Consider the following 57,671-nt stretch of genomic DNA (forward strand, 5'->3'; position numbering starts at 1 on the left):
GCATCGGGCTTCATGAGCTTCTCGCGATCCTTGGTCAGGCCGAAGAGCTTGTGGTACTCGCGAATGGTCGGGAACGGGGCGCCCTCGAGGCGCTCCTGCTGCACGCGCAGCATGTAGACGACGTCCAGCTCGGGCAGGACGGAATCGAGGTCACTCGTCACGTGGTCGCAGCCCAGGACCTCGGGCGCCGGCGGCAGCAGCGTGCCGGGAGCGACGGCGTAGGTCTCGCAGCCCATGATCTTAAGGGCGGGGATCAGCGAGCCGCAGACGCGGGAGTGCGCGATATCGCCGACGACGGCGACCTTCAGACCGTGGAAGTCACCCTTGTGCTCCCAGATGGTGTACAGGTCGAGCAGGGCCTGCGTGGGATGGTTGTGCTTGCCGTCGCCGGCGCAGATGACGCTCGCAGGCGAGTTCTGCGTGACGATATAGGGAGCGCCGGCGTGCTTGTCGCGCACGACGATGCAGTCGATCTTGTAGGCGTTGAGGGTCTCGACGGTGTCGACGAGGCTCTCGCCCTTGACCGTAGAGGTCGAGGAGCCGCCGAAGTTGAGGCTGTCGGCCGAAAGACGCTTCTCGGCAAGCTCGAAGGAGCTACGGGTTCGCGTCGAGGGCTCGTTGAACATGTTGACGATGGTCTTGCCCTTGAGCGTGGGAACCTTCTTGATCGCACGCTCGTTGACCTCGGAGAACGCCTTGGCGGTCTCGAGGATGAGCTTGATGTCCTCTTCGGAGTACTCGGTAATGTCGATCAGGTGCTTATGATTGAACGCCACGGTACTACTCACCTCCCAGCGGCGCGGAGCCCACGCGGGAACCCGGCGCGACGTCGTTGATCTCGACGGCGGTGTGGCCGTCGACTTCTTTCATATATAGGTGCACGTTCTCCTCATGCGACGAGGGAACGTTCTTGCCGACAAAGTCCGGCGAGATGGGGAGCTCGCGGTGGCCGCGGTCGACGAGGACCGCCAGCTCGATGCGGCTCGGACGACCCAGGTCCATGACGGCGTCGAGAGCGGCGCGGATGGTACGGCCCGTATACAGGATGTCGTCCACCAGCACGACGCGTTTGCCGTCGACGCTAAAGGGAATGTTGGTGGCGTGGATCGCGGGAGCGAAATTGGTAGCGTAGTCATCGCGGTAGAAGCTGATGTCGAGGCTGCCGAGCGGAACGTCGACGCCCTCGATCTCCTTGATCTCCTCGACGAGCTTCTTTGCCAGAAGGTCGCCGCGCGTGACGATGCCGACCAGAGCGAGGTCTTCACAGCCCTCGTTGCGCTCGAGAATCTCGTGCGCGATGCGGGTCATAGCTCGATTGACGGCGGTCTCGTCCATGATGACCGCCTTGGGGGAAGTCGTGCCCATCGATCTCCTTCCTCACATGTCTTGACTGCTGACACAGTCAAAAAAATAGATGCCCGACCGCTTAAAGCGGACCAGACACCCACAGGAAGGGCTGCTCTTTGGCAGCTATGTAATTCCATGTGGGTATCTCGTACCCCTTTAATGGTCAAGGTATAGTGTAGCCAACCTCGAGCGTAATTGCGAGCATAAATACAAAGCAATCCATAAACGGGCGCAGGCGCTCCATAAACCTATATATATTTGTGGGACGAACTTGAAAACCTCGGTTCGAGCTGGCATAATCCCCTCTGCTGCACGCAAATCGGATCTACGTCCAGGGCCGTGGCGTGCGCACTATCGCCAAAAGAGGAATATCTCTGTGTAGATTGCGCACAGGGAGCGACTTCTGTGCTATAGTTCAGGCTTGTTTGTTAACGCGACATGTTCGTTTGTCGCCCAAGGAGGGTCAGTTATGTCCAAAGTTTGCGAAGTTTGCGGTAAGCACCCCGTTGCCGGTCGCTCCATCAGCCACTCTCACCGCGTCACCAACCGTAAGTTCCGCCCCAACATCCAGCGCGTCTACGTCGTCGTCGATGGTCACCGTCGCAAGATGAACGTTTGCTCCACCTGCCTCAAGTCCGGCAAGGTTGCGCGCTCCTAAATAAGGTCTTACCAACAAGTACCTCGGACTCTCCAGGTCAAAGACCTCGCGTTCACATAGAACTTACCAAGGGCGTCCTCCCCTACGGAGGGCGCCCTTTTGCACTCATTGGGGACAGACTTACATAAGTGTTTTCACGCATTGGGGACAGACTTAGATGAGCGCTTTCCTAAGCTCGCAGCGCATCGATGAACTCACGGCGTTTCGATCGGCCCCAATCCATACCTCACGCCGCCTCTTTCCAGCCTGTGGTGGCCTTGGTTACGCTCGTAGCGCCGATACCGGTGATACGGGCAATTTGCTTGACCGTGAGATGCGCCCGCCTGAGCCTCAGCAGACACGCATCACGTTCGGGACGAGGCAGGGCCTTGAGCAGCACAGGATCTATGCTCGGCAACACTTCGTGCGCGACGGCAAGGGCATCCTCATCGGGGATCCGCCGGCGTGGAAGAACCCCCACTGACCAGATGCGCCCAGCAACTTCCTTGAGATGCTCGCAATAGCAACGGGAGCCTCCGACAATATCGAGCATGGGGGCCGCATCGCAGATATCAAAGGGATCATAGCCCAGCTGATATGCCTTGTAGCTTGACCAGCGGTATGCCTCGAGTGAGTCGAGCGCACCTTTCACGGGATTGAGATGAATATAGTCGAGCAGCTGCACCGCTTGCGTGTCCGTCTCAACAGCGACCCGCGAATAGCGATTGTCAAACAGATGGCCCGTTCTTCCCGTTTTCCCATTGAAATACTTAGCATACGCCGTCAGTGCGCACTGCATTGCCTTTGAAAGGTTGTCATATGGGTCACCAACCATCAAATGGAAGTGGTTGTCCATAAGGCACCAAGCCAACACCGCCACTTTATGACGCGCAAACCTGTCCGAGATGTCCGATAAGAAACGATAACGGTCGGAATCATCTTCAAAAATAATCTGTTTGGAGTTGCCACGGTCAAAGACGTGGTAATAGCCGGTGAGCGAAACGGCGCGGGCACATCGGGGCATAGCCTCTCCTTTCAAAACTGTACAGGCAACACCTAAAAGGAGAGACGCAACGCGAAATGCTGAGCCTGTAACCTATATATATCCAATGAGCGGCAATAACAGGCCCAGAACGGCAAAATGGCAAAACGATGTCTGTCCCAAATGAGTGAAAGCACTCATGTAAGCCTGTCCCCAATGAGCGGGGCGATGCAGCAGGCAGATTGTATTAGTTAAAACGTTTCAGTTTGTTGAAGCGTTTTAGTGTGCCTTTTACAGGAATCTTACCACTCACCGAATTATTTATTGCTATCATGCAAGGCGTAGGGTAAATCTCCGATCGCAAGGAGACACAAATGGTGAAAAAGTCACCGGAAAACACTACTCCCGCAATTGTGGACAACGTAGAGGCGCTTGAGGCTAAGCTCGCTCAGATGCGAGAGGCCCAGGCGCTTTTTGCTACGTACACGCAGGAGCAGGTCGACAAGATCTTCTACGAGGCCGCCATGGCCGCCAACAAGGCTCGTATCCCGTTGGCGAAGATGGCCATCGAGGAGACCGGCCGCGGCGTTCTTGAGGACAAGGTCATCAAGAACCACTACGCCGCAGAGTACATCTACAACGCTTACAAGAACACCAAGACCTGTGGTGTCCTGGAGCGCGACGAGGCCTACGGCATCACCAAGATTGCCGAGCCCATCGGCATCGTGGGCGCCGTCATCCCGACGACCAACCCCACCTCCACCGCGATCTTCAAGACGCTGATCAGCCTGAAGACCCGCAACGCCATCATCATCTCCCCGCACCCGGCTGCCGCCAAGTGCACCATCGCCGCCGCCAAGCTCGTGCTTGACGCCGCCGTCAAGGCCGGCGCCCCCGAGGGCATCATCGGCTGGGTCGATGTCCCCTCCATCGAGCTAACCAACATGGTCATGCGCGACGTCGACATCATCCTCGCCACCGGTGGCCCGGGCATGGTCAAGGCTGCCTACTCCTCGGGCAAGCCCGCCCTGGGCGTTGGCGCCGGTAACACCCCGGTCATCATCGACGACACCGCCGACGTGCTGCTCGCCGTCAACTCCATCATCCACTCCAAGACCTTCGACAACGGCATGATCTGCGCTTCCGAGCAGTCCGTGACCGTCATCGACAGCATCTATGACCAGGTTAAGGCCGAGTTCCAGAAGCGCGGCTGCTACTTCGTCAAGCAGGGTGCCGAGATGGAGGCCCTGCGTGGCGCCATGTTCAAGAACGGCGCTCTCGATCACCGCATCCCCGGCATGGCTGCCGCCAAGATCGCCGAGCTCGCCGGCATCGAGGTTCCCGCTAAGACCAAGATCCTGATCGCCGAGGTCACCTCCACCGATCCGGCCAAGGAGGAGTTCTCCCACGAGAAGCTCTCCCCGGTCCTGGCCATGTATCACGCCAAGGACTTCCAGGAGGCCGTCGACAAGGCCGAGCACCTGGTGCTCGCCGGTGGCCCGGGCCACACCGCCTCTCTGTACGTGCACCCCGCCCAGGCCGAGAAGATCAGCCTGTTCGAGCACGTCATGAAGGCCTGCCGTATCGTCATCAACACCCCGTCTTCGCATGGCGGCATCGGTGACCTGTACAACTTTGGCATGAAGCCGTCTCTGACCCTGGGCTGCGGCTCCTGGGGCGGCAACTCCGTCTCCGAGAACGTTGGGGTGAAGCACTTGATCAACGTTAAGACTGTGGCCGAGCGCCGTGAGAACATGCTGTGGTTCCGCGCTCCCGAGAAGGTCTACTTCAAGAAGGGTTCCACGCCCGTCGCTCTCGACGAGCTCGGCACCGTCATGGGCAAGAAGCGCGCCTTCATCGTCACCGACCAGTTCCTCTTCAAGAATGGCAACACCCGCGCCATCGAGGCCAAGCTCGACGAGATGGGCATCGCCCACGACTGCTTCTACGACGTCGAGCCCGATCCGTCGCTGCAGTGCGCACGTCGCGGCGCCAAGCAGATGGCTCTCTTTGAGCCGGACGTCATCATCGCCGTCGGCGGTGGCTCCGCTATGGACGCCGGCAAGATCATGTGGATGATGTACGAGCACCCCGAGTGCAAGTTTGAGGACATGGCCATGGACTTCATGGACATCCGCAAGCGTATCTTCACCTTCCCCGAGATGGGCAAGAAGGCCTACTTCGTCGCCGTCCCGACCTCTTCGGGTACCGGCTCCGAGTGCACGCCGTTCGCCATCATCACCGACAAGGAGACCGGCATCAAGTGGCCGCTTGCCGACTACGCGCTGCTCCCCAACATGGCTATCGTCGACGCCGACAACTGCATGACCGCCCCGCGCGGCCTGACCGCTGCCTCCGGCATCGACGTCATGACCCACGCCATCGAGTCCTATGTCTCCATCATGGCTTCCGACTACACCAAGGGCCTCTCCGAGCGCGCTGCCAAGCTCGTTTTCGAGAACCTGCCCTCCAGCTTCGAGAACGGCGCCAAGGACCCGCACGCCCGCGAGGAGATGCACAACGCCTCCTGCATGGCCGGTATGGCCTTCGCCAACGCCTTCCTGGGCCTCAACCACTCCATGGCCCACAAGCTCGGCGCCTTCCATCACCTGCCCCACGGCATCGCCAACGCCATCATCCTGACGCGCGTCATGCGCTACAACGCCGCCGAGGCTCCCGTCAAGATGGGCACGTTCTCCCAGTATCCTTACCCCAACGCGCTGCACAACTACGCCGAGATGGCCAAGTACTGCGGCATCGAGGGCAAGGACGACAAGGAGGTCTTCGAGAACTTCATCACGAAGCTCGAGGAGCTCAAGGACTTCATCGGCGTCAAGAAGACCATCGCCGACTACGGTGTTGACGAGCAGTACTTCCTCGACACCCTCGACGAGATGACCGAGCAGGCATTCAACGACCAGTGCACCGGCGCTAACCCGCGCTACCCGCTCATGAGCGAGATCAAGGAGCTCTACCTGGACGCCTACTATGGCCGCGAGCCCCAGGACTACGCCGTCTGCTAGTCTTTAGCACGGTTATTTGCGGCGGGGGTGCACGGGTGTACGCACGCCCCCGCCGTTGCTTCTATCGCATCGTTGAAAGGATGCAATCATGCTGCTTCCCGATTCCAAGACCGAGCTCGTCCGTCGTGGCAACAAGGTCGTTTACGACCTGGGCGACAAGATTGTCAAGGTCTTTAACGAGACCAAGCCCGTCTCCGACGTGTTCAACGAGGCTTTGAATCTTGCCCGCATCAATGAGTGCGGCATCCGCAGCCCCAAGGCGCTCGAGGTTTCTCAGCTCGAGAACGCCAACGGCTGGGCGCTTGTGACCGAGAAGGTCGCTGGCACCACCCTCGCCGACAAGATGACTGCCGAGCCCCAGCGCTTTGGTGAGTACCTCGAGATGTTCGTCGACCTCCAGATCGAGATCCACGGCTACACCTCCCCGCTGCTCAACCGTCAGCGCGACAAGTTCGCCCGCATGATCGACAGCCTTGATCAGCTCAATGCCACCACGCGCTACAACCTTCAGGAGCGTCTGGACGGCATGACCAAGGAGTTCAAGGTCTGCCACGGCGACTTCAACCCCTCCAACGTCATCGTTGGCGACGACGGTCAGCTGTACGTCTGCGACTGGGCACATGCCACCCAGGGCTCCCCTGCTGCCGACGTTGCCACCACCTACCTGCTCTTTGCCCTCAGCAGCAAGGACCAGGCCGAGGCCTACCTGGAGCTCTACTGCGACCGCGCCGACATGCCCATGCAGGTCGTGCGTCAGTGGACGAGCATCGTCGCCGCTTCCGAGCTCGCTCGTAAGCGCAACGTGAACGATGAGTTCCTTAAGAACTGGATCGACGTCGTCGATTATCAGTAATATCTGAGCGATTTATTTCGCATCGGAGGCACAAAAGGGAAACCCCGCAGCTCGCATGGGCCGTGGGGTTTTCCTTTTAGATATCGAGGATGCCACAAGATAAAAGGACGGCCCCACATCTCCCCGATCTGGAGAAATGCGGGGCCGTCCCGTATATCGAACTACAAGCGAAATCGCCGATTAGCGGCGGGCAGCCTTAACAAGCTCGGCAACCTTGGCGACGATCTCGTCAATCGCCACGTCCTCGCGCTCACCCGTGGCACGGTCCTTGAGCTCGACGGTGCCATTCTTAAGACCGCGCTTGCCCAAAACCACCTGATACGGGAAGCCCATGAGGTCGTTATCGGCAAACTTAAAGCCGGGACGCTCATCGCGGTCGTCGACGACGACCTCGATACCCTCGGCGCACAGACCGTCGACGATCTGCTCACAAACGGTAGCGCACTCCTCCTTCTTGGGATCGAGCGGAATCACCGCGACCTCGTACGGGGCAACGGAGACCGGCCAGACGATACCGTGCTCATCGTTGTGCTGCTCCACGACGGCAGCGAGCGAGCGGGACACACCCACGCCGTAGCAACCCATGATGAGCGGCTTCTCCTTGCCGTCCTCGTCCATAAAGGTGGCACCCATGGCCTCGGAATACTTGGTGCCCAGCTGGAACACCTGGGAGACCTCGATACCGCGAGCAGCGGAGAGCGGCTTGCCGCAGTGCGGGCAGGGATCGCCGGCGACGACGGTGACCAGGTCGGCCCACTCATCGACGGTAAAGTCGCGCTCGGGGCAGGCACCGGTAAAGTGGTAGTCGACCTCGTTGGCGCCACAGGCCCACTGCTTAGACTCACGCAGGCTCTCGTCGCACACCAGACGGATGCCCTCGGGCAGGTTCACCGGTCCGATAAAGCCCTTGTGCAGACCGTAGGTCTGGAGCTCCTCGTCGGTCATCATGCGATAGCCCTTGCCAAAGACATGCTCGGCCTTGCAATCGTTGAGCTCGTGGTCGCCCGGGACAATGGCCACGACCGGCTTGCCCTCGGCGTCGATGAGCGCCAGCGACTTGCGCGTACCGTTCTCGGGGAAGCCGAAGAACTTGGCGACAGCCTCGATGGTGCCCATGCCCGGAGTCTCGACCTTGGTGAGCGTGCCGTCGCCGGGGCCCTCGGTAACAACGACTTTGGTGCTTGCAGCCTCGTCATCGGCAGCAAAACCGCAATCGTCGCAGTAGACGAGCGAAGCCTCGCCGGCGTCGGCCAGCGCCATGTACTCGACGGAGGTGTCGCCGCCGATCTCGCCGGAGTCGGCGACAACGGGCAGAGCCTTGATGTAGCAGCGCTCGCAGATGTTGGCGTAGGCCTGCTTCATCTTGTCGTACTCCTCCTGCAGACTCTCCTGCGTGGCAGAGAAGCTGTAGGCGTCCTTCATGATGAACTCACGACCACGCATCAGGCCAAAGCGGGGACGGAACTCATCGCGGAACTTGTCCTGAATGTGGTACAGGTTGACGGGCAGCTGCTTATAGGAGCGCAGCTCGTTGCGCACCAGGGCCGTGACGGTCTCCTCATGCGTGGGGCCCAGCACAAACTCGCGACCGTGACGGTCATCAAAGCGCACGAGCTCCTTGCCATAGGCATCGATACGGCCGGACTCACGCCACAGCTCGGCATCGACCATAATGGGCATCATGAGCTCCTGGGCGCCGGCAGCATCCATCTCGTCACGCACGATATTCTCGATCTTACGAATCGAGCGCCAAGCGAGCGGCAGATAGGAATACAGGCCGGCGGCCTCCTTGCGGATCATACCGGCACGAAGCAGCAGACGATGGCTTGCAAGCTCGGCGTCGGCCGGATCCTCTTTGAGCGTCGGTGCATAGAGCTTAGACATATACATTGCTCGAGTCATTTATTTCTCCTCAATAAGCTTGTCGACCTCGGCCATAAGCGCGTCGACAATTTGATCCTCAGCTACTTTACCAATGATCTGGCCATGCGAAAAGAGCAGAGCCTGACCACGTCCGCAAGCAACGCCCAGGTCGGCATCAGAAGCCTCACCGGGGCCATTAACGGCACATCCCATGACGGCAATCGAAAGCGGCGCGGCATAGTTCTTAAGTCGCTCGGTTACTTCCTCAGCGATTGCGATCAGGTTAACCTGGCAGCGGGCGCACGTGGGGCACGAGACAATCTCGGGACCACGGCGACGCAGGCCCAGCGACTGCAAAATTCCCCAGGCGACCGGCGGCTCCTCAACCGGATCGGCCGTAAGCGAGACGCGCATGGTGTCGCCAATACCCTCAGACAGCAGGATACCAAGACCCACCGAACTCTTGATGGTGCCCTGCAGCTTGGTACCCGCCTCGGTTACGCCCAAGTGAAGCGGAACGTGGGGAATCTCACGCGACAGGGCTCGATAGGTATCGAGCGTCGTTTGCACGCTATGGGCCTTGGCCGAAAGCACAATGTTCGTAAAGCCGCGGTCTTCAAAATGTTTGACGAAACGCTCGCTCGACATCACGAGCTTTTCGGGCTGCGTGAGGTCGTCACGCTCGGCGATATCCTGCTCAAGTGAACCGGCATTGACGCCGATACGAATCGCGCAGCCCGCGGCACCCGCAGCATCGATCACCGCGTCAACCTTGGCCCAATCGCCGATATTGCCGGGATTGATGCGCAGCTTGGCGGCACCGGCCTCAACGGCACCAATGGCAAGCTTATGGTTAAAGTGGATATCGGCGACAATCGGCACTGGAGACTCGGCACAGATGGTGCGGAAACCCTCAAGCGCGGCCTCGGTGGGCACGCTCACGCGCACGATATCGCAGCCAGCCTGCGCCAAAGCACGCACTTGCGCAAGCGTTGCCTGGGCATCAGCGGTATCGGTGCAGGTCATGGACTGGACCACCACCGGCGCGCCGCCACCGATCTGCACGCCGCCCACATGCACGGGACGCGTCAGCTCGCGAGGCAAAGGATGGGATAAAGACAGTCCAACCACTCCCCTACAGAATAAATCGAAGGACGTCGGAACGAAGCATATAGACAAACAACAGCGCAAAGAGCGCGATGCCCACATAGCTCACAATCGTCTGGACCTTGAGCGGAAGCTCGCGGCCCGCAATCTTTTGAATGATCTCGATGACCAGCTTGCCGCCATCGAGCGGTGGGATGGGCAGCAGGTTCATAAAACCAAGCGAGAACGAAATGAGGGCGGCAAACGAAAGGAACGTGGCAGGGCCGGCAGCAGCAGCCTGCGAGGACATAACGCTAATACCCACGATCGAAGAGGACTGATCGAGGATCTCCATCGTGTGCTGCGGCTGGAGCAGGCGCATCACGCCCTCTGCTGTCTGCACGACATAGGAGAAGGACAGACGAGCCGACGTGATGGGGTCTAAACGGACCACCTGCGTAGAGGCATACACACCTAGGCGCTCGTCCTCTTTGAGTGCAACCGTGGTCGAATGCCGCTTGCCGTCACGCTCGTACTCGATGGCGATATCGTCCTTACCGGCAGCCTTGCCGATGGCATCGTAAACGTCCATCCAGGTAGAGCACGATACTCCGTCGACCGAAAGGATCGCGTCGCCACCCTCGATTCCCGCCGCGGCTGCAATAGACCCCTCGTCAACCTGACCGATCACGTTGGTATCGATCGGCACGGTGACACCCGCAATGGAATAGATGCTCATAAGGAGCAAAAAACCCGTCAGGATATTGACGAGAATGCCCGCGAGCAGCATAAAGGCGCGCTTGAGAAAGCCCTGGCCAAGATAGGTGTGCGAACGTTCTTGCGCAAGGAACTCGGCCTCGCCGCACGGCAGCTCCCACACATCGCCCTCGGCAGTCGCATGCTCACGATCGAACCGGCGGCCGTCAAAGGTGGTGTAACCCTCAGTGTCTCGCGGCAGCGTCTGATACTTGGTGGGATAGTAGCTCGGCGAGGGCTTCTCCCCTTCCTCATACCAAGGTGCGATGGAGCCCCAGCCCAGCAACAGAGCACAAGCCTCGATCACATCCTCCTCGGAAAGCTCGAGCTCGACAGCAAGGTCTGCCACGCTCACGCGACCATGACGGTAAATAGCCGCGAGCACGCGATCGGCGCACGAGACATCGGTCGGATCCATACCGCAGATGGCAGCGTAGCCACCCAGCAGCAGCGGGGTCACGCCAAACTTGGTTCCAATGCGACGCGACGTGTAATGGATGTCAAAGCGGCACGGCAGGCCCAAAAAGAACTCGGTCACACGGACGCCGCAGGCACGAGCCGCCAAAAAGTGGCCGCCCTCGTGCAAAAACACGAGGACGGAAAGCATCAGCAGGCCCCAAAAGACCGATGAGAGAACGCTCAGAACAGTATCCATAAAACGAAAAAGCAATCCTTATGGGTTAGGAACGGGTTGCGACGAGCACCTGCGCAGCCTTTTCACGCGCCCACGCATCGATGTCGCGAAGCTGCTCAAACGAATCGACCGCCTGAATATCGTGGGCATCCATGCAGGATTCCACAATGCGATCGATATCGGTAAAGCTGCAGCCATCGTGCAGGAAGGCATCGACGGCGACCTCGTTGGCGGCATTGAGCACGCACGGCATGGTGCCACCCGTCTTGCCGGCACGCTCGGCCAGTGCCAGACAGCGGAAGGTATCCATGTCGGCAGCATCAAACGTGAGCTGCCCCAACTCGCGAAAATCGATACGAGGCGCCGGGGTATCCCAACGCTCGGGATACGAGAACGCGAACTGGATGGGAATACGCATGTCGGAAGCACCGAGATGCGCCATCACGGAGCCGTCGGCGAACTCGACCATAGAGTGAATCTTGGACTGACGCTGCACGACCACGTTAATGAAATCGAGGTCGCAGTTAAACAGATGCATGGCCTCAATACGCTCCAGGCCCTTGTTCATGAGGGTAGCGGAGTCGATAGTGATCTTGGCACCCATGGCCCACGTGGGATGTGCGAGGGCATCGACACGCGTCACGCAATCGAGCTCGTCGCGCGTGCGGCCAAAGAACGGACCGCCCGAGCAGGTGAGCCAAATACAATGAGCCTCGCGCGGGTTCTCCCCCAGATAGCACTGGTAAATGGCTGAGTGCTCAGAGTCGACCGGAATAAGCTGGCCCGGTTGCGCCAACGGCATAAGCAAGTCGCCACCGACGACGAGGGACTCCTTGTTGGCAAGAGCAAGGCGCTTATTCGAGGTCAAGGCCGCATGGCTCGCCTCGAGACCGGCAGCGCCCACAATAGCGACGAGCACGCAGTCGACATCGTCGCGACGCGCGAGCTCGCAAACCGCCTGCGCGCCAACGCCGAGCTTCGTTCCCTCGGGCAACTCCTGCAGCACGGCGTCATCGCCATGAGCGACATCGGCCACGGCAACCGCCGGAACCGAAAACTCGCGGGCAGCGGCAACGAGCTCCGAGGTGCTGGAATTAACGGACAGCGCCGTCACCTGTAGGCGATCGGCATGCTGGCGGCACACATCGAGCGCCTGGGTGCCGATAGAGCCCGTACAACCCAGGATGGCAACACGGAGGCGTCCATCGGGGCCATACGTCGTCTGGAATGACATTACAGCACGCCTCCAATCATCAAAAGCAGCTGCGCGGTAATGCAGCCGAAGATAAGCGAATCGCTACGATCGAGCATGCCGCCATGGCCCGGGATAAGATTGCCGGAATCCTTGACGCCCACGCCACGCTTGATGCGTGACTCGATGAGGTCGCCGATAACGCCCAGGACGGACACGACCACGCCGCACAGCAGCGCATAGGGCAGGCTGAGCTTGTAGAAGTGCGTCGCCCACAGGATGAGCCAAATCAAAACCGAGCCCAGGATGCCACCAACAAACCCCTCCCAGCTCTTTTTTGGAGAGATCTTGGGAACCATCTTGTGCTTGCCGATACGGCTGCCCACGATGTAGGCAAACGAATCGGAGACCCAAAGGGACGCGCAAACGCCCACCGAAAGCAGAGCGCCGGCAAAACCGGGCACGGAATCGCGCAGCAGCACGATAGCCGACAGCATAAAGCCAGTGTAGATGGGACCCATGAGCGTCACGGCCACATCAGATATGCGGGTACGCGGCGACCAGACATACCAAATGCCCGCCGCGAGCATCAGGGCAAAAAGCAGGGCATTCAACAACATCGAATCGCCCAACGCCGACAGCGGAAAGAGCACGGCGGCAGCGATACCCATACGCTCGTTCGCCATCTTGCCATCGAGCCTTGTCATACGGAAAAATTCATAGCAGCATAGACCGCTCATGACGGAAACAAAGATGGCCGTGGGCACGATACCCAAAACCAGGCACAGGATAAAGACGACGGCGTAGACGATACCGGCGGCGGCACGGGTAATAAAGCCCGCCAGCCACGAACCGGTGCCACTCTTCGCTGCAGGCGCTCCCGCAGTGCCAGCTTTGCGCGCAGGCGTCTTGGGAGCAGATCCCTTGGGACGATCGGACACGATTAAGCCTCCTCGGTCTTGCTCAGTCCACCAAACCTACGGTCACGGCCCTGATAGGCCAAAATGGCGTCGACGAGGCCCCAGCGATCAAAGTCGGGCCAATAGGTATCGGTGACGTAGAACTCGGAATAAGCCACCTGCCACAGCAGATAGTTCGAAAGGCGCAGCTCACCAGAGGTGCGAATCACAAGCTCAGGATCGGGAAGACCGGCGGTATAGAGGTGGGAAGCAACCATGTCATCATCAATTGCGGCAGGATCGATCTTACCGGCGGCAGCGTCGAGCGCAATCTGACGGACAGCGCGGGTAATCTCGGCACGCGCGCCGTAGTTGACGGCAAGCGCCAGCGTCATACCGGTGTGATCGGCGCACTCGGCAAGACCGCGTTCAAAAACGTCGCGGGTCTTCTTGGGCAGCGCGGAAATGTCACCCAAAAAGACAACGCGCACGTTTTCGCGCTTCAGAAGCGGCAGCTCGTCGATAAACGTCTTGGCAAACAGATGCATCAAGACGTTGACCTCATGCTGCGGGCGGTTCCAGTTTTCGGTAGAAAACGCATAGGCAGAAAGCACGTCGACGCCCAGACGCACGCAGGCGGTAATGATCTCGCGAAGGGAGACGATACCCGCCTTGTGGCCCTCAGTGCGTGCAAGACCGCGCGACGTGGCCCAACGACCGTTGCCGTCCATGATGCATGAGATATGATGCGGAATGTTATTGAGGTCAAGGTCGGAAAAACCGACGCCCGCAGGGGCGTCGGCAAAGTACTCGACCAGTTTATGCTCGTCGTATTGCACCTTAGATCTCCATGACCTCGGCTTCTTTTTCCTTCAGAAGCTCCTCGACCTTGGCGACATACTCATCGGTGTGCTTCTGGACCTTAGCCTGCTCGCGACGGACATCGTCCTCGGTGAGCTCCTCATCGCGCTCGAGCTTGTTGTTGAAGTCGCGACGGATGTTACGGATAGACACCTTGGCCTGCTCAGCGTACTCGCGGCACTCCTTGACGAGCTCGCGACGGCGCTCCTCGGTGGGAGCCGGGAACGGCAGACGAACGACGGTGCCATCGGAGTTGGGGGTAATACCCAGATCGGAAGCGCCGATGGCCTTGACGATAGCGTTGATGAGCGCCTTGTCCCACGGCTCGATGAGCAGCATGTGGGCCTCGGGGGTCTTTACAGCGGCAACCTGCGTGACCGGCGTGGGAACACCGTAATAATCGACGGTGATGTCGGACAGAATGTTAGCGTTGGCGCGACCGGTACGGACCTTGGAGAAGTTATGCTTGAGGGACTCGAGCGACTTGTCCATGTGGGCGGTGATGTTCTCTGCCATGCTTAATCCTCCTGATAGACGAGCGTGCCGACGGGCTCACCCGAAAGCGCGCGCTTGACGGTGTCCTCGCCATCGATGTTGAGGACCAAAATCGGCATACGGTTATCCTGGCACAGTGCCGTAGCCGTGGAATCCATAACTTGCAGACCGCGGACGAGCACCTCATGGTAGGTGATCTTGTCAAACCGGACGGCGTCAGCACACTTGACGGGATCCTTGTCGTAGATGCCGTCAACCTTGGTGGCTTTAATCAGAATCTCGGCGCCGATCTCGCACGCACGAAGAGCCGCAGCGGTGTCGGTCGTAAAGTACGGATTGCCCGAACCGGCGGCAAAAATAACGACGTTGCCCTTGGAAAGGTGATTGATGGCGCGACGGCGAATATAGGGCTCGCAGATCTCGTTCATCTGGATAGCGCTCATCACGCGGCAGGGAACATCGTTATGCTCGAAGGCATCCTGCAGGGCAAGCGCGTTCATAACGGTTGCCAGCATGCCCATGTAGTCGGCCTGAGCACGCTCCATGCCACCGGCAGCGCCGGCCATGCCGCGGAAAATATTGCCACCGCCGACAACGACGCCGACCTCATGACCAACGGCGAGCAGCTCCTTGACCTGCTTGGCAAGATGGTCGGTAACCTTGGGGTCAATGCCATATTGGCCGTCGCCCATCAGTGCTTCGCCGGAAAGCTTCAGAAGCACGCGTTTATATCGGATGTCGGACAAAGCGATCCTCCTTTAATTAGACTTTTAATATGATAACAAAGGCTTAACGGGGAGCCATGAAAAAGCAGGCTGTGAGTAAAACCCACAGCCTGCTCATTACCAGCTACAAGAGCTTATTTACTCGCCACGGACCAGACGGTCAAAGGCAACGACGGTAATGGTGTCGCCGAGCTCCTTGGAGACCTGCTCAGCGTACTTCTTGATGGTGAGGGAGCTGTCCTTGATGAACTCCTGCTCGGTGAGCACGGACTGCTTGTAGAACTTCTCCAGACGGCCGACAGCCATCTTCTCCTGGATAGCCTCGGGCTTGCCGGACTCGGCAGCCTGAGCCATGTAGATCTGCTTCTCGTGCTCGACGGTCTCGGCCGGAACCTGATCGCGGGTAGCGCAGATCGGGGCGACGGCGGCAACCTGAAGGGCAACGTCGTGAGCGAAGGTCTTGAAGGACTCAGCCTGAGCGGTCTCGGCCTTCTCGAAAGCAAACTCGACGAGGACGCCGATCTTACCACCCATGTGGATGTAAGAAGCGAGAGCGCCGTTCTCGGCCTTACGGGCGGCGAAGCGGGAGATCTTCATGTTCTCGCCCATGATGTGAATCATCTCGGTGAGCTCGGAGGAAACGGTCTCCTCGCCCATCGGCTTCTCAAGCAGAGCGTCGACGTCAGCAGGCTCGGTGGTAGCGACAACCTCAGCGACCTTGGAAGCAAAGCCGGTGAACTTGGCGTTGGAGCCAACGAAGTCGGTCTCGCAGGAGAGCTCGAGCAGAGCGCCGGTCTTGCCATCCTCGGAGACGAACGCGGCGACAGCGCCCTCGTTGGTCTCACGGCCAGCCTTCTTGGCGGCCTTGGCAAGGCCGTTCTTACGCAGAACGTCGACAGCGGCGTCCATGTCGCCGTCAGCCTCGACGAGAGCCTTCTTGCACTCCATCATCGGGGAGTCGGTCATCTCGCGAAGCTGCTTGACCATAGCGGCGGTAATCTGGGCCATTGTGGTTCCTTTCAAAGAGATGAAAAAGAATTAACTAAGACTGATTTACTCGGCCTTGGGCTCAGCGGCCATCTCGGCCTCGGAGACCTGCTCCTTGCCGGAGCCAGCGAGGCAGGCGTCAGCCATGAGCTCGCACATAAGGGTGACAGCGGAGATAGCGTCATCGTTGCAGGGGATGCCGTACTCGACCTCGTCGGGATCGGAGTTGGTGTCGATCAGAGCGACGACGGGGATGTTCAGGCGCTGGGCCTCCTTGATGGCGTTCTCCTCGCGCTTGGTGTCGATGACGAAGAGAGCCTGGGGCAGACCCTTCATGTCGCGGGCGCCACCGAGGTTGGTCTGGAGCTTGGTGAGCTCCTTGCCGAGCACAGCCTGCTCCTTCTTGGGGAGCACTGCCATGCGGCCGTCATCGACCATGGCCTCGAGCTCCTCCATGCGGTTGATGCGGGAGCGGATGGTGACGAAGTTGGTCAGCATGCCGCCGAGCCAACGCTGGTTGATGTAGGGCATGTTGGCGCGCTCAGCAGCGTTCTTGACGGCCTCCTGAGCCTGCTTCTTGGTGCCGACGAACAGCACGTTGCCACCTTTGGCGACGTTCTTGACGAAGGTGTAGGCCTGGTCGGCGTCGAGGATGGTCTGCTTGAGGTCGAGGATGTAGATGCCGTTGCGCTCACCGAAGATGAACGGCTTCATCTTGGGGTTCCAGCGACGGGTCTGGTGACCGAAGTGGCAGCCGGCCTCGAGCAGGGTGCGGATATTAATCTTGGTAGCCATGTTAAACCTCCTGTGGTTTGCCTCCGCGCGGGGTCATCCTCCAAAACCAACCCGGACATGTGCTACCAAAGCCCGGGCACCACGGTATGAAGTAGCCGCGCGTGCGTGATAAAAACCTGTTGCCGTGAAGCAACCCGATGAATGATAGCAGGAATGCATCTTCCTGCCAACCCGCAATCAAAACCACACACCTGAGTGCGGCGCAGGACGTCCCAGCCACTATTCGCCGCGGGGATGGGCTTGAGCCACGGCCCGCTTAAGCCGATCGGGCGTGAGATGCGTGTAGATCTGCGTCGTGGACAGGCTCGCATGACCCAGCAGCTCTTGAACCGAGCGCAGGTCCGCACCGCCCTCGAGCAAGTCGGTCGCAAAGGTATGGCGCATCGCATGCGGGGCGATGTCGGCCGGAATGCCGGCGAGCGTCGCCAGCGTATGGAACCGCCGCCTGAGCATGGCGGCGCTCATGCGATTGCCGCGCGCCGATAAAAGCAGCGGATGCACGCCGTTTGCGCCGTCGCTTCGCCTTGCCTGCGCAAGGAGCTCCGGCCTCCCCTCCTCTATATAGAGACGGGCCGCCTCGAGAGCACGCCGATAGAGCGGCACAATACGCTCCTTGCTCCCCTTACCCCAAAGTCGCAACGTTCGCTCGGACCAAGCGATGGACTCCACATTGAGCGCCGCGAGCTCAGAGATGCGGGCGCCGGAGGCATAGAGCAGCTCGAGCATCGCCGCATCGCGCAATCCCGCGGGAGTTGAGGTATCGGGGGCTTTGAGGAGCGCCTCCACCTGTTGGTTCGTCAGCACACCGGGCAGATCACGCGGGAGCTTGGGCGAGGATATCGCCGAGACCGCATCGCCCTCAACGATCCCCTCGGCAGCCATCCATCGATAAAGTGAGCGAATGGCAGACAAGTGCGCCGCAAGGGTCCGAGCCGCCACCTGGTCACGCGACAGCTCGGCCAAATAGGAGCGAACCGTCCGTACGTCGGCGGCACGCGCATCGACGCCTTCGCGCTCGCACCATGAAGCGAAACGCTCCAGCCGCGAAGCGTAGGCGGTCACCGTGTTGGGAGCGAGCCCTTCGACGCGAGCAATATAGGCGATGAACGAGTCGATGGTGTCGTACAGGTCAAAGGCTATGACCGGTCGCCTCCAAACAGATCGGGGCGAGTGGCCAGATAGGCATCAAGAGCTTCGAGCGCACGGTCCGCATAGGCCTGGTAGCGGTCGCGCTTACTGCGGCGCTTGCCGTCCTCGAGCGGTGGCACGAGGCCAAAGTTGACGTGCATGGGCTGATAGCCCACGGTGGCAGGATCGGTCGCATAGCCCACGAGCGCACCCAGGGCGCCCACGCGCGGCAGCTCAACAGGCTCCGCCTCGATTGCCTCGGCATAGGTGTTGAGCGCGGCGAGCAGACCGGTCGCCACGGCCTCCATATAGCCTTCGGTGCCGGTGATCTGGCCGGCAAGGCGCACGCTCGTACCGGGCACGGCAAAGGTGCCATCGAGCACGTGCGGGGCGTCGACAAAGGTATTGCGGTGCATGACACCGTAGCGGAAGAACTCGGCGTTCTCCAGGCCCGGCACCATATGGAAGACGCGCTTCTGCTCGCCAAAGGTCAGGTTGGTCTGGAAGCCCACCAGGTTATAGGCAGTCTTCTCCTTGTTCTCGGCACGCAGCTGAATCGCTGCCCAGGGGCGACGTCCGGTACGCGGGTCGGTGAGGCCGACGGGCTTCATGGCGCCAAAGCGAATGGCGTCCTTGCCGGTGCGCGCAACCTCCTCGGCAGGCTGGCATGCCTGGAACAGATCGCCGCCCTCAAAGTCCTTGAGCACCACGCGGTCGGCCGTGGTGAGCGCCTCGATAAAGGCCTCGTACTCTTCCTTGTTGAGCGGGGCATTGAGGTAGTCGCCACTCCCCTGTTCCTCGTAGCGCGACTGCGAGAACAGCACGTCCATATCAAGCGTGGAGGCATCGACGATCGGTGCCGCGGCATCGAAGAACGCAAGGGCGTCGCCACCGACGAGCTTCATGACCTCTTCGCTCAGCGCCGGCGAGCACAAGGGGCCGGCGGCAATGACCACGTGACCCTCGGGAATCCGCGTGACCTCGCCGTGAATGATCTCGATATTGGGACGGGCGGCAACCTCGGCCTCGACAAGCTCGGAAAACTTGACACGGTCGACCGCCAGGGCACCACCGGCGGGAACAGCCGCGCGACGGGCGCAATCGAGCAGGACCGAGCCCATGCGCTCAAGCTCGGCCTTCAGCAAACCAGCCGCAGAGTCCGGACGGGTCGACTTAAACGAATTGGAGCAGACGAGCTCTGCCAGGTGATCGGTATGGTGGGCCGGGGAGCTCACCTGGGGGCGCATCTCGCACAGCTTTACGGCGAATCCGCGGTCTGCCAGCTTGATCGCGCATTCCGAACCCGCCAAACCGCCACCGATAACCGTCACCTGATCAAACAGCATCTGCAAACACCTTTCTAATTGACACGTTTTCCATTGTGACCGAAGGGGGTCTGGGCGTGAAGGGCAAACTTGGAGGGCGCATACCTTCCATCCATCATGCGCTCGATAAGACCCTCGAGCTCAAGCGAACCTAGGAGTTTGAGTACGCCGACGGCATCGAGCGAGACGAGCGCCGCGATGTCATCGACCTTGAGCGGAGAGGCGATGAGCGCATGCATCACGGTCTGCCGTGTTGGATCCAAGTCGGCAATACCGGGAGCATCGGGGCGCGAGTAGCGCAGGGTGCCGTAGATGCGTGAAATAGCCATCTCAATAGATTCCTCGTCGATGATGCAGCAGGCACCGTTCGCAATGAGGTAATTCGTGCCACGCGACTCGGGCGATAGGATCGACCCCGGCACGGCAAGAAGTTCGCGCCCCAAATCCATAGCAGCCTCGGCTGTAGAAAACGTCCCGGAAGGCATACCCGCCTCGGATACAAAGAGGGCTTGCGACAGGGCCGCGATCACACGATTGCGGCGCGGAAAGGCAAACCTGCGCGGACCCATGCCCCACGGAGAGATCGACACGATCGCGCCACCCGTATCAAGCGTGCGAGTAATAAGCCCCGCGCTCGAACGCGGGTAAACCACGTCGGCGCCCGTCCCCAGCACCACGACGTGTTTGCCGCCGGCGTTGACCGCAGCCCAACCCGAGGCCTGGTCACAACCGACCGCGCCGCCCGAAACAACCGTCACTCCCGCCTCGACCGCCACCTTTGCCGCAAGCTCTGCCACGGCAAGACCATACGGAGAGGCCTTGCGCGCGCCGATGATGGAGAGCGCAGGCGTCGAAAGCACCTCGGGGTTGCCGCGCACAAAGAGCGTCTGGGGTACATCAGAAAGCTCCAAAACGGTCTCGGGATACAACGCGTCACCTGGATGCAGCTCGAAGGTCCCCTCGGCCATCATTGGTCCCTCCTTCCCTGGTACATCGCCGCCTCGAGCACGTGATCCTGCGTCACCTGCTCGCTCTCGGCGACGTCGGCGATGGTACGTGCGATACGCACCAGGCGCACGATGCCGCGGCCCGTGAGATGCGTGCGCTTTGACAGGCCGAGCACACACTTCTCCGCCGCATCATCGAGCTCAAAGGTCGAAACGACGCCGTCAATGGACCGCGTCTCATCATCCTCGGCCTCGGCGTCCGCATCGTCCATACGGGATTCGCGCCAAGCGCGAAAAGCACGACCGCGCACAACGTAGTCACGCAACTCGGCCGACGACATACCCTCCGCACCCTCGATAATCACTTGGGGGTCGGGACGGGTCACATCGATCATCATGTCGATACGGTCGGCCAAAGGACCGCGCAGCTTTGCCCGATAGCGCTCCACCATCGATGCCGAGCAGCGGCATGGCACCTCGCGATCGCCCAAAAAGCCGCAGGGACAGGGATTGCTCGCGGCCAGCAGCTGAAAGCGCGACGGGAAGGTAAAGGCCCCGTCGACGCGTACGATCCTCACATAGCCGCGTTCGATGGGCTGACGCAGCGTCTGCAGCACACCCGTGGGAAACTCGGCAAGCTCGTCCAAAAAGAGCACGCCGCCATGAGCAAGGCTGATCTCACCCGGATGCACCGGGCGTCCCCCGCCGATAAGGCCTGCGGTCGAAATACTGTGGTGGGGACTGCGGAAGGGCCGGTGCCCCGCCAACAAGCCATCAATGTTCTCACCCAAAACCGAATGGATGCACAGCGCCTCCTGTTGATCTTCAACGGAAAGCTCGGGCAGGATGCCGGTCATACGGCGCGCAAGCATCGTCTTGCCCGATCCCGGGGACCCAATCATGAGCAGTCCGAGTTCTCCTGCCGCCGCAAGCGCCATGCCGCGTTTAGCGACTTCCTGCCCCAGTACGTCGGCATAGTCGAGCTCGGGCTCAAAGGTCGCCTCGAGCACTTCAGAATCCAGATAATGCCGCGCGGCGTCCCCCATGCCATGGGCAAGCTGAGATAGATGGTCGATAAACCCGCAGTCAACGCCCGCAAGCGGCACATGCTGATCGGACCTGCCGGCGATAAAGGACAGCCCCATATCACGTGCCAATAGCTGAAACGCCACCTCGCCCTTGACAGGAAGCACCGTACCGTCCAAGCCAAGCTCACCTGCGATAAGACAACGATCGAGGTTGTCGCGGGGAATCTGACCATCGGCCGCCAATACCGCAATGGCGATGGGCAAATCAAAGCCGCTACCGGTCTTGCGAATATCGCCGGGCGCCAGATTGACCGTAATGCCCGAGCGCGGAATCTCGAACCCGGCGGAGCGCATCGCGCAGCGAATACGACCGCGTGACTCCATCACCTCCATACTCGGAATGCCGAGCATCTGGATGCCCGGAACGCCACCGGCAAGCGAGACCTCGACCGTGACGTGAATCGCCTCGACGCCGCGGATGCAGGCCGCGTGAACGGCAAACGTCTCGAACGCCATCACGACACCTGCCAATCGAATGCGTTGTACTGATGCTCGATCTCGGCGATATGCCCGCCGCGGATGGTGACGCCCACGGCATCGAAGCGAATCGCCTTGAGCGGATAATGCTCCATGAGATAGCAACTTGCGATGCGGCGATAGCGGCGTTGCTTTTGGGCGTCCACTGCCTCCTCGGGAAAGACCCGCGTGTTGCAATCCAGTGCAACGCGTCTGGTCTTGACCTCGGCCATCACCACGACATCGTCGAGCTCATCGAGCAGCACCAGATCGGCCTCACCCTCGGTGCAACGATAACCCTGCTCCAGCAAGGTGTAGCCGCGCTCGTTAAAGTAGTCGATGGTGATCAGCTCGCCCAGCATGCCCAGCTCGCGGGGGCTGAGTCCCTTGATAAGCTCGGGCGTCATCGCCCCGCAATCGAGCTCGCCGTTTTCCCAACGCTCCTTGAGCTGCTGCGTCTTGCTCTTTTTGCTTGCGGCACTCATGGGGTCTCCTTTCCCGCACACTGCATTGCCCCGATGATGAGGGCACCTTTCATGCGGGTAAGTACCGGATGCAAACCAAAAGCTGACCAAATACCGACAAAAAATGGGCCGTACGCAACAATCACGTTGAACACGGCCCGCTACCAGCAGGTTTATAAAACGCTAGGGGTCCCTTTCTCCACAATTGATCTAGAAAAGGCGCTCAGTCTGCAAAAAGTTTCCGCAAAAGCTCACGCGGTGCAGTGGACAAAGTCCATGTTTGCGAATGGCCTCGATATGCTCGGGGCTTGCATAGCCCTTCGACTCTGCCAGATGGTACTCGGGGTACTCGGCGTCGTACTCGACCATCATCTCGTCACGCGTGACCTTGGCCATGATGGACGCCGCAGCGATGCAGGCGATTTTGGCATCGCCCTTCACCACATCGCGCTCGTTAGGAACGGCGCCCAAGGGGTTACCATCCATGAGGACGCAGTCGGGCTCGAGCCCCGTATCGGCCACAGCGCCCGCGACGGCAGCGCGGATGGCGCGGGCCATGCCCATATCATCGATATCCTTCGGCGCGATATGGCAAAAACCGATCGCCGTCGCCACCTCGGCAATCTTCACCGAGAGCAGCTCGCGGCGCGCCGGCGTGAGCTTTTTGGAATCGTTGATACCCCAGACGCGCGGCTCCATAGGAAGACAGACGGCGCACACCGTCAGAGGACCGGCCACCGATCCGCGACCCACCTCATCGACACCAACGACCACCCCATCGCCGCCAAGCTCATGCATAAACTCGTACATGTCATTGACGCGCTCACGCTCGGCAAGCTCTTTGGCATGGCGTTTGAGGGCGCGTTCACAAGCCTTGATCACCTGCTGGCGCGGGTCCTCGCGATAATGCTCCACGAGGGCGGGAATCTCCTCAAACGTAGCGCTCGCCAGCTCACCGGCAACCTGCGATGCCGAAACCGAGCTCGTCATGTTGGCCATACCAGGCCCTCCTTGCATGCAAATCAGATAAAAAGAAGGGCCACCCGAAGGTGACCCTTGTGTCCAAACGAGTGGACAGACGCTGCGATCTTCTTAGCGCTTCTCGGGGATGCGAGCAGCCTTGCCCACCTTGTCGCGGAGGTAGTACAGCTTGGCGCGACGGACGCGACCATGACGAACGACCTCGAGCTTGGCGATCTTGGGGCTGTGAAGCGGGAAGGTACGCTCAACACCGACACCGAAGGACATCTTGCGGACGGTGAAGGTCTCGCGGGCACCGGCGCCGGCCATACGGATGACGTCGCCCTGGAAGACCTGGATGCGCTCGCGGTCGCCTTCCTTAATGCGGTAGTGAACCTTGACGTTGTCGGCGACGCGAACCTGAGGAATGTCCTCGCGGATCTGCTGACGCTCGATTGCGCGGATGTAATCCATGTGCAATTCCTTACTCTTCTAGAGGTGCCGTACCACCTTGGCCGGCACGTAGTTGAACAAACGTATTCGAGTATACACGCGCGGGTTTCTGCTGCAAGAACAATTTTTTACGCAGACAAAAAGACAAAACCCGCACATGATAACCGCCCGCCTCACGAATGAGACGGGCGGCATGAAGGGGGGGCTACACTAGGCGTCTACACCCAAAACGTTAGGCGGAACGCTTGGCCTCGAGCTTGGCCTGAGCGGCGGCCAGGCGCGCCAGGGGCACGCGGTAAGGCGAGCAGGACACATAGTCCACATCGGCCACGTTGAACAGGCCCTTGATAGACTTAGGGTCGCCGCCGTGCTCACCGCACACGCCAAAGTGCATGCCGGGGTTGGTGGCGCGGCCCTTCTCGACAGCCATGCGCACCAGCTCCAGCACCGCCGTGTCGATGGTCTCGAAGGGGTTATCCTTCAAGATCTTCTTGTGCATGTACAGCGGGATGAACTTGGCCTCGGCGTCGTCGCGCGAGAAACCAAAGGTCGTCTGGGTGAGGTCATTGGTGCCAAAGCAGAAGAAGTCGGCGTGCTGGGCGATCTCGTCGGCGACCATGCAGGCGCGCGGCAGCTCGAGCATCGTGCCCACGGGAATGTTGAGCTCGACGCCCTCCTCGGAGGATACCTCGGCGATGACACGCTCGATGACCTCGCGGGTCTGGACATGTTCGGCCGTGATGGAGACGAGCGGAACCATGATCTCGGGGCGTGGGTCGACGCCTTCCTTGATAAGGCGGGCGGCAGCCGTGGCGACGGCGCGGACCTGCATGAGCGGCAGATCGCTAAAGACGACGGACAGGCGCACGCCGCGTAGGCCGAGCATGGGGTTCGACTCGACCATGCCGTCGATACGACGCAGGCGGGTGCGCAGGACGGCAAGCTCTTCCTCGCTGGCGCCAGCGGCCTCCTTCTTGGTGATGGCGACCTCGAGCTCGCGAGGATTATCCAGGAACTCATGAAGCGGCGGATCGAGCAGGCGGACGACCACATCGCGACCAGACATGGTCTTGAACATCGCCAGGAAGTCCTCGGTCTGGACCTTAAGCAGGTCGGACAGGGCCTGCTGCTTCACGGCCTCAACGTCAGACAGGATAAAGCTCTGGATGATGTTCTTACGGTCGCCCAGGAACATGTGCTCGGTGCGGCACAGGCCTATGGCCTCGGCACCAAACTCGAGCGCGAGCGCGGCATCCTCGGGGTTGTCGGCGTTGACGCGCACGTGGTTGGCGTGACCGTCGGTCTCGTCCAGGCGGATCTCGTCGGCCCAAGACAGGATGGTGTCCAGATCGCCGGTGAGCTCAGCGGAGACCAAATCGACAGCGCCATCGACGACGATGCCCTGAGTGCCGTCGATGGAGATGATATCGCCCTCATGCAGCACGCGGTCGCTGCCCTCGATGCGCACGACCTTCTCGGCCGCGTCGATATGGAAGCGCTCGACACCGCAGACGCAGGGGGTACCCATGCCACGGGCGATAACGGCGGCGTGGCTCGTCTTGCCACCATGGCTCGTCAAGATGCCCTCGGCGGCGACCATACCCTTCAGGTCATCGGGGTTGGTCTCCCAGCGGACCAAAATGACCTTATGGCCCTCGGCAGAACGCGCGACGGCGTCATCGCTCGAGAACACGACCTCACCCACGGCGGCACCGGGGCTGGCGTTAAGGCCGTGTGCGAGCGCCTCGTACTTCTTAGAGGAGTCGAACTGCGGGTGAAGGAGCTGGTCGAGCTGCGCGGGGTCGATGCGGCTCACGGCCTCCTCACGGGTGATGAGGCCTTCCTCGACCATCTCGATAGCGATGCGCAGAGCGGCGGTGGCGGTACGCTTGCCCACGCGGGTTTGGAGCATCCAGAGCTTGCCCTGCTCGATGGTAAACTCAATGTCGCACATGTCACGGTAGTGATCCTCAAGCGTCAGGAAGACACACTCAAGCTCCTCACCTGCGGACTCGAGGCCCGGGGTGGTCTTGAGGTCGGCAATGGGCTCGGTGTTGCGGATGCCGGCGACGACGTCCTCGCCCTGGGCGTTGACCAGAAAGTCACCGTAGAACTCCTTGGTGCCGTCGGCCGGGTTGCGCGTAAAGGCGACACCGGTCGCCGAGGTCTCGCCCTTATTGCCAAATGCCATAGCCTGAACGTTGACGGCGGTGCCAAGGTCGTAGGAAATGCCGTGCTGCTTGCGGTAGATGCAGGCGCGCTCGTTCATCCAGCTGCCGAAGACGGCCTGGATAGCAAGGCGCAGCTGGAGCTCCGGATCGTGCGGGAAGACGGGCTTGCCGTCGGCGACCTCGAGCTCGGGATACAGGGCGGCCTCGACGTTGTCGGAGAAGATGCCCTTGAACGTCTCGACGAGCTCCTGCAAATCCTCGGCCGAAAGCTCGGAGTCGACGCGAACGCCGGCGACCAGGCGGGCCTGGGTCAGGGCATTCTCGAACAAGTCGGCATCGACACCCATGACGACGTTGGAGAACATCTGGATAAAGCGACGATAGCTGTCCCAGGCAAAACGCGGGTTTTGCGTCTGGGCGATGAGACCCTGAACGGAATCGTCGTTGAGGCCCAGATTGAGGACCGTATCCATCATGCCGGGCATGGAGAACGGAGCGCCCGAGCGCACCGAGACGAGCAGCGGGTCACGGGCGTCACCGAGCTTCTTGCCGCAGCGGTCCTCGAGGTCTGCCTCGGCGGCAACGATCTCATCGAGTGCGCCTTCGGGCCAGACGTTGCCGGCACCGGAGTACTCGACGCAAGTCTGGCAGGTAATGGTAAAGCCACCGGGAACCGGCAGACCGATGCGGCTCATCTCGGCAAGGTTTGCGCCCTTGCCGCCAAGCACGAAGTTCATGGACTTGTCGCCCTCAGTGACACAGGTGCCCTGGGCGTCGGTTCCAAAACGGTAAACCCTCTTGCAATCGCTCACGATACTTCCCCTTCCATGCGCTCTCGCGCACGACCGTGGTAACGAATCGACCCGCCGGATGCGGGCCGTGAGGGAACTATACGGCGGGTTTTGAGCGGGCTTGAGCAGAGGATGCGCGGTTTGGTAAACGTGCTAAAACTGGCGGTAAACGGTAGGTAAAGGTGGTTACCTTATGAAGATACCAATGCAAGTAACTTGCAGGTCAAAAGCGGTAATAACTGCTAAATCGCTTTACCATAATCATGCATTATTTTGAGGTAGTCTCTTTGGGTGGCTAATTTGGGACGGGGCTATTTTAGCTACCCCACACGAGCGTTCGGCCCCAAGCCGTATCCGGATTATGGGTAGCTAAAATAGCCCCGTCCCAAATTAGCTACCCAAACACAACCTTGTCCCAAATGGGCTACGTTTGTTGGGCCCGACGGGCGGCGCGGCGTGCGCGGGCTTCTTTGATTTCCTCCAGATGGCTAATGATCTCGGAGGCGCTCTCCTCGATCGCCTTGCCGTCGGTGCGCACCACAAAGCAGCCCAGACGCTTCATGAGGGCACGAGCTTCCTCGAGCTCGCTGCGCACGCTCTCGGGCTCGGCATAGGAGCCGGCAACGGCACGGGCGTAGTCATCGCCCAAGCGGCTATCGCGAATCTCAGAAATAACGTCGACGGTCGAAATCAGACCAAATAACCGCATCGGGTCGACCTCGTAAATCGACTTGGGCGGCTCCATGCCATGGGCCAAAGGAACATTGGCAACCTTGTAGCCCTGATAGGCCAAATACATCGACAGCGGCGTCTTGGACGTACGCGATACGCCCAGCAGCACGATATCGGCACCCGACAGATCGTCGCAGCCGCGCCCGTCATCGTGCTCAACGAAATACTCCATAGCCTCAATGCGATGAAAATAGCGGTCATCGGTCTTGTGAATCACGCCCGCAACGCCCTTGGGCGGCACACCGATGAGCGACGACAGCACGGCGAGCGTCGGACCGATCAGGTCGACCGAGCGAATGTGCAGCATGCCCAAGTAGTCGAGCACACGAGCACGAAGGGCCGGGTCGACAATGGTGTGGAACACGGCGATATCGCGATGGTCGGCATCGACGCGCGGCCCCACAAATGACTTGACCTGCTCCACGGAGGTCACCTTGGGCAGGCGCAAAACGTGAAAAGCCCCTTCATCAAATTGCCCGGACGCCGCAAGCACCACCTCACAAGCGGTATCACCGAGCGAGTCGGAGATAACGATAACGGTGGGACGAGCGGTGACCGGGCAATCCATGCGGGGCTCCTTTTGCGCTTACGCGCAGGCTAGCTTACTTTTTGCGGGCAAGCTCACCAATGTTGGCGATGCCGGAGAAAACGGCCTCGAAGCGGTTGAGCAGCTTAAGGCGATTATCGCGGAGCTGCTCGTCCTTGTCCATGACCATAACCTCGTCGAAGAAACGGTCGATGGGCGTGCGCAGGGCGGCAAGGGCGGCAAATGCGGCCGGGTAGTCCTCGGCAGCGAGGGCGGCATCGACAGCAGTCTGAGCAGCCTCGGAGGCGTCGGCAAGCGCGAGCTCGGCCTCACCCATCAGGCTGCGGTCATACTCCGCACCCAGCTCGGGCTTGGAGATGTGCGCGGCGCGGGCATAGGCGGTAGCCAGGTTGTCGAAGGTCTCGGCATCGTTCTTGCGGGCCTCGTCGAGCGCGGCGCAGCGGGCGAAGAAGACGGACGGGGCGATGATGTGCACCGCGGAGACGGCGGCGACGGTATCGGCAGGAATCTTCTCGTCGCGGGCCATGCTCACCAAGCGGCCATGGAAGAAGTCACGGACCTGCTGGGCGACTTCGGTGGCGTCGAACTCAATGCCCTGCTCACTATAGAGCTCGAGCGCAAAGTCGATGAGCGACGTGGGGTCGATCGGCAGGCGGTCGCGCAGGATGTTGATGATGCCGATAGCGGAACGACGCAGCGCATAGGGGTCGGAGGAGCCGGTCGGGGGCTCGCCGATGGCAAAGATACCGGCAATGGTATCGAGCTTGTCGGCACAGGCCACGATGCAGCCAGCGGTGCCCTCGGGCAGCTCGTCACCGGCAAAGCGGGGACGATAGTGATCGCGAATGGCGTGGGCGACCTCGTCGTTCTCCCCCATCGCGGTCGCGTAATAACCGCCCATCACGCCCTGCTGGCTCGTGAACTCGACGACGGCGTTGGACACCAGATCGGCCTTGCACAGGTGCGCGGCGCGAGCGGCATCGGCGGCAAGGTGGGCGCCCAGATGAGCCTCGCGGGCGATAGCGAGCGCGAGCTGCTCGATGCGCTCGGACTTGGCGAGCACGCTACCGAGCTTCTCCTGGAAGGCAACCTTGGCCAGGCGCTCACGGAACTCGTCGAGGGAGATCTTCAGGTCCTCCTCGTAGAAGAACTTTGCGTCGTCCAGACGGGCGCGCACGACGCGCTCGTTACCGTCGATCACGCGCTCGGCATTCTCGGGCTTGCTGTTGGAAACGACCACGAACTCACGCGTGAGCTTGCCCTCGCCGTCATAGATCGGGAAGTAGCGCTGGTTGGTGAGCATGGACTCGCAGATGATCTCGTGCGGGACCTTGAGGAACTCCTCATCGAAGGTACCGACGAGCACCGTCGGCCACTCGCAGAGGTTAATGACCTCCTCAAAGACCTTCTTGGGCGTATCGACATGGCAGCCGGGACGGGCAGCCTCGACCTCGGCGATACCGGCAAGGATGGCCTCACGACGACGCTCGGCAGAAAGCACACCGGCGTCCTCGAGCACCTGCTCGTAAACAGCGGGGCTGGCAACCACATAGTCGCCAGGGCCAAGTACGCGATGACCGCGCGTGGTGTTGCCGCTCGTCACGTCGGCAAACAACACGGGCACAACATCCTCGCCCAAAAGGCAGCAGATCCAGCGGACCGGACGAACAAAGGTCGCATGCTCGTGACCCCAGCGCTGGCTGCGGTAGTTGGGCCACTGCAGGCCGGCGATGGTCTTCTCGCACAGAGCGGTCAGAATCGGCGTAGCCGGTACGGAGGGAATGTTCTTCTCGGCGAACACATACTCGCGACCGTCAGTGTCCTCGCGACGGACCAGGTCCTCGGCAGCCACACCGCACTTGCGGGCAAAGCCCTGGGCGGCCTTGGTGGCGTTACCGTCAGCGTCGAAGGCAATGTTGGCCGCGGGGCCACGCTTGACCTCGTGAACCTCATCGGTCGCGGTGGCGACGTTGGCAACGAGTGCAGCCAGACGACGCGGGCTCGAGATCACGCGGACCTCGCCGTGGGCCAGACCGGCCTCGTCGAGGCCCTTGGCGATCATGGTGCCAAGCTGCTTGACGGCATTGTTCAACGGTGCGGAGGGCATTTCCTCCGTACCGATCTCAAACAGGAAATCCTTAGCGTCTGCCATGGCTTACGCCACCTCGCCTTCCTGATCGGCATTCTCGTTAACTCCGGCGACCTCGGCCATATAGGCCTCGCAGCACGCCTTGGCAACGGCGCGGACGCGCAGGATGTAGTTGGCACGCTCGACCGCGGACAGCGCGCCGCGGGCATCGAGCAGATTGAAAGCGTGGCTGCACTTCATGACGCAGTCGTACGCCGGCAGCGGAAGCTTGCGCTCCAGGCAGGAATGGCACTCGGCCTCGTAGTCGTCAAACTTCTGACGCATCATCTCGACGTTGGCGACCTCAAAGTTATAGGCACTGAACTCGCGCTCGTTCTCGAGGAACACGTCGCCGTAGGTCATGGGCGTGCCGTCGGGCAGGTAGCTCCACACCAGGTCGTAGACCGAGTTGACGCCCTGAGCGTACATGGCGATACGCTCCAGGCCATAGGTGATCTCGACGGGCACGGGGTCGACCTCGATACCGCCCACCTGCTGGAAGTACGTAAACTGCGTGACCTCCATGCCGTTGAGCCAGACCTCCCAGCCAAGGCCCCAGGCGCCGAGCGTCGGGCTCTCCCAGTCGTCCTCGACAAAGCGGACGTCATGGTCGTTGGGGTCCAGGCCAATGGCGGCCAGCGAACCCAGGTAGAGCTCCTGGGCGTTAACCGGCGAGGGCTTGATGAGCACCTGGAACTGATAGTAGTGCTGCATGCGGTTGGGGTTCTCGCCGTAGCGGCCGTCGGCGGGACGGCGGCAGGGCTGCGCATAGCAGGTGCGCCACTCGGCGGGACCGAGCGAGCGCAGCGTGGTCGCGGTGTGGAAGGTACCGGCACCGACCTCGGAGTCATAGGGCTGCATAATGACGCAGCCCTGCTCGCCCCAGTACTGCTGGAGACGCAGGATGATGTCTTGGAAGGAAAGCGATGAAGCGTTCATGCCTCTAATATCCCCTTGTCGAAACGATTACACGGTTAGGTACTGTACTATAGCGGTTTTTAGTCGATAGCGCCGATACGGTTGAGCGGCCAGTAGCGAACAAGCGCCACGGCGATCAGGTCCGAACGGTCGACCGGGCCAAAGTAGCGGGAGTCGGCAGAGTTTTCGCGGTTGTCGCCCATCACCCACACGCACCCGTCAGGGACGGTGTAAGGATAGCTCACCTGAGCAGCGGGCGCCTGGACCGAAAGCGGCCAGCTCATGCCGGTCGTATAGTCTTCATCGAGCGCCTGGCCGTCGACGACGACCTTGCCGTCCTGAAGGTCGACCGTCTGGCCGGCCGTGGCAATAACTCGCTTGACGAGAACATCGTGCTCGGAGGTGCCATCGGGGTTGTGGAATACCACAATATCGCCCTGTTTGACGGGCTGACCGAGCTCGAGGCTCACCTTTTGCGCCAGAATCTGATCGCCAATCTCGATCGTAGACTCCATGGAGCCGGTAGGCACCACAAAGGGTTCAACCACAAACGAGCGAATCAAAAAGGTGGCGACGAGCGCAATCGCGACGACCACGATCCACTCAAAGGCACCCTTTAGCACGGAATGCTGCGATGGAACCATTCTCACTCCTCGCTTAGCGAATACGACGCGTCCAAAATCTCTTGCGCGTACACGCGCTCCTCGGGCGTAAGCCGTGCCGTCTCGATCAGATCGGGTCGCCAGCGGCAGGGACGCTCAATGGCATTCTTACGGCGCCAGGCGTCAACCTTGGCATGATCGCCACTCACGAGCACCGGGGGCACACCCTCGCCGTTGAACTCGGCGGGGCGGGTGTACTGCGCATATTCGAGCAGGCCACCGTCCTCGGCAGTCGAGAAGGACTCATCCACGTTGCTCATCTCATCGCCCAGGGCGCCGGGGATGAGGCGAACGACAGCATCGGCCACGACCATGGCGGGGAGCTCGCCGCCCGTGAGCACATAGTCGCCGATCGACAGGCGCTCGTCGGCATACGCATACGCGCGCTCATCGACGCCCTCGTAGCGACTGCACACAAACAGCAGGCGCTCACTTTTGAGTAGGCGCTCGGCCACATGCTGCGTAAAAGGCTCGCCACAGGGGGTAAAAAACACCACAGTGGGCTTGGGACCCTCTGCGCTAATGGCCTCGACGGCCTCGGCAATAGGCTCGACCTTCATGAGCATGCCCTGCCCGCCGCCGTACGGCTCGTCATCGACGGTACGATGGCGGTCGTGCGTCCAGTCGCGCAGGTTATACGCCTTAAAATCAAAAAGGCCGGCCTTGCGGGCGCGGCCCAAAATCGACGTGGACATGACGGGCTCAAACATCTCGGGAAAGACCGAAAGGGTCTCGATCAGCATGTTGTCCTCCCTACTTGTCCATATCGATCAAACCATCCATAACGTGGACGGAAATTGCCCCCTGATCGGGAAGATCGAGCACAACCTGCTCGATCACGGGAATCAGTACCTCGCCGTACCGATCGCCCTCGACAACCCAAACATCGTTGGCGGGCGTCGACATAATCTCGACAATCGTGCCGAGCGAGCCAAAGCGCTCATCGACCACCTCGCGACCCATCAGGTCGGTATAGGCGGCGTCGAGTGAATCGAGCTCAAAATCGTCACGATTTGCCAGCACATAGCATCCCGTGATGCCCTCGGCGGCCGTCAAGTCGTCAATGCCCTCAAACAAGACCAGATCGCCATCGCCCGTATCGGTGACGGACACGACCTTGCAAAAGCGGTCGCGCTTGAGTGCCGGCGGCGTCAAGGCGATGCGCATACCCGGCTCCAATACAGAAGGAAGCCCCCGCAGCGGCTGCGCGAGGACCTCCCCCTTCCTTCCGTGCGGCTTGACCACACGGGCGATGTTTTTGTACTGGGACCTCAAGGTCCTAGCCCAGAACCTCTACCTCGACTGCAGTGTCGAGGCGAGCGGCCAGTGCACGGGCGAGCGTGCGAATGGCCTTGATGGTACGGCCACGACGGCCGATGACCTTAGCGACGTCATCCTCGGCAACCGAAACCTCAATAGTAGAGGCGTCTTCGCCATCGATGACCTCAAGGCTCACGGAATCCGGGTCGTCGACGATCTGAACAACGAGATATTCGACGAGATCGGCGATGCGATCTGAGAGCATTGCCTCACCCTCGAGCTGTGCAGCGTCAACCTCAGGCACGATTTACTCCTCGGCGCCCTCAGCGGCCTCAGCGGCAGCCTTAGCGGCCTCGGCCTCTTTGGCGAGCTGCTTCTTGGACTTCTTGACGACGGTCTCGGTCTTCTCGCCCTCGTTGGCGGCCTTGACCAGAGCGACGACAGCGTCGGTGAGCTGAGCACCCTTTGCCTGCCAGTCGGCGATCTTCTCGAGATCGAGGTTGATGGTCTTGGGGGCGGTCATCGGGTTGTAGCGGCCAACCTCCTCGATGATACGACCGTCACGCGGGGCGCGGGAATCGGCGACGACGACACGGTAGTACGGACGCTTCTTAGCGCCGTGACGAGCAAGGCGAATCTTGACTGCCAAAGGAAACTCCTCCAACCAAGCAGCTTTAGGCTGCAACTACAAACAAACATTTGAATATAATACGCCATCGACGCGGGCAGGTGAAGTCCGTGAGACCAACTTCTTCGGTGTAGTCGAAGGCAAATCCATATCTTAGACAAGAATTCGCGATTTGCAAGCACATCCACGCACCCCACATGAGCTGCGCGGTATACTCATGCCATGAAAAGACGCGAACATACATACGGTTATGAGGATGCTGCGGGCGTCACGCCGCCGCCCTGGACGGGACCGGCGGTGGGCCTCATGGACCTCGACGCGTTTTTTGCGAGCGTGGAGATGCTCGACCACCCCGAGTGGCGCGGCAAGCCGCTCATCGTGGGCGGTGACGCCGATTCTCGCGGTGTTGTATCGACCTGCTCCTACGAGGCGCGTCGCTTTGGCGTGCATTCCGCCATGCCCTCGGCCGAGGCACGGCGCCTGTGTCCGCAGGCCATTTGGACGCATGGGCATTTTGATCGCTACCGCGAGGTCAGCGCGCAGGTCATGGCGATTCTCGCCGACGAGACCCCGCGCGTTGAGCGCGTATCCATCGACGAGGCTTTTATCGATATCACACCGGGTCGCTTTGCGCCCGAAGACCCGTTGCAGGTTGCACGACGCATAAGCGACCGCGTGGCAGCGCTCGGCGTGACCTGCTCCATCGGTGTCGGCTGCAACAAAACGGTCGCAAAGATCGCAAGTGAGCGGGACAAGCCGTTTGGATTGACCATCGTGCGTCCCGGAACCGAACAGCGCTTTTTGGCCGCGCTGCCGGTATCTGCCATGAGCGGCATCGGGCGCTCGGCCGAAGAGCGACTGCGCCGCATGCGCATCTACACGCTCGGCGAGCTGTCACGTGCACCGGAATCCACCTTGGCCTCTATTTTTGGTGTCAACGGCGTACGCATGCGCCAGCGTGCTCTGGGACTCGAGGTTTCCGAAGTCACGAGTCTTGATGAGGAACGCGAGGTTAAATCGGTGAGCAATGAGCGCACCTTTGCGAAAGATTTGACTGAGCGTGGGGACATCGAAGCGGCGATTGCACTGTTGGGAGAGTCAGTGGGACGCCGTCTGCGCCGTCAGGGACTAACGGGCGCCACGGTGACGCTCAAGCTCAAGTATTCGTATGGAAGCGGGCGAACGGCGCAGCGGCGGCTGCCTCATCCGACCGACGATGAGAACATCTTCGTGGCGGTTGCACTCGAACTGCTCGACAACATCTGGCAGGAAGGCATGCATGTTCGCTTAGCTGGCATCGGCATGAGCGATTTCGATCACCAAGGCGGGATCCAAACCGACCTGTTCTGCGAGATCGATGACCGCGGAGCCCAATCCAGCGACCGCCGCGACCTCTCCGTCGCCATCGACGCCGTCCGAGACAAATTCGGCGACACCGCCCTATCCTTCGGCCGCCAATCCCGCTTCAACGATTAACCACCTTTGGGTAAAAAGAAAGCCGGGTAGCTGCGGAAAACCGCAACTGCCCGGCGATATGCGTGAGGTTAGCTAAACCCCGTCTCAAATGAGCTACTAGAGGAGGTTGAGGGGGAGCTGGGGGGCGTCGCCCCAGAGCTTTTCTAGGCGGTAGAAGTCGCGGGCTTCGGGAGTGAAGACGTGGACGACAACAGAACCGTAGTCCATGAGCATCCAGGTCTTCTGCTCACGGCCCTCGATGGAGAACGGATGCTCGCCGCAAGCCTCGGCGACCTTCTCCTCGATCTCGTCGACGATCGAATCGACTTGGCGGTTGTTGGTACCGGTGGCGAGCACAAAGTAGTCGCACACATCGGAAAGCTCGGTCAGGTCGAGCACCTGCACGTCCTCGCCCTTCTTGTCGTAGGCGGCCTGCGCGGCGGCGCGGGCGACATCCTCGGCGGCGACACCGCTCGCGGACAGCGAGGCGGCGGTGCGGTCGGACGTGGCGGCGAAGCTCTTGTGCTCCACACCCTCAAGAATCTGCTCGTCGGTCATGGTCTCGTCGGCCATGGAATACCTCTTTCTAGACGCACCCGAGCTAGCGCAGCTGGGCGTAATGGTTGTAAATCGTAATAGCCGTGGGATAAAGATAACGCCCGGTCTGAATCACATAGACCAGACCCTGCGCAAAACAGGAGAAGAACAACTCGTCGAGCGAGGACTTCCCCACCATCTTGCGCAGCGCATGGGCATAATCGCCGTGGCGGTTGGGTTCGATGGCATCGGCAACAAAGACCACCATATCGAGCGGCGTCATGTCGCAAGCGCCCACGGTGTGACGGTCGACAGCCTGAAAGACCGCTGGCGACAGCTCGGGAAAAAGCTGCGGAAGCTCACAGGCGGCAACCAGGCCATGCAAAAGCGGCGTCGCGGCAGACGGAGAGCCGGCAATCTTAATGCCATAATGCAAAGCGCGCGTGACCAGCTCGTCGTCGGAGAGCACCTTGTCCCAGTCATGGATCAGGCCGGCGGCGGCGGCATCAAAGCGGTCGACACCGTACACCTCGGCTAGGTGCAACGCAGTCTCGGCAACACCAAGCGAATGGACATAGCGCTTGCGCTTATCCTTCATGCGAACATCGAGCAGCCCATGAATACGCGCCAGCAGCGCGCGCTCATCGCCCTCAAACTGATCCTCTACCGGCAACGTAGACCCCCATCACTCAAAATCTTTTTGACCCAGATCGGCATACAGCCCGCGTTTACGAATATAGCCGAGCACGGACTCGCTCGTAAGATAGCGCACACTCATACCGCGGGCAACTCGCTTACGAATGTTGGTCGAGCTGATCGCCAGCGCCGGAATCTGGATATAGCGCACGTCGAACGGCAGACCCGACTCTTTGATTCGGGCACGCGCCGTATCGATATCAAAGCCCGGTCGCGTCGCCGCAATAAAGGTAGCAAGCTCAGCGATTCGTTCGGCATCATGCCAGGTCACAATATCGATAATTGCGTCGGCGCCCGTAATAAAGTAGAGCTTTACCTGCGGCGGGTAAAAGTCGCGAAGGGCATGAAGCGTATCGGCCGTATAGGTTACGCCCGGACGGTCGATCTCGAACCGGCTCGCCAAAAAGGCCGGGTTCGCGGCGGTGGCGAGAACCGTCATGGCATAACGGTCCTCGGCAGGCGTCACCGGCTTGTCAAGCTTAAAGGCAGGCGTGCCCGCCGGCATAAAGAGCACGGCGTCCAAGTCGAGGGACTCGCGCGCCTGCTCAGCGGTCACCAGGTGTCCGTAATGGATGGGATCAAAGGTGCCACCCATAATGCCAAGCTTAAACTCCTGCCCGTCCTCTAGAGGAAGCTCGGGCAGACCGATTCCACCGCGCAGCGACATGGCTTACTCGCCTTCCGGGGTCTCGACATCGTCCGCGGCATCCGCCACATCGACAACCTCGACGCCCTCATCCGCAGCATCGGCCACGTCAATGGCCTCAACGGCAACGTCCTCGCCGGCATCATCGAGCTCCTCGTACTCCGAGAAGTCCTCGGCGCCCTCAAAGTCAAAGGCGCGCTGGCAAATGCGGACCTCATCGCCCGCGCGGCAACCGGCCTTCTCGAGCGCGTCGTCGACACCCATGCGCGCAAACTTATGCTGCAGGTAGATGACGGCTTCCTCGTTTTCCCAGTCGGTCTGGATGACCATGCGCTCAATCGCGCGACCAACCACACGGAAGGCACCGGGCTCTTCCTGGACAATGCGGAACCGCTTCTCACGCTGCAGGCGGCGACGCTCCCACTCATCGTCGCGCAGAACGACCGGCTCATCGGAGACCGCCAGCTCGGCGCGCAGCTTAGCCACCTGCTCGCCCACGGCAAGCATCAGCGTGTTGAGGCCGGCGCCAGTCACGGCGGACACGGCAAAGAACATATGGCCATCGTCGAGCGCCGCACGCTTAAGGTCGGCAATCTTGTCGGCCGTGCCCGGCGCATCGCACTTGTTGGCAACGACGATCTGCGGACGCTCCGAAAGCTCGGCGCCATACTGCTCGAGCTCGCGGTTAATAATGCGATAATCCTCAATCGGATCGCGATCCTCAAAACCGCCCGTCATGTCGACGACGTGCATGATCAGGGCCGTACGCTCAATGTGGCGCAAGAACTGGTGACCCAGGCCCTTGCCCTCGCTCGCGCCTTCGATAAGACCGGGGACGTCGGCAACGACGTAAGAATATTCGCCGGCACGCACCATGCCCAGATTGGGCACGAGCGTGGTAAACGGGTAGTCAGCAATCTTGGGGCGGGCGGCACTCATGCGCGCAATGAGCGATGACTTACCCACCGAGGGAAAGCCCACGAGTGCGGCATCGGCCATAAGCTTCATCTCGAGCTCAATCCAGTGCTCCTCGGCCGGCTCGCCTAGCTGGGCAAAGGCCGGAGCGCGGCGCACCGACGTCACAAAGTGGGTATTGCCCAGACCGCCGGCACCACCGGGCGCCACGACGACGCGCTCGCCGTCGTGCACCAGGTCGGCAATCTCGAACATCGGTGTCTGCGTCTCGGGGTCGAGCTCGCGCACCACGGTGCCCATAGGGACCTTGAGAATCAGGTCCTCGCCGCTCTTACCGTTACGACGGGCACCCTGCCCGTGCGTGCCGCGCTCGGCGCGGAAGTGATGCTTAAAGCGGTAATCGATCAGCGAAGACAGCTGAGCATCGGCTTGGATGACAACATTGCCGCCACGACCGCCGTCGCCGCCATCGGGGCCGCCCTTGGGGACAAATGCCTCGCGCCTAAACGACATGCATCCGGCTCCGCCGTCGCCGCCGCAAACGTTAATGCGGCTGATATCGGTGAACTGTGACAACAGAATCGCCTCCTACAAAAAAGAGGGAGACCCTTGAATCCTAAAACTCAAGTGCCTCCCACATATGTGCTCTATGAAGGGTGAATTACGCGTTCGCGAGCGGGCGTACGCTGACCCTGTGCTTGATACCCTTGTGGAACTCAACGGTACCGTCGACCAGCGCGAACAGCGTGTCGTCCTTGCCACGGCCAACGTTCTCACCCGGGTGGATGTGCGTGCCGTGCTGACGGACGAGAATCGTGCCCGTGGTTACCGTCTGGCCGGCGAAGCGCTTCGTGCCAAGGCGCTGACCGCGGGAGTCACGGCCATTACGGGAGGAACCGAGTCCTTTTTTGTGTGCCATTGTGTATACCTACTCTTTCGTTACGAGTGTAATCTACTCGGCGACGGGAGCCTCGGCAACAGCCTCGGCCTCTGCCTTGACAGCCTTCTTGGCGCGGGACGTAGCCTGGACCTTCACGATCTTCAGCTTGGTGAGCTGCTGACGATGACCCTTCAGACGACGATAGCGCTTACGCTTGTGGAACTTGAAGACCAGCTGCTTCTCGCCCTTGAACTGCTCAACGATCTGAGCGGTAACCTTGGCCTTGGCCAGCTTGTCGGGATCGGTGACGATCTTCTTACCATCGTTGAGGAAGATGACCGGCAGGGTGACCTTGTCGCCCTCATTGCCCTCGATCTTCTCGACGGTGATGACATCGTCGGTGGCGACCTTGTACTGCTTGCCGCCCGTGTTAACGATTGCGTACATGTTTACTTGCCCTTCATGCATCAGTTAGTGCAACAGCCGAATATAGTAGCAGGCGATAATACCCCCGTCAACGAGTATGTGGAGCAAATCCACAAGTTCGCACAGGTATGGGGCTGACGAGTCGGCCCTCGTCGTCCTCGCATGCTTGATTCTGACGCTCGACATCGTAGGAGCAGATGGTCACGAGGTCTTGCATACCGGTGGAAACAATAGGTGCATCCACGCCCGGGGTCAAGCCCTGCAACAAAACATCAGCAGCGGAAAGCAAAATTTCCGGACGCATGGAACCCTCGTTGTCGGCATGGGTGTCGAGCATGAGCACCAAATGGTCCGGGCGATCCCCCGCCGTGAGCTCATAGCCCACGAGCGTGTGATCCAAATCCAAGCGCTTGCTTTTTTTGCCGCGCGCGTAGTCGATGCCATGGTCCGCGCGCAGTGCGTCGATCGCGCGACGCACCTCGTCGGCGCTTACGGGCGCCTCGGGATCCAAGTGCAGGTCAATGCGATACGACAGGCGCGTGAGCTGCGCCGTCAACGCCGGCGTGCGCACGTCGATGTACGCCGCCTCAATGGGCGCCAGATCGGCCGGAGACGCCGCAGCCAGGCGCCCAAACGCCTCGTCGAGCGCCACGAACTCGGTCATAAACAGGTCATACCACTCGCAGGTCGACGACGTACCCACCGGTAGCGCCGAAGAGAAGCCCGCGCGCATGTGCGGAGAGAAGCCCTGCGTGACGGCATAGGGAAGTCCCGCACGGCGCACGATGCGCTCAATGGTATGGATTACTTCGAGATGGCCCAGGTACTTAAGGCGATCGCGCTTGCCATAGCGAACACGAAGCCTAAAGAGCGTGGAGTTGTCGGTCAGGCGCTCACTCATGCGCGATCACCCATCAATACATTCTTGGCGTGGAGCGTGGGGCAGATTCCGCAGCCGGTGCACGACGTGCGGGTGCAGTCGGGAGTCGTGACACCCTCGAGCGAGCGACGGTACTCGCGCTCGAGGAAGCCGCGCGTGCAACCGGGGTTCACATGCTCCCACGGCAGGCGCCAGTCCAACTCGTAGGGCAGGTGCACGAGCTCATTGAGGTCGATGCCGTTTTTGGCAGCAGCCCCCTTCCAGTTATCGAGCGAGAAATGCTCCACCCAGGCGTCAAAGCGAGAGCCCGCACGCCAAGCATCGATGATGACGGGCGTCATGTCACGACCGGCGCGGGACAGCGCGGCCTCGATGAGCGAGGTCTCGGCATCGTGGTAATGCACGCGGACGGCACGGTTACGAACGCTCGTGATAAGCAGCTTTTGGCGACGCTTGACGTCGTCGTAATCGAGCTGCGGGCACCACTGGAACGGCGTGGCAGCCTTGGGGATAAAGACCGAAACCGAGATGGACACCGAAATCGAGCCGCGACGAGCCTTGGACACCACGGAACGACCGAGTTCCAGCACGTGATCGGCCAGATTGGCGATGGCCACGATGTCCTCGTCGTGCTCGCCGGGAAGGCCCATCATAAAGTAGAGCTTCATGCGGTTCCAGCCGGCCTCGAAGGCCGCCTTGGCCGCACGGTCCAGGTCCTCCTCGGTCACGTTCTTGTTAATGATGTCGCGCATGCGCTGACTGCCGGCCTCGGGCGCGAACGTCAGGCCGCCCTTCTTTTCGCCGGCGACCGACTCGGCCATATCCACGCCAAACGAATCCAGGCGCTGCGACGGAATGGACACGCGAATACCCGTATCCTCCAGGCGACGGTTGAGCCTGCCGAGCACGTCGCGAATGCAGGAGTGGTCAGTCGTGGAGAGCGAGGTCAGCGACACCTCGTCATAGCCGGTCTTTTCCAGACCCTGAATCACCGACGAGACGATCTGGTCGGCCGAGCGCTCGCGCACCGGGCGATACGTCATGCCTGCCTGGCAAAAACGACACCCGCGGGCGCAGCCGCGCAGGATCTCGATAGACAGGCGGTCGTGGACCAGCTGCGCATAGGGTACGCACGACTGCGACAGCGGATTGGTGGCACCAAAGTCCTCGACGACGCGCTTGTAGACCACAGTCGGCGCATCCTTTCCCTCACGCGGCACGGTGTAGCCATGCGGCGAGCAGGGCTCGTCGTGACGAACCTCATAGAGCGACGGCACGTAGTTGCCGGCAATGGATGCAAGCTGCTCAACAATCTGCGCGCGCGGGACCCCTTCGTCACGCAGGCGTCGATGCAGCTGGCAGGTCTCGAGCAGCGATTCCTCGCCCTCGCCAATGAGGATAGCATCGAAGAAGGCCGCGTACGGCTCGGGGTTGTACACCGAAGGACCACCGGCGATGACAATGGGGTCGTCCTCGGTGCGGTCGGCCGCCAACAGCGGAATGCCAGCGAGGTCGAGAGCCTCGAGGAAGTTCGTCACCGCCATCTCATGCGGCACATGCAGGCCGACGATATCAAACGAAGCGACCGGCGCTGCGCCCTCGAGCGACAGCAGCGGAATGCCCGCCTCGCGCATGGCGTCACCCATATCGGGCCACGGCACATAGCCGCGCTCGCAGGAGATGCCCTCGGCCTGGTTAAGGATGTTGTAGAGGATGGCGATGCCCTGGTTGGGCAAACCGACCTCGTATACGTCCGGATAGATCAGGCAACAACGGTAATCGGCATCGGCCTTGGAAAGCGTGCCCCACTCGTGATCGATATAGCGGCTCGGTTTCTCGACCTTGGCGAGCAGCGGCTCAATTAAATGAAAACAATCTTGGTATGCAACGCGCAACGGAAAACCCCTAAGCAGCGAGATCGGATGCGTCCTGGTAGGACGCCATAGGACGGGTAGCGCCCGCGACCCTGGTCACCAGATCGCGAACGCGGGAGAACGTGGCAGTGACCACCTCGTTGGCACGGCTGTAGTCGACATCGCGCTCATAAAGCGAAACGAGCGCACGGCCCATGCCATAGGTGCCCGCGGCGGCAGTGAGCGCCTTGACGGCAAACCCAATATGCGGCGTCTGCTTGACGAGCACGCGGGTGACCGCGCGGATCACAAGACCGCCGGCAAGCACGCCCGCGACCTCGTAGCCGCGCTCAGGCTTAATGCCGCGTCCAAAGACGGCAGCGAGCTCAAAGAGCATACCCACCTGCGCCAGCGCCATAACGGGATAATCGGCGCCCGGCAAAAACACCAACGCACCGGTCGCCATATTGGCGAGCGCGCACGAGGTGATAATACGATTGGCCGCCGCGATGCGCATGAAGGCAAAATTCGCCGCAAAAGCCGTTTCCTTGTCGGTGCGATCGAGAATCCAGCGGGCAAGCGTCTCGAGCAGATACGTCTTATCGGTTGCCGCTACCACGCCGAGCATGGGCGTGGACTCCTCGATAAACGGCACCTCCACAGCAGACTCGGCAAGCACGCATACGGGCGCGCCGGCGATCACGAGCTCCTGCACGGCACTCTCCAAGCGGTCGGAACCACACGAGAGCACCAGCACCACATCGGTATCGGTCTTTGGAGCAATTCGCTCCTCCCCCAGACGTTCGACGCGCACAATGCCCGAGGTCGTCTGCGGAACAAAGGCGTCACGCACCGTCTCGGCCAGAAAGCGCGAGGCAGACGAATCCAGATAGACCGAGACGCGAACCGGCGTATCGGAATCCTTCTTAACGGACGCGCCCATCTTAAAAGCGCGGGTCAGCTTATCTACGGGAATTTTCATAGCAAACCCCTCCAGCGGTTACGCGGCGCCCGAACGATGCCGCCATATGGATTGTACGATACCCACCGTCAGCAGCTGAATCATCATCGAAGACGAACCAAAGCTAATAAACGGTAGCGGAATACCAGTAATCGGCATCATGCCGATGCACATGCCGATGTTTTCGAAGGTCTGGAACGCCCACATGCCAACGATGCCCACGCACGAAAGACGCAAAAACAGCGACTCACACTTAAAGGCGACGCGAATCGTCGAAAAGATCAACAGCACGTAGAGGCACAGGAGCAAAAAGGAACCGCAAAAGCCAAAGGTCTCAGACAGGAAGGCGAAGACGAAGTCGGTGTGGAACTCAGGCAGAAAGCCGCCGGCCGACTGCGTCGCATGGCCCAAACCCTTACCAAAGAAGCCGCCCGAGCCAACGGCGATCAACGACTGCTGCAGGTTGTAGGCATCGTCCGAATCGGCATTATCGGGGTCGATAAAGACCGTCAGACGGTTCATCTGATACTGCTTGATGAGCACATCGTGGCCGAGCAGCGAATCAAAGACCGAATCGAGCGCCAGGACGAGGGCCACCAGGCCCACGAGCAGGGCCAGGGTCGACAGCACCCATTCGCGGCGCGCACCGCTCATACAGATGACGATGGCGCCAGAAACCAGCACGACCAGGCCCGAGCCCAGGTCGCCCATGGCAACGACGGCCAAAAACGGAATGGACAGCATGCCGCAGAGCTTGACGTAGTCGCGAGCGGTATCGATGCGACCATTATACTGCGAGCCAAGCGTAGCAATAAAGAAGATGGTGATGAGCTTGGCAAGCTCAACCGGCTGGAATGTCAAGCCGATACCGGGAATCTTGATCCAGCCCGTCATGCCCAGACCGCCCGTATAGGACAGACCCGGAATCTTGGGCGAGAAGATCACGATCAGGTCGATGACGAGCAACGCCGTCGAGAAATTGGATATACCGCGCAGGTCGGTACGCCAGACCAGCACCGCCAGCACCGCACCGATGCCAATTCCCAGCAGATGGCGTGAGAACGAGGCATCGGCCTTAAACTGCGAAGCCGACCAGATAATGATGGCACCGTAGGCGACGAGCGCCACTGTAGCCACGAGAACACCGATATGCACCTTTTGGCGAAACGTGCCGCGCGAGGCCGAAAGTTGCTTGTTGACGCGGTCCAGGCTGCTGCGAGAGCCGGTCTTGGTTGAACGGAACAGATCCGCCGGAGAAAAATCCATCGCAACCTCCTATCGAACCGAAGAATCGCCCGAGGCCGAAGAGGTATCGGGCTCGTCATAAATCACGCCGAGCACGTCGCGCACGACATGCATCGCGGTATCTGAGCCACCGCCGCCCTGCTCCAGGATAGTAGCGATGACATACTTGGGGTCATCGGCCGGTGCATAGGCGCAGAACCACGCGTATTCGTCCTCGCCGCTTTTCTCGCCCGTGCCCGACTTGCCGTATACCTGCGGCGTCAGGGTGCCAAAGTGAGCCGCCAGGGACGTCGATGCCGTATAAATCACGTCGTGCATGCCGTTGCGAACAAGAGCCAAATCCGAATCGCTGTTGATCTTGGCCTCTAGGCGCTTCTTCTTGCCCTTTCCGTTGTACTTATAGGCATCGCCGTCGCCATCGCGCGACACGGCAGACAAAAACACGTGAGGCACGTACTGTTTGCCGCCGTTGGCAAGACCCATATAGGCGCACGCCATCTGCAGGGGCGTCACCAGGATGTCGCCCTGGCCGATGGCAATGTTGGTCATATCGCCGGCATTCCACTTACGATCCTCGGCAGAGGCATCGGTGAAGTACGACTCTTTCCACTCGGCATCGGGAATACGGCCCGCGCCCTCACTCGGCAGATCGATACCGCAGGTCTTGCCTAGGCCCCAGCGACGAAAGACCTCCTGCAGGCCCTCGGGATGTTGCTCGTCATAGAAGAACGCCTTGCCCATGTCGTAGAAGACGGGGTCGCACGAGTTGGCGATACCCGACTGCAGCGTCATGGTGCCGTGGCCGGAATGCAGCCAGCAGCGCTTGCCCCAAGCCTTGCCCAGGCCCGTCCAATAGCCCGTGCAGTTGGTTGTCTGCGTTGAGGTGTAGGTTCCAAACTCAAGACCGGCCAGTGCCGAGAGTGGCTTGATGGTCGAGGCCGACATGTACTGTCCGCTAATGGCGCGGTTGAGCAGCGGGTGTGAACCCTCGTCATCATTGAGCTCGGTCCACACGTCATTTGAGACGCCGCCGATAAAGACGGAGGGATCGAACTTGGGCTCGCTGGCCATGCCCAGGATCTCGCCATTGTTGGGATCGAGACACACCACGGCGCCGTTGCCGGCATTGCTGTAGCCAGTGGTCTTGGCAAGCTCGATAGCGCTCGCCAGCGCCGTCTCACAGGCCTGTTGGATCTTAAGGTCGAGCGTGAGCTTGATGTCGGAGCCGGCCTTCGCGGGCACGGCGCCGGCCTGACCGGTCACATTGCCCGAGGCATCGACCTTGACGGTCTGCTCGCCACGAATACCCTGCAGCAGGTTTTCGTAGTAGCTCTCAACGCCCGCTTGGCCCACGATATCGCCCGACTGGTACGTAATCCGGCCAGCAGAAGCATCATCAACGCCAGAGGTTTTCTTATTCTGGGCCTCGAGCTGCTCTGAGGTAATGGTGCCGGTATAGCCCAAAATGTGACAGGCCGTCTCGCCGTACGGGTACTGGCGCTCGGTACGCTCGGCAATCTTGACGCCCGGGAACTCGCCGGCATGCTCCTGAATATAGGCAACCGTGGAGCGACGGACATCCGTCGCGATGGTATGCAGGCTCTGGGCGCCCTCGGAATTGTCCTGGATATTGCGCAGAACCGCCACGTAGGGCATACCGAGCACGTTGGCAAGATGGCGAACCAGAACCTCATCCTCGGCAAGATCGCGGTAGGCCACGACGGCAAGTGAGGGACGGTTCTGGACAAGCGCCACGCCATTGCGGTCGAGGATGCGGCCGCGCACAGCGGGTGTGGTAACGGTGCGGGTCTGATTGCTGTTAGCCTGTTTCTCGTAATAGTCCGACGAGACCATCTGCATGCCCCACAGCTTGACGGCAAGCGCCGCAAACATCGCGCCCACACCCGCGGTGAGGATGGAAAAGCGGCCCTTAAAGGCGGTCGCCGCGGTATTGCCCTCGCCCTCGGTGGCGCGCGGGGCCGTTCCATGCTGCGTATCGTAGGTAAAACGGGAATCGCCCCGACGCATGATGACCAGCGCGACCACGATGGCAACGACCAGCGCGATACCGGCGATAATAACCGTCATCTGGGAAGACATCTACGGGCCTCCCCTATTTGAGCTTGCGGGTCTTGGGCTTAAAGCGCATACCCGTCTGGCGTCCGCCACGTGCGGAGAATCCATAGCCGGACTGCGGCACGACGCCGGACATCAAAAATGGAATGGCAACCAGACCCGTCAGGATCGAAGACGGCAGCGCATGGCCGAAGATCGCCACGACAAAGCTCGTCTCCAAACCCATAAACAGCAAGATGATGCTGTAAATCACATTAATGACGAGCGCGAAGGTGCCCACCGTGATGCCGCGCGCACTCGGGGTACCGCCCGTCTGACCGGCGGCGCTGTGCACCAGGGCAAAAGAACCCACGGTCAGCAGGAGCGACATAACGCCCACCGGCACGGCAGCGGACAGGTCATAGAACAATCCGCTGCAAAAACCGCACGCGACGGCACGGGTCGGGTCGCCCGAGAACACACTCAGGCACACAAGAATAATCATAAAGTTGACGCGACCGCCCGCAATGGAGATCTGCGGTGCGAGGCCTGCCTGCAGCAGCACGCACACGATGGCGGCGATTACAAACGTGCGGGAGCTCATCCCCTGCTCGTGTAGATCCATGGACATGCCCCCTATTCGCTCGAGCCGGAATCGGTCGTCTCGGACGTGTCGGAACTGTCATCCGAACTCTCGTCCTTCGTCTTGGTCGCAGCATCGCGCGACGTTCCCTGCGGCGTGCTGTTGGCCGTGCTCACATCCTCATCCGAGGCCGACTGTTCGTCGGTCAGCGAGGTAATAACCAGCACTTCCTCATTGTTCTCGGCCGTGGTCTGAGCGCGCACCACAATGGTGTAGTAAACGTCGTTTGCCGATTTCTCAACCGACGAGACGGTGCCGAGCGGAAGGCCCTTGGGGAACACACCACCGATGCCAGAAGTAACGATGATGTCGCCAACTTTAACGTCGGAGTCGACGCTCACGTACTCAAGACGCAGCGTGCCGTCAGCCTGACCCTGCAGCATGCCCTGGGCGCGCGTGTCCTGCACCATGGCGGACACGCCCGAGTTCTCGTCGCCAATCAGGCGCACGGTGGACGTCTTGGCCGAGACTTCGATGATCTGTCCGATAACACCGGCCGAACTCGTCACAGGCATGTTGATGGAAAGCCCGTCGACAGAACCCTTGTCGATGGTTACGGTCGAAGTCCAGGCATCGCCCGAGGCACCAACGATACGAGCTGCGGTCGATTTGAGGTTGTAGGTCGACTGCAGGCCGACCAGCCCCTCCAGACGCTCAGCAGTCTTTTGGGCCTCGGAGAGCTCGGCGACCTTAGAGGTCAGCTCCTCATTTTGCTTCTTAAGCTCGTCAAGCGTGTCCTGCGACGCCGTAAGGTTAGAGAACACGTTGCCGATCGCATTGAAGGGAGCCGCCACAGCCGAGCCCACAAAGCGTATTGGCGAGGTAATCGTCGTCACGCCCGAACGCACGGCATGAATCGGCCCTGCCTCGCCCTCGCGGATGTAAAACGTGAGCAGCAACACCGAAATCAGGCTGAAAACAATCAACGGGCGCATACCCGTTGATTGTCGCTTGGTATTCAGATTTGTGGAGAAACCCGAAGATCGTGCCAAATGGAATCCACCTTTTGGAAATTAAGCATTGGTCTGGACGAAGCCGCCATCAAACGCATTGGCCTCGAGCACGCGGGCACAGCCGTTAACGACGTTATCGAGCGCCGTGGGGCTAACGTTGACCGAAACGCCGGTCTCATCGCGCAGGCGCACGTCGAGACCGCGCAGCAGCGCGCCGCCACCGGTCAGCAAAATGCCGTAGTACATAAGGTCCGAGGCAAGATCGGGAGGCGTAGCGTCGAGTGCGTCCTTGACGGCCTTGGCCATCTCGTCGAGCGGCTTGTTGAGTGCGCGACGAATCTCCTCGCTCTCGATGCGCACGGTCTTGGGCAGACCGGTGATCACGTCGCGGCCGTTGACCTCGACGTCGAGCTCGTCCTTGAGCGGCACGGCGGAGCCGACCTTGATCTTGATGTCCTCTGCCGTACGCTCGCCGATGGCCAGGTTGTAGGCATCGCGAACGTGCGTGAGGATAGCCTGGTCGAACTCGTCGCCGGCAATACGGATGGACTGCGAAACGACGATGCCGCCCATAGCGATAACGGCAACCTCGGTAGTACCGCCACCGATGTCGATAACCATGGAGCCGGTGGGCTCCTCGACGGGCAGGTCGGCGCCGATGGCGGCAGCCATAGGCTCTTCGATCAGATAGGCCTGGCGGGCACCGGCCTGGATCGTGGCCTCAAAGACAGCGCGCTTCTCGACCGACGTGACGCCGGAGGGAACGCAGACGACAACACGCGGACGCGGAGTCCACGGATAGCGCTTCTCGGACGCCTTGTCAATAAAGTAACGAAGCATGGCCTCGGTAACGTCGAAGTCGGCGATGACGCCGTCCTTCAGGGGACGAACGGCCACGATGTTGCCGGGCGTACGGCCGAGCATGCGCTTTGCCTCGATACCGACCGCCAGGATGCGCTCGTCGTTCTTGTCGATGGCGACTACAGAGGGCTCGCGAATGACGATGCCCTTGCCGCGCACTGAGACAAGCGTATTGGCGGTGCCGAGGTCGATGGCAAGATCGCCCGCATAGCTACCGAAGAACATATCCATCAAAGAAAACAACGCAACTCCTGATGTGTTGGATGATTGCTGGAAAACTACTAGCTCATCATACTAGCGCAAGCCCGGCACCTCACTTGCGGTGAAGCGCCGGGCAAAGCTAAATCCCATAAGGTCACTACTGGTTGTCAGCAGCCGAGAAATCCATATCGAGCGAGGAAACGGCCCAGCCGATATGGTTGTCGGAGCGCACGAATTTGACGGTGTACTCCTGCTCGCCGCCCTTGGACAGCGATGCCTTCACCTTAGCGGTCGTCTCGGTCATGGACTGATCCATGCCCTCGACGGACACGGTGGCACCCTGCGGAATCGAAGAGATGATCATCGACTTGGCGTCCTCGGACAGGCTCGAGGCCAGGCAAGACTCGGCCTTTGCGGTGTCACCGTCGCCGGCAGCCTGGAACAGATCGGTAACGACAGACTCCTGGGACGGGAAGCCAAAGCCGCGCGTGTAGGCAAAGCCCAGACCGCCCGCGGCGATCAAAATGAGCAGAAGCAGCACGATGAAGACTTTGAGACCCGTGTGGCGATGGCGGCGACGAACCTTGGCCTGCTTACGATCCTGACGGTCCTGCTGGACCATCTCGGACTCGGACAGCGTAAAGAAGCCGGTGTCCGAGGGATCGGGCATAAACTGACCGGTCGCGCCCGTAGGATCGAGCGGATCGACGGCAGGAGCGTCCATCGCGGGCGCCGGAGCCGTGACCATAGCCGTCTGGGCAGACAGCGCGGCAAGCGAATCGTGCACGCGGGCAAGCTCGTCGGCCTGCTCGGAGGTGAGCTGGTAGATGCCATCGGCAGTAGCGGCGTTAAAGGCGTCGAGTGCGTCGGAGGGCCGGCCGGCGGCAGAAAGCGCCTGACCCATGCCGGCGTTGAGCGCACGCGTGTCGTCGCGGGGGCCGGCAAAGTCGATAGCCGTGCGGTAGGTCTCCACGGCATCCGCCGGACGGCCGAGCTTAATGAAGCAACGACCGAGCTCGCCGAGTGCGGCGGCAGGAGCCGGATTGGCGCCGTCGATGGCGGCCTGACGGAAGGCAGTACCCGCGTTGGCATAGTCGCCCGACTGGAACAGCGCATTGCCCAGGCCCAGATAGGCCTTAAACGGCGTGGCATAGGAAGCATCCTGCGTAGCAGCAGAGAACGCCTGAGCGGCCGTCGTGTAGTCGCCCACGGCGGCGAGCGCCTTGCCGCGGTTGGTGAGCAGCGCACCGCGCTTGCCGTAGGTGCCGTCGTTGAGGGCGGCGGCATAGGCCTCGGCGGCCTCGGCATACATGCCCAGGTGCATCAGGGCGTTGCCACGAAGGTGATCGGCCTCGCCCATAATCTCATCGGGAGTCTTTGCCGCCCCAAGCATCTGGGCTGCAGCGGAAAAATCACCCGCGCGGTAAGCGGCGCGGCCCTGTTGGATCAGCTGGCTATTCAAGAAAGTCCCCTTTACTCGTGAACGATCTCGACATGGACGATCTCGTCGCCGGCACGCAGCTGCGAAATCACATCGAGACCCTCGACCGTGGCACCAAAGACGGTGTAACCGGAATCGAGGTTATGCTGGGCACCCAGGCAGAAGTAGAACTGCGAACCCGCGGAATCGGGGTCCATGGAGCGTGCCATGGCAAGGGCGCCATCGACATGGCTGTTGCGCGGATTGGTGGCAAACTCGCCCTTGATGCAGTAGCCGGGGCCACCGGTACCGGGCATGCCGTCGGGGCCCTCAAGACCGGCAGCGACGTCGGCGCCGGACATGTCACGGGTATTGGGGTCGCCGCCCTGGATGACAAAACCGGGCACATAGCGATGGAACTTAAGGCCATCATAGAAGCCCATCGTGGAAAGCTCGCAGAAGTTCGCGACATGAATGGGAGCGCCCTCGCCGTCAAACTTGACCTTGATGGTACCCTTCGACGTCTCGATTACAGCGCACTCGTCGCCGACAAGCTGATACTCGGGCGTGTAGAGCTCATTCTTAAAACCAAACATGTGGTTCCTTCCTCGTGCGTTTAAAGCATATTTGTACGAATTGTAGCAATAAGCACGGGCTTACATCAATTGCGCACGTAGGTTATGCCGACTATGGCGAACTAATTTTAGGAACGCTGCTGCGGCTTCCAGGAGCCCACGTTGGCGTCGTACTGGTTCAGCGCGCTGTTGCCGCCCTGCGCGATGGGCGCCAGGATCTCGCTTTGGTGGGAACTCATCGACTCGCCATCGGGAATGGCCAGCGAGATGTCCCAGCTCTGGCAGATCACGTCGACGCGCTCGTACATCCACTCGGCAAGCTGCTTTAAGTGGGCGATGTCGTCCGCATAGACCGTATCGTCCTGTACTTTCAGGTTGTTGAGCTCATCTTGCGTCTTTTTGATCTGGTCGCGCAGGGCGTAGGCACTCTGCGACAGCTCCTGACGGGTGGACAGCGGCGTTCGGAGATAGCCGTTGTTAAAGGAATCGATGACCTCGCCGATCTGATCCTCGTCACCGTAGGACACGATGGTCTGATACAGACCGTCGAGCCTGGTATAGAGCTGATCATCGGTCAGCACGGTTTCTTCCTGGACCACCTCGGCAGAATCGTCCTGCTTGGTATCGTCCTCAGTCGCCTCGCCCTTTTGGCGCGTAGGGAAGGTCGTCTGCGCGGCCTGGCCAAACTGGTCATAGAATCCGGGCATAACACCCATGGGATCGGCCGTCACGAACCAATAGGCACCACCGCACACAACGGCAAGGACCGCGATGACGATGAGCGACTTGGGGATATGACGCTTGTGCTTGTGATAGGCGTCCTCGTCGGGGTGCACCTTGCGCTTGGACTTTTGAGGATCGTCGTGCAGGGAAACCGGCGTGGGAATAACGACCTTGGGGATACCGAAATCCTTATCGAAAGCCGGCAGCACGCAGGTCTCATTGGGGTCGGCGGCGTCCGAAAGCACCGCAGCGGCAGAGGCTGGCGCATGCGGCACCTCGGTATCGATCTGCTCTTGCGTTAGGCGCGGAAAGCCCGCCGTGCGGCCCGCTGCCAGGTCGGATGCGGCCGCGTCCTCGGAGAGGATACCCGGAGCGGGGCGTCCGCATTTGGGGCACGTACGATCATGCGGAGAAAGACGGGCACCGCAGCCCTCACAGAACACGAACTCGGTATGCTCGGGACCATCGCCCGGACCCACATAGGCGTTGCAGTAGGGGCAGAACGAGGCGCCGTCCTCGATAGTCTTAAGGCAATGCGGGCAGATCACGGCATCCTCTTTTCGAAGCAATTCAAACAATTGAGGTTAGAGCATAACATCGCCACGGCCCCACAGGAGCAAGGCACCAATTCAACATCGGAGGGTAGCTAATTTGGGACGGGGCTTTTTTAGCTGCCCTGGCCGCCAATTGGCCAAATCGATCGCGCCATCAGCCTGGGGGCCATCAGCCGGGGCAGCTAAAAAAGCCCCGTCCCAAATTAGCTACCCTGTAAGGTGCGGTTACAACTTCTTTTTCTTGGGCATAGAGACTTTGATGCCTTGGGCGGACTTGGTCACACGAGAGCGCTTAGCTCCGGTACTCTTCTTTTTCTTGGGCTGGGCCTGGGCCACGCCCTCGAGTGCGCGGGCCTCGGCCTCGCGAGCGGTGCGATCTTCGCGGCGCTGCGCCATGTCGGCGGCGACGCGCTTGGCAAAACGTTCGGCCGTCGAGCCCGTCGAGCTCACCTTGCCGCCACCGCGACCCAGGCGGACACGCACACCGCGGCCAAAACCAGTTGCGGCATGACGACGACGCGGCTTGAGCGAATCCATCATCGTGGCGAGCTTAAAGAACACCGAGCAGGTAAAGACCACGATGACAGCCAAGATAACCATCTGGTCCATCGACAGGTTGGCAATAGACAGCAGCTCCGGGAATCCGATAACGCCCACCAGGATGCCGGCGACTACAAACACAAAGAGCACCACACGTAAGGGCGTGAGAGGCTGCGAGATGCGCCAGATCAGGCTGACGCTCGCCGTGCACGACGTAAGCAGGCACATCGTAGACAGTGTGAGCTGGCTAAAGCCAAACACGCGCGCCACAAAGATATCGAGCACCGCAGCCAAAATGACCGCAATCGAAGCCGGAAGTGCCCGCTTGAGCACGTTCGTCAAGAACGACCCCTTCACGCGAGCATTGTTGGGCTCCAGGCCCAACACAAAGCCCGGCGCGCCAATACAGAAGAAGTTAATGAGCGTCATCTGGATGGGCTCGAAGGGGTACGGCGGCAGCGCGATGCACAGCGCCGCCAGGCCCATCGAGAACAGCGTCTTGGTCAGGAACAGCGAGGCCGAACGCTGCAGGTTGTTGATGGAGCGACGGCCCTCGGCCACCACGGCGGGCATCGAGGCAAAGTCGTTGTCGACGAGTACGATCTCGGCCACGTTGCGCGCGGCGTCGGAGCCAGCCGCCATGGCGACGGAGCAGTCGGCCTCCTTGAGCGCCAGCACGTCGTTGACGCCGTCGCCCGTCATGGCCACGGTGTGCTCGCGGCGCTTGAGCGCCTGCACGAGCTCGCGCTTCTGCTGCGGGGTCACACGACCAAAGACATGGTAGCGGTCCACTGCGGCATCGAGCTTTGCCGGCGTATCGAGCGTCGTGGCGTCCACATAAGCGTCCGCTCCCGGCACGCCCACCACGCGCGCGATCGACGACACCGTACGAGGGTCGTCGCCACTGATCACGTTGAGGGTCACGCCCTGCTCGTTAAAGTAGCCGATGGTCTCGGCCGCCGAGGTACGAATCTCGTCGCGGATGGTCACAAAGCCCACGGGCTCGGCCTCGCCCACCATATCGCCATCGGGCGTAAAGCCGTCCACGCGCGCCACCACGAGCACGCGGCAGGTATCGGCAAGCTCGGCGACACGGTTCTCGACCTGCGAAAACACACGCTCCGAAAGCACAAACTGCGCGGCGCCCATCACATAGGAGCCCTGCGCAAAAGAAGCGCCACTCCATTTTTTAGACGACGAGAACGGAATGACCGACAGCGGCTCAGACACCTCGACCGGGCGATCAGCGTAATAGTTGAGCAGCGCCTGGCAGGTCTCGTTGGCATCGGCCGAAGTCGCACGCGCGACGTTAGCCAGCGCAAAATCGAGCACTGTGGTATCGACGGGAACAGCCGCCTCCTCCGAGTCCACGCCAAAGCCAACACCCTCAACAGGCAGCGGGTAGGTGCCCTCGACCTCCATACGACCCGACGTGATGGTGCCCGTCTTGTCCAGGCACAGCACGTCGACGCGCGCGAGCGTCTCGATGCAGTAGAGTTGCTGCGCCAGCACCTTGCGGCGGGCCAGGCGCACCGTGGCGATGGCGAGCACCGACGAGGTCAGCAGCACCAGGCCTTGCGGGATCATGCCCAGCAGGGCGCCCACCGTGGACAGCAGCGCCGACGAAGGCACATGACCAGCCAACAGCTCGGAGAAGCACCACGAAAGCGCGCTATCGCCCGGGGTTCCCGCGGCTTCCCACAGCCCACTTACACTCGAGGCGAACAGAGCCAGGCCAAGCGGAATCATGATGATGCTCGCAAAGCGCACGATGGCGTTAAGCGCGTTCATGATCTCGGAATTGACCTTTTTGACGTACTTGGCCTCGTTATTAATTTTGGCCACGTAGTTGTCGGCGCCGACATGGATCACGCGGGCGCGCAGCAGGCCCGAGTCGATAAAGCTGCCGCTCATGAGCTCGGAACCGGGCTGTTTCTTAATAAGGTCGCTCTCGCCCGTCAGCAGGCTCTCGTTCACGAGCGCCTCGCCCGAAACCACCACGGCGTCAGCGGGAATCTGGTCGCCGCGCCCCAGGCGGATGATGTCGTCGAGCACGATCTGGTCCAGGTCGAGCTCCACCTCGGCGCCATCGCGCACCGCGATGGCCTTCTTGGAGGTCAGCAGCGTGAGCTTATCGACCATCTTCTTGGAACGCATGGACTGAATGACGCCAATAGCGGTATTGAGGAACACCACGAACAGGAACGTCAGATTCTTAAACGAACCGGTCAAAATGACCAGGAAAGCCAAGATCACGTTGATCAAATTGAACAGCGTGCAGAGGTTCTCGATGATGAGCTCTTTGACCGACTTGGTCTTGAGTTCCATGTTGCGGTTGATTTTACCGGCGGCGATACGCTCCTCGACCTCGGCGGTTGAGAGTCCGCGCTCGATATCCGTTGCTGCCATACCACGTCCCATCACGTCGCGTCGGTATAAGAAAACCGCCCGGACCATGCGAGGTTCGGACGGTCTTACGTTCGATGGTGCCCCGTCTGCATAGATTCTAGAACCGAGATCTGCGCCGTTGGGACCGTCGTGCTGCTCAGGATACCACGGGCGGCGTAGCAACACCTTTTCTTGAGAAAATGCCCTCCGCGGATATGAGTCCGAGGAGGGCCAACCGTATGCTAGGGCCTGTCGAGCACGACCTGATCTCCGTTCTCGTCGAGATACGGAGTGATTGCGATGCCGCGGTCGCTCTCGACCACGATGTATGCGCGGTTTGTAGAGCGCTCGGTGGCGATGTGGGAATTCACGTCCTGCGGCAGGTCGTAGAGCGGCCCGTCGGACTGGTCCATGACAGTGACGACGTCAGCCGCGCCCGCATCGCCTGGACGCGCAAGCGAGCAGGCGATGCAGATGAGCGCGAACATGGCGACGACCGCCAGGACCGCGTAGACGAGGCCGAGCGGCTTCTCGCTGGGCTTCATGTCACTCCTTGATCAAATAGTCGTCGGCCTCGGGCTTGCCCGTGGCCTTGCCGACCGCGACGTAGCGGGTGTGCCCGCTGTACGACGTGTAGCGTCCCCAGACGTAGCCGTCCGCGATCTTGTACCAATCGTCGAGTAGAACGGTCTGGCCGCCTGAGTAGCTGGCCACGACATTGCCGCAAAGGGACGGCGCGTCGCGCACGTTGAGCGCTGAGACGGTACAGCGGTACTTGCCACCGAAGCCCTCGGTCGTCTCCTGCGGTGCGGGCTGCGCCTGAGTCGAGGGTGTGGGAGCGCTCGACGCGGTGATACCGAAGCACTCGAGGTAGATACGCGCGAGCTCGTCAATGTTGGAATTGAACTTCTCGCGGTCGCCGTCGTTGTCGATGAAGCCGTTCTCGCACAGTCGGTAGTTGATGCCTCGTGCCGCGGCTCGGTTCACGTTGGCGAGCTCGGAATGGTGCACGATCTTCTCGGCGCGGCCGGGCATGAACGCCGACAGCTTGTCGGCGAGGGCCTTGTCGTAATCGTCGGGCTCGAAGCCGGACTTGATGATGACGTGGGCGCCGTGCGCGGTCGCGATTCCGCTGGCGTCCATGTGCAGCTCCACAACCGGGGCGTCGGTGTTCAGGCGGTTGATGCCACCGTCGGCGTACCAGTTGCGGGACATGTCGCCAAGCTCGACCTCGGAGCCGCCGAGCTCCTTGATGCGCATGCCGAGGGCTCGGACTCGCTCGGCCTCGGTATAGCCGCCCGCGCAGCATCCGGGGTCGCCGGCTCCGTGACCGCAGATGATGAACAGCTTTGCCATTGCTAGGCCCCCTTCTTCACGTCGCCGAGCGCCAAGAGCGCGTCGAGCCACTTGTCGGTAACGCCAACGCTCTTGAAGGCGGCATAGGCCACCTGCACGCCGCCTACCGCGGCGAAGATGGACGTAACCCACGCCGTGGGGTCGGTCGGCATACCCCCGGCCATGGCCGTCAATGCGCCGCACAGCGCCGATACTGCAATGGCCGTCCAGCGGGCGACATTGCCAGTCATCGCCTTCGTCTTGATAGCCTGCACGATATAGGGCACCACGAGGACGGTCAGCACCGTGAGCCCTGCCTGTATATCAGTCATCTCTATCTCCCTGTCTCCTTGTTGTACATGAGGTCAACCCGGTCGTAGATATGGTCGACCTTCTCTGCCATGCCCTGGCTGCGCGCCTGGCTGTGGACCAAGTCCGCGTGAAGGACGTCATTTGACGCGACAACCGACTCCATAAGAGTCTTCATGGCCTCCATGAGCGCGTTTGACCGCTCCATCTGCACGGCGATGCGTCCCTCCATCTGGGAGCGCTCGCGGTCGCGTTGGGCGCGCTCGTCGACCTCGGCCTGTTTGCGCTCTTCTCGCTTGATATCAAGGCTGGCTTTGCGCTCGTTCTGCAGCTTGTACTCGGACAAGAACTGGTTACCGAAATGGAAGGCGATGAGGATCAACGCCGCGCCGCCAAGCCAGCCAGGCCCATACGGCGCGAAGAGCTTGAGCACTTCCATGCGCTAGTCCTCCTTGGCCGCCAAGATGGCGTCTCGCTCGTCCTTCGTGATCTTGCCCTTGGCGCATGCGGCCTCGATGGCCTCAGCGGGCCAGCGGCCGCTCACGTAGTAGGACATGAGGCGCTCGGCGTACCTACTCATGGTGCATTCCCTCCTCGCTGTCGTCATTCACCGGAAGCTCGACGTCAGTCATGAGGGACAGATAGTCGATCATGGCCGCATTGTCCTCGTGGCGGGCGCGAAGCACCTCGATCTCGCGCAGTGCCGCCGGGTCGGCGACCCTCGAAACCGTGATGTTATCCATCACTTACCTCCAAAGATCTCGATAGAATTGCTCGAACTTGACGACCTGCTTCCTCGTGACGTGCCGGTCGACGAGCTCGCTGCG

Annotated in this window: 58 protein-coding genes (2 of these 58 only partly in view); 4 read left to right on the forward strand and 54 right to left on the reverse strand. The window is 60.8% G+C overall.

All coding sequences use genetic code 11. The features are described 5' to 3' along the window. Both DW029_RS03355 and pyrR read right to left on the reverse strand, forming a co-directional pair. On the reverse strand, nucleotides 1–776 hold the 5' portion of the coding sequence (locus tag DW029_RS03355; RefSeq protein WP_035138537.1) for an aspartate carbamoyltransferase catalytic subunit. The gene continues 169 nt to the left of window position 1, outside the view; 776 of the gene's 945 nt are visible here — the first part of the coding sequence; the start codon lies at nucleotides 774–776; its stop codon lies off the left edge, out of view. A 4-nt stretch (nucleotides 777–780) separates the two neighbouring features. Beyond that, complete coding sequence (gene pyrR / locus DW029_RS03360) at nucleotides 781–1,365, reverse strand: bifunctional pyr operon transcriptional regulator/uracil phosphoribosyltransferase PyrR (RefSeq protein ID WP_117742736.1); 585 nt, start codon at nucleotides 1,363–1,365, stop codon at nucleotides 781–783. A 451-nt stretch (nucleotides 1,366–1,816) separates the two neighbouring features. On the opposite strand from pyrR, the gene rpmB reads away from it, so the two are divergent. After that, nucleotides 1,817–2,005, forward strand: a complete 189-nt coding sequence (gene rpmB / locus DW029_RS03365; RefSeq protein ID WP_022094725.1) for a 50S ribosomal protein L28 — start codon at nucleotides 1,817–1,819, stop codon at nucleotides 2,003–2,005. 226 nt (nucleotides 2,006–2,231) lie between these two features. On the opposite strand, the gene DW029_RS03370 is transcribed toward rpmB, so the two are convergent. Next, a complete protein-coding gene (locus DW029_RS03370) occupies nucleotides 2,232–3,008 on the reverse strand; it encodes a transposase (protein ID WP_118345281.1) in 777 nt (258 codons plus the stop codon). Between the two features lie 332 nt (nucleotides 3,009–3,340). On the opposite strand from DW029_RS03370, the gene adhE reads away from it, so the two are divergent. Together adhE and DW029_RS03380 are read left to right on the forward strand one after the other, a co-directional pair. Then, entirely contained in the window at nucleotides 3,341–5,989 is a 2,649-nt protein-coding gene (adhE, locus tag DW029_RS03375) for a bifunctional acetaldehyde-CoA/alcohol dehydrogenase (RefSeq protein ID WP_117742734.1), read from the forward strand. A gap of 88 nt (nucleotides 5,990–6,077) precedes the next feature. Further along, a complete protein-coding gene (locus DW029_RS03380; protein ID WP_117735165.1) occupies nucleotides 6,078–6,842 on the forward strand; it encodes an aminoglycoside phosphotransferase family protein in 765 nt (254 codons plus the stop codon). A 180-nt stretch (nucleotides 6,843–7,022) separates the two neighbouring features. Here DW029_RS03380 and DW029_RS03385 read toward each other — a convergent pair whose 3' ends face one another. From DW029_RS03385 to rpsP, 26 genes are all read right to left on the reverse strand, one after another. Continuing rightward, on the reverse strand, nucleotides 7,023–8,744 hold the full coding sequence (locus tag DW029_RS03385) for a proline--tRNA ligase (RefSeq protein ID WP_233505041.1): 1,722 nt from the start codon (nucleotides 8,742–8,744) through the stop codon (nucleotides 7,023–7,025). Continuing rightward, a complete protein-coding gene (ispG, locus tag DW029_RS03390; protein ID WP_233543788.1) occupies nucleotides 8,745–9,809 on the reverse strand; it encodes a flavodoxin-dependent (E)-4-hydroxy-3-methylbut-2-enyl-diphosphate synthase in 1,065 nt (354 codons plus the stop codon). A gap of 31 nt (nucleotides 9,810–9,840) precedes the next feature. After that, nucleotides 9,841–11,202, reverse strand: coding sequence for an RIP metalloprotease (locus tag DW029_RS03395; RefSeq protein WP_118345282.1), 1,362 nt, complete (start codon nucleotides 11,200–11,202; stop codon nucleotides 9,841–9,843). A 25-nt stretch (nucleotides 11,203–11,227) separates the two neighbouring features. After that, nucleotides 11,228–12,415 carry a 1-deoxy-D-xylulose-5-phosphate reductoisomerase gene (gene dxr / locus DW029_RS03400; protein ID WP_118273335.1) on the reverse strand — a complete coding sequence of 396 codons (1,188 nt, stop codon included), beginning with the start codon at nucleotides 12,413–12,415 and terminating at the stop codon, nucleotides 11,228–11,230. Beyond that, nucleotides 12,415–13,314 carry a phosphatidate cytidylyltransferase gene (locus DW029_RS03405; protein WP_233543789.1) on the reverse strand — a complete coding sequence of 300 codons (900 nt, stop codon included), beginning with the start codon at nucleotides 13,312–13,314 and terminating at the stop codon, nucleotides 12,415–12,417. Before DW029_RS03405 ends, dxr begins: the two co-directional genes overlap by 1 nt. A 2-nt stretch (nucleotides 13,315–13,316) precedes the next feature. Further along, on the reverse strand, nucleotides 13,317–14,111 hold the full coding sequence (locus DW029_RS03410; RefSeq protein ID WP_117735162.1) for an isoprenyl transferase: 795 nt from the start codon (nucleotides 14,109–14,111) through the stop codon (nucleotides 13,317–13,319). Nucleotide 14,112: 1 nt separating this feature from the next. Further along, nucleotides 14,113–14,649: a ribosome recycling factor gene (gene frr, locus DW029_RS03415; protein WP_006236112.1), complete on the reverse strand. Its 537-nt coding sequence runs from the start codon at nucleotides 14,647–14,649 to the stop codon at nucleotides 14,113–14,115. 2 nt (nucleotides 14,650–14,651) lie between these two features. After that, nucleotides 14,652–15,374 carry a UMP kinase gene (gene pyrH / locus DW029_RS03420; protein WP_035138557.1) on the reverse strand — a complete coding sequence of 241 codons (723 nt, stop codon included), beginning with the start codon at nucleotides 15,372–15,374 and terminating at the stop codon, nucleotides 14,652–14,654. A gap of 117 nt (nucleotides 15,375–15,491) precedes the next feature. Then, complete coding sequence (tsf, locus tag DW029_RS03425; protein ID WP_022094736.1) at nucleotides 15,492–16,361, reverse strand: translation elongation factor Ts; 870 nt, start codon at nucleotides 16,359–16,361, stop codon at nucleotides 15,492–15,494. 45 nt (nucleotides 16,362–16,406) lie between these two features. Next, nucleotides 16,407–17,135, reverse strand: a complete 729-nt coding sequence (gene rpsB, locus DW029_RS03430) for a 30S ribosomal protein S2 (protein ID WP_117735161.1) — start codon at nucleotides 17,133–17,135, stop codon at nucleotides 16,407–16,409. Nucleotides 17,136–17,354: 219 nt separating this feature from the next. After that, a complete protein-coding gene (locus DW029_RS03435) occupies nucleotides 17,355–18,275 on the reverse strand; it encodes a tyrosine recombinase (protein ID WP_369833515.1) in 921 nt (306 codons plus the stop codon). After that, nucleotides 18,272–19,609 (reverse strand): methylenetetrahydrofolate--tRNA-(uracil(54)-C(5))-methyltransferase (FADH(2)-oxidizing) TrmFO, encoded by a 1,338-nt coding sequence (trmFO, locus tag DW029_RS03440; RefSeq protein ID WP_118345283.1) that lies wholly within the window; start codon nucleotides 19,607–19,609, stop codon nucleotides 18,272–18,274. The genes DW029_RS03435 and trmFO overlap by 4 nt, the downstream gene beginning before the upstream one ends. Nucleotides 19,610–19,623: 14 nt before the next feature. Continuing rightward, the gene (locus tag DW029_RS03445) at nucleotides 19,624–20,559 is read right to left on the reverse strand and encodes a DNA-processing protein DprA (RefSeq protein WP_369831512.1); all 936 of its coding nucleotides are present in this window, start codon (nucleotides 20,557–20,559) and stop codon (nucleotides 19,624–19,626) included. Next, nucleotides 20,556–22,079 carry a YifB family Mg chelatase-like AAA ATPase gene (locus tag DW029_RS03450; protein ID WP_118345284.1) on the reverse strand — a complete coding sequence of 508 codons (1,524 nt, stop codon included), beginning with the start codon at nucleotides 22,077–22,079 and terminating at the stop codon, nucleotides 20,556–20,558. The genes DW029_RS03445 and DW029_RS03450 overlap by 4 nt, the downstream gene beginning before the upstream one ends. Beyond that, the gene (locus DW029_RS03455) at nucleotides 22,079–22,564 is read right to left on the reverse strand and encodes a YraN family protein (RefSeq protein ID WP_117794427.1); all 486 of its coding nucleotides are present in this window, start codon (nucleotides 22,562–22,564) and stop codon (nucleotides 22,079–22,081) included. The genes DW029_RS03450 and DW029_RS03455 overlap by 1 nt, the downstream gene beginning before the upstream one ends. Before the next feature lie 189 nt (nucleotides 22,565–22,753). After that, nucleotides 22,754–23,542 carry a ribonuclease HII gene (locus DW029_RS03460; protein WP_118345285.1) on the reverse strand — a complete coding sequence of 263 codons (789 nt, stop codon included), beginning with the start codon at nucleotides 23,540–23,542 and terminating at the stop codon, nucleotides 22,754–22,756. A gap of 93 nt (nucleotides 23,543–23,635) precedes the next feature. Then, nucleotides 23,636–23,977: a 50S ribosomal protein L19 gene (gene rplS / locus DW029_RS03465; protein WP_006236098.1), complete on the reverse strand. Its 342-nt coding sequence runs from the start codon at nucleotides 23,975–23,977 to the stop codon at nucleotides 23,636–23,638. Between the two features lie 211 nt (nucleotides 23,978–24,188). Beyond that, nucleotides 24,189–26,939, reverse strand: coding sequence for a pyruvate, phosphate dikinase (gene ppdK, locus DW029_RS03470; protein WP_118345286.1), 2,751 nt, complete (start codon nucleotides 26,937–26,939; stop codon nucleotides 24,189–24,191). Between the two features lie 403 nt (nucleotides 26,940–27,342). Then, a complete protein-coding gene (locus DW029_RS03475; RefSeq protein WP_118098742.1) occupies nucleotides 27,343–28,218 on the reverse strand; it encodes a pyruvate, water dikinase regulatory protein in 876 nt (291 codons plus the stop codon). A gap of 34 nt (nucleotides 28,219–28,252) precedes the next feature. Next, the gene (glyS, locus tag DW029_RS03480) at nucleotides 28,253–30,349 is read right to left on the reverse strand and encodes a glycine--tRNA ligase subunit beta (RefSeq protein ID WP_118345287.1); all 2,097 of its coding nucleotides are present in this window, start codon (nucleotides 30,347–30,349) and stop codon (nucleotides 28,253–28,255) included. Nucleotides 30,350–30,352: 3 nt separating this feature from the next. Beyond that, entirely contained in the window at nucleotides 30,353–31,264 is a 912-nt protein-coding gene (locus DW029_RS03485; protein ID WP_006236091.1) for a glycine--tRNA ligase subunit alpha, read from the reverse strand. A 59-nt stretch (nucleotides 31,265–31,323) separates the two neighbouring features. Then, complete coding sequence (gene lepB / locus DW029_RS03490) at nucleotides 31,324–31,887, reverse strand: signal peptidase I (RefSeq protein WP_118273330.1); 564 nt, start codon at nucleotides 31,885–31,887, stop codon at nucleotides 31,324–31,326. A 2-nt stretch (nucleotides 31,888–31,889) separates the two neighbouring features. Then, nucleotides 31,890–32,648: a tRNA (guanosine(37)-N1)-methyltransferase TrmD gene (trmD, locus tag DW029_RS03495; RefSeq protein WP_118345288.1), complete on the reverse strand. Its 759-nt coding sequence runs from the start codon at nucleotides 32,646–32,648 to the stop codon at nucleotides 31,890–31,892. A 10-nt stretch (nucleotides 32,649–32,658) separates the two neighbouring features. Then, the gene (gene rimM / locus DW029_RS03500) at nucleotides 32,659–33,150 is read right to left on the reverse strand and encodes a ribosome maturation factor RimM (RefSeq protein ID WP_233505236.1); all 492 of its coding nucleotides are present in this window, start codon (nucleotides 33,148–33,150) and stop codon (nucleotides 32,659–32,661) included. Between the two features lie 34 nt (nucleotides 33,151–33,184). Continuing rightward, nucleotides 33,185–33,430 (reverse strand): KH domain-containing protein, encoded by a 246-nt coding sequence (locus DW029_RS03505; protein ID WP_229042092.1) that lies wholly within the window; start codon nucleotides 33,428–33,430, stop codon nucleotides 33,185–33,187. A gap of 42 nt (nucleotides 33,431–33,472) precedes the next feature. Then, the gene (gene rpsP / locus DW029_RS03510; RefSeq protein ID WP_117735148.1) at nucleotides 33,473–33,814 is read right to left on the reverse strand and encodes a 30S ribosomal protein S16; all 342 of its coding nucleotides are present in this window, start codon (nucleotides 33,812–33,814) and stop codon (nucleotides 33,473–33,475) included. 201 nt (nucleotides 33,815–34,015) lie between these two features. On the opposite strand from rpsP, the gene dinB reads away from it, so the two are divergent. Further along, nucleotides 34,016–35,269, forward strand: coding sequence for a DNA polymerase IV (gene dinB / locus DW029_RS03515; RefSeq protein WP_117794422.1), 1,254 nt, complete (start codon nucleotides 34,016–34,018; stop codon nucleotides 35,267–35,269). 96 nt (nucleotides 35,270–35,365) lie between these two features. Here the strand turns inward: dinB and rsfS are convergent, their stop codons facing one another. The 25 genes from rsfS to DW029_RS03630 all read right to left on the reverse strand — a co-directional run. Then, nucleotides 35,366–35,821, reverse strand: a complete 456-nt coding sequence (gene rsfS / locus DW029_RS03520) for a ribosome silencing factor (RefSeq protein ID WP_022094751.1) — start codon at nucleotides 35,819–35,821, stop codon at nucleotides 35,366–35,368. Nucleotides 35,822–35,849: 28 nt separating this feature from the next. Beyond that, on the reverse strand, nucleotides 35,850–36,383 hold the full coding sequence (gene yqeK, locus DW029_RS03525; protein WP_199582505.1) for a bis(5'-nucleosyl)-tetraphosphatase (symmetrical) YqeK: 534 nt from the start codon (nucleotides 36,381–36,383) through the stop codon (nucleotides 35,850–35,852). Nucleotides 36,384–36,470: 87 nt separating this feature from the next. Then, nucleotides 36,471–37,148 (reverse strand): nicotinate-nucleotide adenylyltransferase, encoded by a 678-nt coding sequence (gene nadD, locus DW029_RS03530; RefSeq protein ID WP_118345290.1) that lies wholly within the window; start codon nucleotides 37,146–37,148, stop codon nucleotides 36,471–36,473. A 3-nt stretch (nucleotides 37,149–37,151) separates the two neighbouring features. Next, on the reverse strand, nucleotides 37,152–38,618 hold the full coding sequence (gene obgE / locus DW029_RS03535; RefSeq protein WP_199582499.1) for a GTPase ObgE: 1,467 nt from the start codon (nucleotides 38,616–38,618) through the stop codon (nucleotides 37,152–37,154). Between the two features lie 85 nt (nucleotides 38,619–38,703). Beyond that, nucleotides 38,704–38,961, reverse strand: coding sequence for a 50S ribosomal protein L27 (gene rpmA, locus DW029_RS03540; protein ID WP_089573443.1), 258 nt, complete (start codon nucleotides 38,959–38,961; stop codon nucleotides 38,704–38,706). Between the two features lie 33 nt (nucleotides 38,962–38,994). After that, nucleotides 38,995–39,369, reverse strand: coding sequence for a 50S ribosomal protein L21 (gene rplU, locus DW029_RS03545; RefSeq protein WP_035138585.1), 375 nt, complete (start codon nucleotides 39,367–39,369; stop codon nucleotides 38,995–38,997). A gap of 67 nt (nucleotides 39,370–39,436) precedes the next feature. Then, entirely contained in the window at nucleotides 39,437–40,249 is an 813-nt protein-coding gene (locus tag DW029_RS03550; RefSeq protein ID WP_118345292.1) for a TIGR03936 family radical SAM-associated protein, read from the reverse strand. Further along, nucleotides 40,246–42,123: a TIGR03960 family B12-binding radical SAM protein gene (locus tag DW029_RS03555; RefSeq protein WP_118345293.1), complete on the reverse strand. Its 1,878-nt coding sequence runs from the start codon at nucleotides 42,121–42,123 to the stop codon at nucleotides 40,246–40,248. Before DW029_RS03555 ends, DW029_RS03550 begins: the two co-directional genes overlap by 4 nt. A 10-nt stretch (nucleotides 42,124–42,133) precedes the next feature. Then, nucleotides 42,134–43,063, reverse strand: coding sequence for a YcjF family protein (locus DW029_RS03560; protein ID WP_118345294.1), 930 nt, complete (start codon nucleotides 43,061–43,063; stop codon nucleotides 42,134–42,136). Nucleotides 43,064–43,081: 18 nt separating this feature from the next. Next, nucleotides 43,082–44,308, reverse strand: coding sequence for an FtsW/RodA/SpoVE family cell cycle protein (locus DW029_RS03565; RefSeq protein ID WP_117742709.1), 1,227 nt, complete (start codon nucleotides 44,306–44,308; stop codon nucleotides 43,082–43,084). 9 nt (nucleotides 44,309–44,317) lie between these two features. Then, nucleotides 44,318–46,387, reverse strand: coding sequence for a penicillin-binding protein 2 (gene mrdA / locus DW029_RS03570; RefSeq protein ID WP_118345295.1), 2,070 nt, complete (start codon nucleotides 46,385–46,387; stop codon nucleotides 44,318–44,320). Nucleotides 46,388–46,400: 13 nt separating this feature from the next. Then, entirely contained in the window at nucleotides 46,401–46,967 is a 567-nt protein-coding gene (locus DW029_RS03575) for a hypothetical protein (RefSeq protein WP_117735138.1), read from the reverse strand. Nucleotides 46,968–46,978: 11 nt separating this feature from the next. After that, nucleotides 46,979–47,920 (reverse strand): rod shape-determining protein MreC, encoded by a 942-nt coding sequence (mreC, locus tag DW029_RS03580; RefSeq protein WP_118345296.1) that lies wholly within the window; start codon nucleotides 47,918–47,920, stop codon nucleotides 46,979–46,981. A 78-nt stretch (nucleotides 47,921–47,998) separates the two neighbouring features. Next, complete coding sequence (locus DW029_RS03585; RefSeq protein ID WP_006236061.1) at nucleotides 47,999–49,030, reverse strand: rod shape-determining protein; 1,032 nt, start codon at nucleotides 49,028–49,030, stop codon at nucleotides 47,999–48,001. 127 nt (nucleotides 49,031–49,157) lie between these two features. Beyond that, complete coding sequence (locus DW029_RS03590) at nucleotides 49,158–50,462, reverse strand: tetratricopeptide repeat protein (protein WP_233543790.1); 1,305 nt, start codon at nucleotides 50,460–50,462, stop codon at nucleotides 49,158–49,160. 11 nt (nucleotides 50,463–50,473) lie between these two features. Beyond that, complete coding sequence (locus DW029_RS03595; protein ID WP_118345297.1) at nucleotides 50,474–51,016, reverse strand: peptidylprolyl isomerase; 543 nt, start codon at nucleotides 51,014–51,016, stop codon at nucleotides 50,474–50,476. Nucleotides 51,017–51,123: 107 nt separating this feature from the next. After that, nucleotides 51,124–52,266 (reverse strand): zinc ribbon domain-containing protein, encoded by a 1,143-nt coding sequence (locus DW029_RS03600; RefSeq protein ID WP_158572605.1) that lies wholly within the window; start codon nucleotides 52,264–52,266, stop codon nucleotides 51,124–51,126. Nucleotides 52,267–52,497: 231 nt separating this feature from the next. Beyond that, nucleotides 52,498–55,221 carry an HAD-IC family P-type ATPase gene (locus DW029_RS03605; protein ID WP_118345299.1) on the reverse strand — a complete coding sequence of 908 codons (2,724 nt, stop codon included), beginning with the start codon at nucleotides 55,219–55,221 and terminating at the stop codon, nucleotides 52,498–52,500. A 221-nt stretch (nucleotides 55,222–55,442) separates the two neighbouring features. Then, nucleotides 55,443–55,745, reverse strand: coding sequence for a hypothetical protein (locus DW029_RS03610; RefSeq protein ID WP_118345300.1), 303 nt, complete (start codon nucleotides 55,743–55,745; stop codon nucleotides 55,443–55,445). Nucleotide 55,746: 1 nt separating this feature from the next. Next, nucleotides 55,747–56,556, reverse strand: a complete 810-nt coding sequence (locus DW029_RS03615; protein WP_118345301.1) for an N-acetylmuramoyl-L-alanine amidase — start codon at nucleotides 56,554–56,556, stop codon at nucleotides 55,747–55,749. 2 nt (nucleotides 56,557–56,558) lie between these two features. Continuing rightward, on the reverse strand, nucleotides 56,559–56,867 hold the full coding sequence (locus DW029_RS03620; protein WP_118345302.1) for a hypothetical protein: 309 nt from the start codon (nucleotides 56,865–56,867) through the stop codon (nucleotides 56,559–56,561). Nucleotides 56,868–56,869: 2 nt separating this feature from the next. Beyond that, nucleotides 56,870–57,283 carry a hypothetical protein gene (locus tag DW029_RS03625; RefSeq protein WP_118345303.1) on the reverse strand — a complete coding sequence of 138 codons (414 nt, stop codon included), beginning with the start codon at nucleotides 57,281–57,283 and terminating at the stop codon, nucleotides 56,870–56,872. 3 nt (nucleotides 57,284–57,286) lie between these two features. Beyond that, nucleotides 57,287–57,424 (reverse strand): hypothetical protein, encoded by a 138-nt coding sequence (locus DW029_RS11235; protein WP_158572606.1) that lies wholly within the window; start codon nucleotides 57,422–57,424, stop codon nucleotides 57,287–57,289. Further along, nucleotides 57,417–57,587: a hypothetical protein gene (locus DW029_RS11240; protein WP_158572607.1), complete on the reverse strand. Its 171-nt coding sequence runs from the start codon at nucleotides 57,585–57,587 to the stop codon at nucleotides 57,417–57,419. Before DW029_RS11240 ends, DW029_RS11235 begins: the two co-directional genes overlap by 8 nt. A 3-nt stretch (nucleotides 57,588–57,590) precedes the next feature. Further along, a protein-coding gene (locus DW029_RS03630; RefSeq protein WP_158572608.1) for an RNA-directed DNA polymerase crosses the window boundary here: on the reverse strand, nucleotides 57,591–57,671 show its end. The gene runs 996 nt beyond the window's last position; the window shows 81 of its 1,077 coding nt (coding positions 997–1,077); the start codon falls outside the window, past its right edge; the stop codon is at nucleotides 57,591–57,593.

This window comes from Collinsella sp. AF38-3AC (genome assembly GCF_003474365.1).
Classification (GTDB): domain Bacteria; phylum Actinomycetota; class Coriobacteriia; order Coriobacteriales; family Coriobacteriaceae; genus Collinsella.

Coding starts and splice junctions, on each gene's coding strand:
- mrdA (WP_118345295.1), bottom strand. CDS start 46,387: ATGTCTTCCCAGATGACGGTTATTATCGCCGGTATCGCGCTGGTCGTT.
- DW029_RS03450 (WP_118345284.1), bottom strand. CDS start 22,079: ATGGCGTTCGAGACGTTTGCCGTTCACGCGGCCTGCATCCGCGGCGTC.
- rpmB (WP_022094725.1), top strand. CDS start 1,817: ATGTCCAAAGTTTGCGAAGTTTGCGGTAAGCACCCCGTTGCCGGTCGC.
- rplU (WP_035138585.1), bottom strand. CDS start 39,369: ATGTACGCAATCGTTAACACGGGCGGCAAGCAGTACAAGGTCGCCACC.
- DW029_RS03505 (WP_229042092.1), bottom strand. CDS start 33,430: ATGCTCTCAGATCGCATCGCCGATCTCGTCGAATATCTCGTTGTTCAG.
- DW029_RS03550 (WP_118345292.1), bottom strand. CDS start 40,249: ATGAGTGAGCGCCTGACCGACAACTCCACGCTCTTTAGGCTTCGTGTT.
- nadD (WP_118345290.1), bottom strand. CDS start 37,148: ATGTCGCTGCGCGGTGGAATCGGTCTGCCCGAGCTTCCTCTAGAGGAC.
- DW029_RS11240 (WP_158572607.1), bottom strand. CDS start 57,587: ATGGATAACATCACGGTTTCGAGGGTCGCCGACCCGGCGGCACTGCGC.
- adhE (WP_117742734.1), top strand. CDS start 3,341: ATGGTGAAAAAGTCACCGGAAAACACTACTCCCGCAATTGTGGACAAC.
- trmFO (WP_118345283.1), bottom strand. CDS start 19,609: ATGCTGTTTGATCAGGTGACGGTTATCGGTGGCGGTTTGGCGGGTTCG.
- dinB (WP_117794422.1), top strand. CDS start 34,016: ATGAAAAGACGCGAACATACATACGGTTATGAGGATGCTGCGGGCGTC.
- rsfS (WP_022094751.1), bottom strand. CDS start 35,821: ATGGCCGACGAGACCATGACCGACGAGCAGATTCTTGAGGGTGTGGAG.
- DW029_RS03575 (WP_117735138.1), bottom strand. CDS start 46,967: ATGGATCTACACGAGCAGGGGATGAGCTCCCGCACGTTTGTAATCGCC.
- DW029_RS11235 (WP_158572606.1), bottom strand. CDS start 57,424: ATGAGTAGGTACGCCGAGCGCCTCATGTCCTACTACGTGAGCGGCCGC.
- DW029_RS03460 (WP_118345285.1), bottom strand. CDS start 23,542: ATGGCCAACATGACGAGCTCGGTTTCGGCATCGCAGGTTGCCGGTGAG.
- DW029_RS03385 (WP_233505041.1), bottom strand. CDS start 8,744: ATGACTCGAGCAATGTATATGTCTAAGCTCTATGCACCGACGCTCAAA.
- rplS (WP_006236098.1), bottom strand. CDS start 23,977: ATGGATTACATCCGCGCAATCGAGCGTCAGCAGATCCGCGAGGACATT.
- frr (WP_006236112.1), bottom strand. CDS start 14,649: ATGGCAGAGAACATCACCGCCCACATGGACAAGTCGCTCGAGTCCCTC.
- glyS (WP_118345287.1), bottom strand. CDS start 30,349: ATGGCAGACGCTAAGGATTTCCTGTTTGAGATCGGTACGGAGGAAATG.
- DW029_RS03620 (WP_118345302.1), bottom strand. CDS start 56,867: ATGACTGATATACAGGCAGGGCTCACGGTGCTGACCGTCCTCGTGGTG.
- DW029_RS03610 (WP_118345300.1), bottom strand. CDS start 55,745: ATGAAGCCCAGCGAGAAGCCGCTCGGCCTCGTCTACGCGGTCCTGGCG.
- DW029_RS03445 (WP_369831512.1), bottom strand. CDS start 20,559: ATGATGGCCGAGGGGACCTTCGAGCTGCATCCAGGTGACGCGTTGTAT.
- DW029_RS03595 (WP_118345297.1), bottom strand. CDS start 51,016: ATGTTTGGTTTTAAGAATGAGCTCTACACGCCCGAGTATCAGCTTGTC.
- DW029_RS03625 (WP_118345303.1), bottom strand. CDS start 57,283: ATGGAAGTGCTCAAGCTCTTCGCGCCGTATGGGCCTGGCTGGCTTGGC.
- DW029_RS03560 (WP_118345294.1), bottom strand. CDS start 43,063: ATGAAAATTCCCGTAGATAAGCTGACCCGCGCTTTTAAGATGGGCGCG.
- DW029_RS03485 (WP_006236091.1), bottom strand. CDS start 31,264: ATGAACGCTTCATCGCTTTCCTTCCAAGACATCATCCTGCGTCTCCAG.
- tsf (WP_022094736.1), bottom strand. CDS start 16,361: ATGGCCCAGATTACCGCCGCTATGGTCAAGCAGCTTCGCGAGATGACC.
- DW029_RS03370 (WP_118345281.1), bottom strand. CDS start 3,008: ATGCCCCGATGTGCCCGCGCCGTTTCGCTCACCGGCTATTACCACGTC.
- mreC (WP_118345296.1), bottom strand. CDS start 47,920: ATGCGCCCGTTGATTGTTTTCAGCCTGATTTCGGTGTTGCTGCTCACG.
- DW029_RS03455 (WP_117794427.1), bottom strand. CDS start 22,564: ATGAGTGCCGCAAGCAAAAAGAGCAAGACGCAGCAGCTCAAGGAGCGT.
- DW029_RS03565 (WP_117742709.1), bottom strand. CDS start 44,308: ATGGATTTTTCTCCGGCGGATCTGTTCCGTTCAACCAAGACCGGCTCT.
- dxr (WP_118273335.1), bottom strand. CDS start 12,415: ATGTCATTCCAGACGACGTATGGCCCCGATGGACGCCTCCGTGTTGCC.
- yqeK (WP_199582505.1), bottom strand. CDS start 36,383: ATGAAGGATAAGCGCAAGCGCTATGTCCATTCGCTTGGTGTTGCCGAG.
- DW029_RS03475 (WP_118098742.1), bottom strand. CDS start 28,218: ATGGATTGCCCGGTCACCGCTCGTCCCACCGTTATCGTTATCTCCGAC.
- pyrR (WP_117742736.1), bottom strand. CDS start 1,365: ATGGGCACGACTTCCCCCAAGGCGGTCATCATGGACGAGACCGCCGTC.
- rpmA (WP_089573443.1), bottom strand. CDS start 38,961: ATGGCACACAAAAAAGGACTCGGTTCCTCCCGTAATGGCCGTGACTCC.
- trmD (WP_118345288.1), bottom strand. CDS start 32,648: ATGCTGATCGAGACCCTTTCGGTCTTTCCCGAGATGTTTGAGCCCGTC.
- DW029_RS03615 (WP_118345301.1), bottom strand. CDS start 56,556: ATGGCAAAGCTGTTCATCATCTGCGGTCACGGAGCCGGCGACCCCGGA.
- DW029_RS03585 (WP_006236061.1), bottom strand. CDS start 49,030: ATGGATATGTTCTTCGGTAGCTATGCGGGCGATCTTGCCATCGACCTC.
- rpsB (WP_117735161.1), bottom strand. CDS start 17,135: ATGGCTACCAAGATTAATATCCGCACCCTGCTCGAGGCCGGCTGCCAC.
- DW029_RS03380 (WP_117735165.1), top strand. CDS start 6,078: ATGCTGCTTCCCGATTCCAAGACCGAGCTCGTCCGTCGTGGCAACAAG.
- DW029_RS03395 (WP_118345282.1), bottom strand. CDS start 11,202: ATGGATACTGTTCTGAGCGTTCTCTCATCGGTCTTTTGGGGCCTGCTG.
- lepB (WP_118273330.1), bottom strand. CDS start 31,887: ATGGTTCCATCGCAGCATTCCGTGCTAAAGGGTGCCTTTGAGTGGATC.
- DW029_RS03605 (WP_118345299.1), bottom strand. CDS start 55,221: ATGGCAGCAACGGATATCGAGCGCGGACTCTCAACCGCCGAGGTCGAG.